The sequence below is a fragment of the Chryseobacterium takakiae genome, from assembly GCF_900129385.1.
Lineage (GTDB): Bacteria > Bacteroidota > Bacteroidia > Flavobacteriales > Weeksellaceae > Chryseobacterium > Chryseobacterium takakiae.
The window spans coordinates 57,672-98,411 of sequence record NZ_FQVO01000013.1; the positions used below are offsets into that span (position 1 = coordinate 57,672).

Consider the following 40,740-nt stretch of genomic DNA (forward strand, 5'->3'; position numbering starts at 1 on the left):
TGGTGTCTTTGGTTATGGATTGTGGTCTGAAAAGTTCTGAAAAAGCATAGGTTACACCTTTCTTTTTCAGTTCTTCCATTTTTTTTCGGGAAGATTCATTGGGATTAAATGCAAAACGAATCATTTGAGGAAAGCCATAATATGGATTATCCCATTCTTTGATTTCATCTTTATTTAAGTTTTCTAAATCCCATTGTTCTTGATCTTCTGCAATGTTTGTGAATTGATAGAACGCAATAATATCATCACTTGTGAACTCACTATTCATCAAAATACGATAAGGAGTTCCAGAAAGATGAATACGAATTTTGGCATTTAATTCTTTTTCAATTTTTCCAAAATCTTCAAGTGCAAAATCATTTTGTTTTTCTTCACTCTTGATTTGAGAAGCACTTAATTTTTCATCTTTATTTCTAGTTTCATTTAAAACCTTCCCATATTCTGCCGCTCTTGCTCCAAAATGTGTTTCATCAATAAGCAATAAGTCAATTTGATTTTTAAATACTTCTTTGTGTTTGGTTTTGATTTCATCACCTTGTAAGTCTTGCAAGGTTAGAAACAAAACGATTTTTTCATTTGCATTCTTTTTTTCGGTAATTACAGTGTCACTTGATAAGAGAGCATTATTATCTAAAAAACAATAGCCGTCAAATTTAATATGACTTTCAACAGTTCTTTTCCATTCTTCTTTTACATCAGCCTTGGCCGAAACCACAACAATCAAATTAGCTCCCATTTCAACTGCACAACACATTGAGGTAAATGATTTACCAAAACGCATTACTGCATACATCAGCAAGTTGGTTCTGCCTTTATTTATAGCTTCCCTGAACCGTTTTACTGTTTCTTCTTGATTGGGTCGTAGTGGATAATTTTCACTTCTAATATAAGTGTGTGTAATTGGAATATGGCTCTCGTCAAAGCGATAATATTGATATTTTGTTTCGTTGTTTTGATGTCCACTTTTTATATCTTTTATGGCTTCTTGCAGGTCTTCCTCTGTTGCGTTTTCAAAAAACTCATTGGAATAATATGGGATTCCTTTTAAAGCGTTGGGCTTTAATCGGCTTCTTTTTAACTCGTTTTCAAGAAAAAAATGAACTGCATAATCTCTATAAAAAGTTTCGTCATCAACTTTTGCAACATCTCCAAATTTCTTTTCAAGATTAGGGAAGTATTTGCGCCATTCATTCAATCGCATTTCGATTGGTCGGTAGGTATCGCCAACTTTTAGATAATTCGGTATTGTTTCGGTTGTAAAAGCATAGATTTGGGGTTCTACTCTTCCAATGATTAGTTCATCAAGTATATCTACATTTATATTGTTTGTATCTGGCATAGTTTACTTTTCTAAAAGGGATATAAATTTTATCGGTTTTTCTATATCCCAATCCATAATGTTGCAATAAATGCCATTGTGTGATTTTATATTTTGAGTTTCACAACCTTTGCATTTCCTTATTTCTGTTCTAGTTTCAAAAAAATCTGGAATTTCTATTGTTTTATCTTTACAACTGTTCGGAATCACACCTTTTAGACCGTCCATTTGCCAAATATTCCAAGAAATAATTTCTGCAATATTTTGTATGTAATTAAGTGGTGGTTCAGTTTCAAATTTTTGATTAAAGTTTTCAATGAATGTTATCAGCAATGCTTCACGAGCCAAGAGCAAACTATCTCCTTGCCATTCAAAGCCGTAAGTGCTTTTATATGCGGTTTCAACCGCTTCAAACCATTCATTAATTGAGTCCAAATTCTCATTAACAACTCTTAACTTTCTGTCTAAAATTCCAATTCTGTTTTCAATTTGAATAATCTCTCCTGTTGTCGTGTCGTATCTGCTAACAAGATACGGTGCTTCTCCGCAAGAAATTTCTAGTCGTGTATCACGAACATAATCAAGCCAAGTTTTACTTACTGGAAATACGATTTTTTCTTTAGTTGTTTTCCAAGATTTAGTTCCGTTCTTCAATAAGATTTCTTTATTGAAAACACCATCTTTGCCAAACCAAGAATTGTCAACCAAATTATTTTGTGCGTTACATATCCAAGAAGGCGTAAAAACTTCTGCCATTTCTTTGGAACGAGATAATTGCAAAATTTTGTCTTTGTGAACTCTTGGCATTATTACATTGCCTTTTTCTCCTGTGATTAATTCTGGAAATATTTCACAATTGAATCTGTATGAATCTCCAAAGTGTTCGTAATTGTCTGTCGCCCAAAAAATATTTTTTTGAGTGGTTTGGTCTCGCAGTAGTATGCCAAGAACGTCAGGATACTTCTCAATTAACTCATTTTCTAATATGTCGATAACTACTTGCACTTGTATACTTCTTCGTTAGTTTTTAAAAGTTCTTTTACATCAATATTTAGAATGTTTGCTATTTCATAAAGTACTTCAAGTCTTGGTTGTTGTCGATTTTGCACATAACCGTTTACCATATTGTAGCTTTTGCCAAGCTGTTCGGCTAACCAAGTTTGCTTTATTCCTTTTTCTTCAAGTACTTCTTTAATTCTGTTCATTGTTGTCTAAAGATGTCAAGTCACAAATTTAATTTTTATTTTTTAATATCTCGTTTTTCAATATAAAAAATGTTTGAATAATTATCTATGTTTTTGTCTGTGCGTTGTGGGTCTGCGTTTTTTACACCGAGCGATAATATGGCTCTATTAAACACCGTACATAAGCAGCTGATAAAAAATGATGATGATGTATCGAAAAAAAATAAATTTGAACTAATTTTGGCACATGATGAACTTAAACCAGATTTTCACGAATCAGCGTACAGGCAACAATCCGAACACAAAAGCTTCAAGAACGGATTTCCAGAGAGACTTTGACCGAATTATATTTTCATCGGCATTCAGAAGGCTTCAGAATAAGACTCAGGTTTTTCCTTTGCCGGGAAGTGTTTTTGTGCACAACCGTCTTACTCATTCACTGGAAGTTTCTTCTGTGGGAAGAAGTCTGGGAAGCGTAATGGGGGAGTTTATTAACGATCAGTACAAGAATGATCTTACGGAAGATGCCAAAAATTTCTATCTCCATAATTTAGGAAATGTCATTGCTGCGGCGTGTCTTTGCCATGATGTGGGAAATCCGGCGTTTGGACATTCCGGGGAAGATGCTATTGCAAGCTATTTCGAAAGAAATGAAACTGATCTTAAGCCAAAATTCAGCGAAAAAGAATGGGCCGATCTGATGAATTTCGAGGGAAATGCGAATGCTATCAGAGTTTTGGCACAGCAGCAGCAGGGAAAAGATGCCGGAGGAATTCAGCTTACCTTTTCAACGCTGGCAAGCATCGCTAAGTATCCTTGTGAAGCTATTGCCAAAAAGAAAGGATTTATTCATCGTAAAAAATTTGGTTTTTTTCAAAATGAGAAAGATATTTTTCTTGAAATTGCTAAAGAAACCAACCTGATCTCAGAAAGTGAAGAGCCTTGTATTTTCAAAAGACACCCATTTGTGTGGCTGGTGGAGGCCGCTGATGATATCTGCTATAACATTATTGATATGGAAGATGCGCACCGCCTCGGAATTGTTTCCACTGCCGATTGCAAAAACCTGTTTTTCGAGCTGGTAAAATCAGAAACGGACGATGTAAAGCGTATAGAAAGCAAGCTGAACTCTATTTCTAATGAAAATGAACAGATTTCATACCTTCGTGCGAAAGTTATTAACGCGCTGATCAACCAATCGCTCGAAATGTATAAACAAAACTTTGATACAATTCTGAAAGGAAATCTAGATACAGCACTCCTGGATCTTTATAAAACCGAAAATAAAACATTACAGGATATTGAAAGTTTTTCTATAGAAAAAATATACAATCATAAAGCAGTGGTAGAAATTGAAAATGCCGGATATAATGTAATGTATGAACTTTTGGACCATTTTATTCCATCGATTTTGAAGCAGGAATACGAAAGGAAATCTTATGACAAAAAAGCATTAAAGCTTCTCCCGCAACAATTTGTCTATCAAAACGGAACTGATTATCAAAAGGTTTTGGGAGTAATTGATTTTGTCTCCGGAATGACGGATAATTTTGCCACGGATCTTTACCGTAAAATAAAAGGAATTGATATTGGAATGACGATGTAATTGAACAGTATTGCTAAAAAGCTATTTTATCTTTTAAAATTAAACAAGTATATAAATTAAACCGAATGCATCTAAAGTATTCGGTTTTCTTTTTAAAACAAAAACCCTATCTTTATAAGAAATACAATTTGAAATTAAAAAATTAAAACTATGAGTCTTTTTTTAGTACCTATTATTTTTATCGGGTTAATTATTTTATTTGCTTCATTTTTTGTGGTTAAGCAGGAGACAGCAGCAATTATCGAACGGTTTGGAAAGTTCCAGGCTGTAAGACATTCCGGACTTCATCTCAAATTACCGATCATCGATCAGATTGCCAAAAGACTGAATCTGAGAATCCAGCAGCTGGATGTGATGATTGATACCAAAACACTGGATAATGTTTTTATTAAAATGAAAATTTCGGTTCAGTATCAGGTGATCAGAACACAGGTGGGAGATGCGTATTACCGTCTTGAGAATCCGGAAAACCAGATTACGTCTTATGTTTTTGATGTGGTAAGAGCGGAAGTTCCCAAGCTGAAGCTGGATGATGTTTTTGTAAAAAAGGATGATATTGCGATTGCCGTGAAAGGAGAACTGCAGGAAGCCATGCAAAGCTATGGTTACGATATTATTAAAGCGTTGGTGACAGATATTGATCCTGATGAGCAGGTAAAACATGCTATGAACAGGATCAACGCGGCAGAAAGAGAAAAAACCGCTGCAGAATACGAATCTGAAGCCCAGAGAATCAGAATTGTTGCCGTAGCAAGAGCGGAGGCAGAATCCAAAAAACTTCAGGGGCAGGGAATTGCAGACCAGAGAAGGGAAATTGCCAAAGGTCTTGAAGAATCGGTACGAATGCTGAATAATGTGGAAATCAATTCTCACGAAGCATCTGCATTAATAGTGGTTACTCAGCATTATGACACCTTACATTCGGTAGGGTCAAGTAACAGAAGTAACCTTGTGCTCTTGCCCAATTCGCCAACCGCAGCCAGCAACATGCTGAACGATCTTGTCGTAGCCATGACTGCTGCCAATACGGTAGGAGAGGTTACCAAAGGAAATTATCCGAAACCACCAAAGGATCATAACCACAATACGAATACCGATCTCTAACATATAAACCTCAGTTTTGCTGAGGTTTTTTTATTTTTAAAATCTGCCTGATGAGACTGTGCTGAATTTTCAAGGCAGAAAAGTCAATTTCATACTTTATTTTTAATTTATCTTAACATTTACCGGTATTGTTTTTAAGATTTTAAATAGCTAATTTAACCTTTTATTTTTTATACCACCAATACACAATAGTAAACATTATATGGATAATCAGATCGAAATTGAAAATTACAGAATACAAAAATCAGAAGAATGGGCGGGAAATATTGATGATCAGGAACTGATAAACAGAATACAGGATTCCGATTTTGCCAGACAGCAAAACAATGACGGAAAAGATTTTTGTTATTTCTTGGATAAAAAGTACCACACCAGCAACACACAAAACAGCGAATATGTTTGCATGGCATATACTTTAAATGAACCTGCCAATCTTGAAAGGGCTTCTGTTTCAGATATTGTTGTTGAAGAAAATGAGGTCTACCATATTCATCGCATCAGTGTTTTAAGAGATGGTGTTTTAATCGATAAAATCCCGGATACGAAAATTAAGGTATTGGACAGCGAGAATCACAGCAGCGGCGGAATTCTGAGCAGCAACAAGAAAATTAATATTACCATTAAAGATCTCAGGCTCTACGATATTCTTATTCTTGAAGATTCAAGAGTGAAACCTTTTACCGAACGCGATTTTCTGAGAAAAGAATTTTCAAAATATGTATGGGTAAGTCCGGATAATTACTGGGCTTACGGCAGCTACAAATTTACATTCATTAATGAACGCAATGAAAAAATTGCTTTTAAGAAAACATTTTTCAGGGATGAAAGCGGCAATGTGCTGGAACCGGAAGTTCATTATCTTGATAAGGGTGAACAATTTGTTTTTGAAGAGACCAATTATATCAATCCGGTAGACGCCAACCGTGAAATATTTCCTTTTATAGATTTTGCAACGGATAAAAACTGGAAAGAGCTTTCCGATTATATTGCTCCAATTTACCAGGAAATCTTTAATACGGCTTCTTTAAAGGATTTTGCACCGAACCTTATTGAAAAACTGGAAAGTCTACCGGATCTGGATGAGAAGATCCAGTTTGCCATTGAATACGTTCAGAATAATATCTATTATATTTTCAATGCCGACGAAATGAACGGCCATAAGCCGCAGGAACCCGCTGTTACCTATGAAAACAAACAGGGCGACTGTAAAGCAAAGTCTGTACTTTTAAAAGTCATTCTTGATTATATCGGAGTGGAAGCCTCTATTGTTCTGGTGAATTTCCATACCGATTTTTACATGAAGTATTATCTTCCTTCTCTGTTGACTTTCAATCATGCTATTGTGAAAATCAGTTATAAAGGAGAAGACTATTTCGTAGATGCCACGACACGGGATGAATTCGGAACGCTTGAAAACCGTGGATTTATTTATTTCATGCATTACTTAGAGGTAAAACCTGATCAGGAATTACAGGAAAGAAAACCGTACCGATATCCATATTTCTGTGTGGATGAAAAAATAGATTTCCAGGTTCAGGATACAATAGGAAAATTAACGCTTACCACTACTTACAAAGGTAACCGGGCAAATGCAATGAGAAGGTACTTTAAAAATACCAACAGACGAGAAGTTATCGACAGCTGGAACAATTTCCTTTTTTACAGCCTGAATTATTCAGGTGACAGGAACGGTACGGATATCAGAAACATTTTTAAAGATGCCACCATTGATATTGTAAGTGATGATAAAAAACAGAACGAATTTAAAATTCAATACCAGGCCATTATAGAGAATCCTTATTATGTAGATCCTAAAAATAACCGTTTCCTGATGTATTTCGACCGAAATCTGGTGAAAGCCAGCGCACGGGATTATATGCACAAAGATCTTCCTTTCTGGCATAATTTCGATAGTGAGAAATATGAAATCAATCTGTATACGGATCAGAAGATCGATACAGAAGAAAAATATACGGTTCAGGAAAGCATGATCAATAATCCATATTTTGATTTTAAAAGCCGAAAAAAAGTGAGTAAACACGGAGCAACAGCATATATAGAATACAGTCCTCTTGTTAATTTGGAAATTCCGAAAGATGAATTTGAAAAATTCAGAACCGATCATCATACGGTGGCGGATAGCAATTTCGGGTTGGGAATCGATATTATTGAACCGGGTCTGATGAATATGCTGAAATTTAATTTTAAGAAAAAATTCAAATAAGATTAGGTAAAATTTCGGGCGGGTTTGCTTTGCAAACCCGCCCGAAATTTTTTATTCATTAAAAGTTTACATTTCTTCTGTCTTTTTAGGAGCAGGAATTCCCGTAAATTTCTGTTTACCGATCAGGAGTTCAAAAAAAAGTCTGAAATCTGAAATCAATGACCACAGCGGATAGCGGAATGTTGCAGGCTTATTCTTTTCAATCACGGCATGGCTGAACCATGCAAAGCCGTATCCGAAGATCGGAACGTACCACAAAAATCTTTCTTTTCCAGAACTGATGACGTATCCTATTACAAAAAATACCAATAATATACCTAAAAAATGGAAAATCCGTGTTCCCATTTTACTGTGCTCTGTGAGGTAAAACTGGTAAAATTCATTAAATGTTTTTATTCTTTCAGACATGGTATTTCTAGTTTGTATTATCAAAGCCTAAAGCAATAAGTTCGCCAAAATTCAATGAATATTAAAAAAAATAAGAGCCGGATTGTAAAGAATCCGGCTCCCATATTTTGTTATCTATCAAGCTTTCTGAGTTTGCTGTTTCTGTATCCGTAGCAGAAATAAATAATCAGTCCTATTGCAAACCATAAACCGAACCAAAACCAATTTTCATGGCTCATTCCGGTTAACAGATATAAGCAGGAGCTTAACCCGACTAATGGAATCAGCGAGAAGTTTTTGACAAAAGTAAAGATGCACAACACCAGATTGATTAGAATAAAGAAAAAGATCGAGGCTCTGAATTCTCCTTCTTTCGGATCGTTCCAATCCATCAATGTGTGGAAAAATTCCGGCTGCCAGAAATAGAAGCCCAGCAGGCTTCCGATAAAAATAAGTGGGAAAATGATTTTACCGTTAATATAGGGAAGGTGAAACCTGCCTTTTAATTTCTCTTTTGCAGGAAGCATCAGAACACCTGCACAAACCAGTACAAATGCGAAAATAGTTCCGATACTCGTAAAATCCAGAATGAAACTTTTATCCGTGAATAAAATAGGAATTCCTACCACAATTCCGGTAACTACCGTTGCATAAGAAGGGGTTTTATATTTAGGATGTACCGTCTGGAATTTCGGAGACATCAATCCGTCACGGCTCATCGCGTACCATATTCTCGGCTGTCCCATCTGGAAAACCAATAGAACGGTTGTGATGGCTACAATAGCAACGAATGATACCACAAGCTCCATCCAGGCGACATTAGCGTTGGATTTCTCAAAAATAAATGAAAGCGGATCTCCCACACCGTCGAATTTACGGTAATCTACCATGCCTGTTAAAACCAGGGTTAATGCAATATAAATAAAAGTACAGAGTACCAGGGAAATAATCATTCCTTTTGGTAATGTTCGCTGCGGATCTTTTGTTTCCTCGGAAAGCACGCTCAAGGCATCAAAACCGATGTAGGCAAAGAATACTCCCGAAACTGCGCTCATCACTCCTGCAAAACCGTTCGGCATAAAAGAAGATATCTGAGTCTCAGGATTCACCGGCGTCCAGTTATCCGTATTGATATAGGCAAAACCTACCAGAACCACTAAAATAATAACGGCCAGTTTAAGGATAACCAGGATGTTGTTGAAATTTTTGCTTTCTTTAACGCCGACATAACACAGCCACGTGATCAGTCCGTTAATGACCAATGCGGGAACGTCAACAATAAATTTTAAACTTCCCAATAAAGGAGCGTTTTTCCAGGCATTGATGAGTTCTTTATTTTCTGAGCCGTTCATGAAAGCTTTTTTGGCTTCCGTATAACTGCAGGTAAGGTAATCCGGAATATGCATTCCCAATCTTTCTAAAAAACTGGTGAAATAATCAGACCAGGAAAAGGCAACGTAGATATTTCCGAAAGAATATTCCATGATCAATGCCCAGCCGATGACCCAGGCAATAAGTTCACCAAAACTTGCATAGGCATAAGTATAAGCTGATCCTGCCGTAGGAATTCTGCTGGCAAATTCAGCATAGCAAAGTGCTGTAAATCCGCAGGCAAAACCACAAATCAAATACAGTAAAATGACTCCGGGACCTCCTCTGAAAACTGCTTCCCCCAAACTGCTGAAACTTCCTGCACCAATAATCGCTGCAATACCAAAGAACACAATATCCCAAACACCCAAAACCCTGTGCAGGTTTGTGGATGTATCTGACTCTGAATAGATTTTCCTTCTAAAAAGCTGACTCATTCAATTCTAAATTTGATTTGAAAAAAGCAAATGTAATTATTTATCTGAAATAATTTGGATTTTCTTAAGCTTTCTTCCCTAAAAGTTAAGAAGTCTTAAAAATTTATCCACTTATTAACAATGTGTTAAAACACTTGTATATACAATATCTTTTCAATATTTTCGTTGATGGATTGTGGATAATTTTTCCGCAGAATTTTAAATATAGTAAAGCTGATTATCAGTCTTAAACATTTTAAAATTTAAAATTAATGAAATCAAAAAAAATACTCTTAGCGGCTGCGGTGTTCTATTTCGGGATCTCCGACGCACAGCAGTCTCAGTACTTTACCCAAAAAGAAAACTACCGGTTCGGCCTTGCTGAAAATCTTTATCAGACCAAAATATACAACGCTTCTCAATACGAATATGCCCGACAATATTTCTACAATCAGAATTTGTCAAGGTCAAGACAGGAAGCGGCGCAGTTTTTTGATAATGTAATCGGTGTCATTCTTCAGAAAAACCATGCGGAAGAAGGTTTAACGGCATTTATTAAAGAATATCCGAACTCGGCGTATTTTGCACAGGCTAATTTACCGCTGGCCGATTATTACCTTGCTAAAAAAGATTTCCCGAAAGCTTTGGAAACACTTAAAAAAGTAAACCAATATCAGCTTTCCAAAGAAGAAAATACACAGTATGTCCTGAAATTAGGATATGCGAAGTTCATGATGGGAGATTCCAAAGGAGCAACCGATGCTCTTGAAGAAGCCTACAAAACGGCAGACGAATCCCAGAAAGGGGACATTGCTTACATGCTCGGACATTTGTATTACTCCGACAGGCAAAATGACAAAGCCTTCCAATATTTTGATTCGGTAAAAGATCAGCCGAAATATTCTAAGCTTGTCCGTCCTTATTATGTACAAATGTATTATAATGATAAGGATTATAATAAAGCAATTTCAGAAGGAACCGCTTTGCTGAATGAAGATATTTCAGAATCTTATAAAGCGGAAGTGCATAAAATCATCGGTGAAAGTTATTTCATGCAAGGGGATTACACTTCGGCTTATCCTCACCTTAAGGATTATCTGAGCGTTCAGCAGAACCCTTCGGAAAACGACCTTTACGAAATGGGATTTGTGGCGGCACAGCTTAAAAAATATGATGAAGCGGTTTCGTATTATAATCAATTGTTAAACAGCAATTCAGCGCTGGCTCAGAATGCTTATTATCAACTTGGAAATGCGTATCTCGCGGTAGATAAAAAACAAGAGGCGCTTTCTGCTTTCCGTTCTTCCTACCAGATGAACTATGATCCGAAAGTGAAAAAGCTGGCTCATGAACAGTATGCGAAATTAAGTTATGATATCGGGAATCCTTTTGAAAGCGCTTCCACGGTAATTCAGAATTATATTACGGAAAACCCGGATACCAACGGTTCAGAGATGAGATCGCTTTTGGTGAAATCATATCTGTATTCCGGAAACTACAAAGAAACGCTTAACGCTATCGACAGGCTTCAGAATTCATCCCCTGAAATTGATAAAATCGACCAGGAAGTTTCTTATTTATTGGGAACGGAAGAGTTTAACAAAGGAAATTATGACGAAGCGGAACAGTATTTCCTCAGAAGTTTAGGATTTAATATCAATAAAGAATTTAATAATAGAGCATTGTACTGGCTCGGACAGGTGTATTACCAGAAAGGAAATTATCCTTCTGCTATTGTTCGTTATGAAAAGCTCTTAAATGAAAATTTCCCTGAAAAGCAGCAGCTTCCTTACGATTTGGGATATGCTTATTTTAAATCTAAAAAGTTTGATCAGGCAGAACAGTATTTTACCCAATATTTGAAAAATCCGAAGCCGGAATTCAAAAATGATGCGGAGCTTCGTCTAGCAGACATCAATTACGCCAACAATAATCTGAATGAAGCCATTGCCATTTATGAGAAAAATGAAGATGCCACAGATTATACGCTGTATCAAAAGGCGATGGCATTAGGATTTAAAGGCGATACGCAGGCAAAGATTTCCAATCTGAAAAACCTGTTATCCAAATATCCGGATTCTGAATATTATGATGATGCCCAATATGAAATCGGTACGGCTTATGCCGCTCAGGATGATTTTGCCAACTCGAATGATTTCTTTGCTAAAGTCATCAGAAATTCATCAGACAAAGACCTTGTTGCCAATGCTTCAATCTACAGAGCTCAGAATTATATCGATCTAAACCAGAGTGATAAAGCTTTAGCTGAATTAAGATCTCTCGGCGAGCAGTACAGAAATACGGCTTACGCTGAAAAAATTGTGCAGGCTGCCAAACCGATCTTCACCAAAAACGGAGATGTGGCAGGATATGAAAGCTTTGCAAGAAATATTGGCGTCAATGTAGATGCCTCTGAAATCGACGAAATCAACCTTTCCACAGCGAAACAATACTTTGCTAAAAAAGACTACAAGAATGCAATTTCTTATTATGAGAAATATTTGACCCAGAACCCTACGGGAGAAGGTCTTTATCAGGCTAAATATGAGCTTGGGGAAAGCTATTACCAGACAAAAAATACAACAAAAGCACTCTTGGTTTTACAGGAAATTGCCAATGTTCAGAATGATTACCAGGATGATGCACAGACCCGCCTTGCACAGATTTATATTGCACAGGGCGATACGGCAGAAGCCAGAAAATACCTTGAAAACATCAGGAACTCTTCAAACGTGAATGTTAAAAACTACGCAAATGTAGAACTGATGAAATTGTATGCGGAAGAAAAGAATTTTTCTGGAGCCGAAAAACTGGCGGATGCGGTAATTGCCAATAATAAAAACTCAGCAGCCGTTATTGAAACCGCTAAAGTAATCAAAGCAAGAAGCCTCATGAATTCCGGAAAAGACAAGGATGCGCAGGCAGCTTATGCTTCTCTGGAAAAGTCTTCCAACACGGAAGTTGCAGCAGAATCACTTTACGCAAAAGCATTTTATCAAAATAAAGCGAAAGCTTTCAAATCTTCCAACGAAACCATTTTCAGGCTGGCTAATAATTATTCTTCCGAAGAATATTGGGGCGCAAAAGCGCTTGTGCTGATGGCGAAAAACTATGTAGGCTTAAAAGATAATTACCAGGCAAGTTATACCTGTGATCAGATTATCGAAAACTATAAAGATTTCCCGGAAATCGTAGCGGAAGCAAAAGAAGTGAAAAAGCAGATTAAAAAATAGCTTTCATGACAATTAAGGTTATAATATATTTTTTTCTTTTTTCTATTTCATTGTCTAGCTGTTTTCCTTCTTACAATGCTAATAACAAAGAATACAGAAGGATAAAACCGGATTTTCAAAAGCAGAAAGCTTTTGTCATCAATAAAGAACTGGAACGTGAATTTACTATTTTAAAACAATCTGATATTTATGAGATTGTAGACGATAGTACGGATGTCGCAAAAATAAAATTGTATGAATTAGTTCCGGATGAAAGGTTTCAGTGTGGCAATTTAATGGCAGGAAGTATGCTGACTTTAGGATTGTTGCCTTCGGTTTATCGTACTAAAGATACTTTCAGCTATGATGTTTCTGATAATGATACAATTAAAAATTATCAATTTAAATTAGAAGTTAATCAGAGTTTATGGCTATTTAATATATTCAGACTGGGTAAAACTTATAATAAACAAGCAGGGAAAGCATTATTGGGGAGTTATATGGCTTCCAGTAAATGATCTCTAATTATATTTTTTCAAATAAAGAAAATATGAACAGGAAAATTCAAATATTATCTATATTATTCTTAGGGGTTTCGTCGGTGGCGTTTTCCCAGATCAAAGAGGAAAAACTGATTCTTAATAAAAAAAGAGAACCGGAAGTAAAGAAGATCGAAAAAAAGAAAACTTCGGTAGAAACCATTAAAAATTATCCGCCGGAAGAAAAGTCCCAGAATCCTGTACAGTACAGAATTACGGATGTTCCTGCGGTTTCGGATTTTAAAACGTCTACCATCCAGGGACAGGATGTGACCCCGAAATTTGAAGGTTCGGCACAAAATAATTATATCCAGTTCGGAATGGGGAACTATGGGAAAATTCTGGGTGATGCCAATATTTCCAAAACCCTGGAAAACAAAATTGAAGTCGGTGTTGATGCTCATTTTCTTTCCACACAAGGCCTTAAAAAGGTTTACGACTGGGATTCTAAGCAAAGCTCTACCAAACTGGGTGCTTTCCTTAATTCTTACGGAGATAAAGGGAAATTCAACTTAAATGCCGAATACGGTTTAGACAGCTACAATTACTATGGAATTTATGCGCTTGAACCGGGAGATGTAGATCTGGACCAAAGGGTTAACCAATTCAAAGTAAATGGATATTATGATTTTTATTCCAATGAAATTCTGAATGATGTCCGGGTAAAATCATCTTTCCTGAAAGACCATTTTGATGCGCAGGAAAATCAGGTTTCCATTTTAGCCAACTTATCAAAACATGCAGTTGAAATCGGTAAATCCGGCGTTAATCTGAATGCTGATCTGGGCGTAGGTGTAGAAGCGGTGAAAAGCGAATTTGCTATTCTTAATCAGAATTCATCAAACTTTGTTAACCTGAATCTGGCTCCGAAAGTGACCTTTAGAAAGGGAGAATCCTATTTAATGTTGGGTTCTTCATTTGCATTTCTGAATTCAAAAAATCAGAATGCGATGATGGCTGAACAGATGAAAAATAACAAAACCTACTGGTTTCCACAGGCCGAATTCCAGTATGCTGCAGCAGATGAGTTTAAATTCTACGGTGGGGTAGACGGAGGTCTTAAACTGAATACCTATGCCGACCTTTTACAGCAAAATCCATTCATTGTTTCTGATCAGTACCTGAGACCAACTGAAACAAAGTACCATTTTTATGTAGGTTTGAGAGGAGATATCGACGAAATGTTTAAATATGATGTTTCTGCAGGCTACGGAAAAATGAATGATATCATGTTCTTCAGGGCAAATGATCTGTTTGATTATACTTCGGTGAACCGTTCTGCCTATAATTATGCCAATACTTTTTCTGCAGTTTATGACAACGGAAATGTAGGCGATATCAAAGGAAGCCTTCAGTATTTCCCGCTGGCAAATCTTATTCTTGATACGGAAGTGAAATTTACCAAGTTCGACCTTGATAATTACTCGGATATTTATAATGTACCGCTTGTAACCGCATCCATCGGGGCAAAATATACCATGCTTGATCAAAAATTAATGCTTGGTTTTAAAGGAATTTTTGCCAGTGACAGAACCACGAATTCGTTTGTGCTTGAGGGAGTTGGCAATCCGGTAACCTACCTTTCTACCGAGGATACCAATGATAAAGTTGGGGGGTATGCTGATTTAAACTTATCAGCAGAGTATAAAATTCACAAAAATTTCAGTATTTTCGCACTCGGAAATAATCTACTGAACTCCAAATACCAAACTTATAAAGGTTATAAAGTTCTTGGTGCACAAATTTTGGGAGGCGTGAAGATTACATTCTAATTAGAATTCATAGATGATAATTGATGAATGATTAATCATTTATAATTCATCAGTTATCATTTATAAAATGGCTCCGTAGTTCAACTGGATAGAATAACGGATTTCGGCTCCGTCGGTTGGGGGTTCGAATCCCTCCGGGGTCACTTAAGGAGACAACTTTAACGGTTGTCTCCTTTTTTATTTTGTAATTATTATTTGATAGATAAAATTTGTACCTTTATTTACAATTGTTTTTAATTATGAAAGCGCATCTGTTATCAGGTACATCAATAAAGCAGATAGAAATCGTTAAGGTAAAGGATAGCACCTGTTTTTGTTATACAGATGATGTCTCTGTGGAAGAACCATTGGAAATAAGGATTATATACGGCTTGGCTGATAAAAAAGAATCTAAAAATATATCGGTCACCATGAGAACCCCGGGAAATGATCCCGAACTGGCGGTTGGGTTTTTATTTACAGAAGGAATTATTACCGGCAATGAACAGATAAAAGCCATTTATTCCCCGGATAAAGCATGCGCGAGAAACAGCGAAAATAGCATTATTGTCGAACTTAATGAATCTTTCGTTCCTGAACTTATGAAGGTGGAAAGAAACTTTTATACCACTTCCAGTTGTGGTGTCTGTGGAAAAGCTTCCATAGAATCCATAAAAACAGTAAGCATTTTTAAAGAGCATAAAAAACAAAATACGGAAGTTTCTCTGGAAGTACTGTATCAGCTGTCTGAAAAGCTGCAGTCTTTTCAGAATAATTTTAGTATAACCGGTGGTATACACGCTTCAGGTCTTTTTGATTTGGAAGGTAACCTTCTTGCCTTACGTGAAGATGTGGGAAGACATAATGCTTTGGATAAGCTTATAGGATATGCGCTGTCTGCGAATATGCTTCCACTTGACAATACAATTTTGCTTCTCAGCGGAAGAGCAAGCTTTGAGCTGATTCAAAAGGCCGCAATGGCGGGAATTACAACTGTTGCCGCAATAGGAGCTCCATCAAGTCTGGCAATAGAGCTGGCAAAAGAATTTGATATGACTTTATTAGGCTTCCTGCGCAACAACAGATTTAATATGTATCATTGCGGAAGCCATTTTAAAATTGAAAATTTATTATGAAAATAAGAATTAAAGACCATTCAGTAAGATACCGTTTGACCCAGTCCGAAGTAGCAGAATTAGGAAAAAGCGGAAAGATTTCAAACACCACAGAGTTCATTAACCGTTCTTTTGTTTATGTTATTGAAAAAACAGAAGATTCGGAACTATCAGCAGCTTTTATTGAAAATAAAATTATCCTGAAAATGCCGGAAACCATGATTGATGAATGGATTTCTACCGATAGAGTAGGTTTTGAAGGAAAATCCGGTTTGGTAAAGATTCTGGTGGAAAAAGATTTTGTGTGTATTGATAACACCCTGGAAGATCAAAGTGACAATTATCCTAATCCGAATATTAAATGTTAAGTCTTTCATTTTTTAAATGTAGAAAATCATGGAAAACAAAGATCTGTTCAGTAAAAAAGATGAAAGCAGCAAAACACCTTCAGCAGAATCTCCATATCAGTTAGCGGACCTTAAAATAAAAGCTCCGAAAAATTGGGCAGCGGGAGTTCCAGCCGTTATTCACTCCATCGATCAGCTTATTCTCAATGCTTCTGTTCTTCGCGGCGGAAGAGCACTTTTCAGCATGAACCAGTTTGATGGATTTGATTGTCCCAGTTGTGCCTGGCCCGATCAGGATGATGAGCGTTCTAAATTAGGAGAATATTGCGAAAACGGCGCAAAAGCTCTGGCGGAAGAAGCTACTTCAAAAAAGATCGGCGCAGATTTTTTTAAAGAAAATTCTGTATATGACTTAGCAAAAATGACAGATTTTGAAATCAGCCAGCTGGGAAGGATCGCAGAACTAATGTATCTTCCGAAAGGAGGAACGCATTATGAGCCGATAAGCTGGGATGATGCCTTTGCAAAAATTGCAGAAAAATTAAACGCACTGGATTCACCGGATGAAGCCATATTTTACACCTCAGGAAGAACAAGCAATGAAGCAACGTGGGTGTATCAGTTATTCGGCAGAGAATTCGGAACCAATAATTTTCCGGACTGCTCCAATATGTGCCATGAAACTTCAGGATATGCGCTTTCCAGAAGTATCGGAATAGGAAAGGGAACTGTAAAACTGGAAGATTTTTATGATACTGATTTAATCATTATTATCGGACAAAATCCGGGAACCAATTCGCCGAGAATGCTTTCTGCCCTTACAAAAGGGAAAAAGAACGGCGCTAAAATCATAGGAATCAATCCGTTGCCGGAAGCCGGTCTGAAAGGATTTAAAGACCCTCAGAATGTCCGTGCATTACTGAACAAGCCTTTCGAATTATCAGATTTACATCTTCCCGTTAAGATCAACGGAGATATGGCGCTTTTAAAGGCCCTTCAAATCCTTGTGTTGGAAGAAGAAGCGAAAAATCCGGGGAAAGTGCTGGATCATGATTTCATAACCAATAAAACAGCATGTTTTGAAGCTTTGGCTGAAGAATTAAAACGGTATGACCTTGATTTTTTATCCCTGCAATGCGGAATTCCGGTAGAAAATTTGAAGGAAGCAGCACAGATGATTGCTTCAAAAAAACGCATCATTATTTGTTGGGGGATGGGAATCACGCAACAGCATAATGGTGTGGAAATGATCTATAATATTGTAAACCTTTTATTAATGAAGGGCAGCATCGGGATTCGCGGGGGAGGAGTCTGTCCGGTCCGTGGTCACAGCAATGTTCAGGGAAACAGGACTTTACTCATCAATCATCATCCTACAAAAGAGCAATTAGACAAGCTGGAGGAATATTATGGTTTTAATGTTCCCAGAAAAGGAGGCTATGATGTGGTGAATGCACTGAAAGCGATGCACGAAGGAAAAGTGAAATTTATGTTCTGCATGGGTGGAAATTTTCTTTCCGCATCACCCGATACCAGCTTCACGGCAGAAGCCATGCGTACTCTCGAAATGTCGGTCATGGTTTCTACAAAACTCAACAGAAATCATCTCATTCATGGAAAAGAAGCGCTCATCCTGCCGGTAATTTCCAGAAGTGAAAAAGATATCATTAATGGAGAAATTCAGCATGTAAGTACAGAAAATTCAATGGGAGTAATCCAGGCTTCAAAAGGAATTTTAGATCCTATTTCAGAACATTTGATCAATGAAACCCATGTTGCATGCAGAATGGCAAAAGCGGTTTTAGGAGACCGTTCTGTAATTGACTGGGATAAATTCATCAACAGTTATGATGCCATCCGTTATGATGTAGAGCAATGCATCCCGGGATTTGAAAATTACAATGAAAGAGTGGTGCAAAAAGGTGGTTTTTATCTTCCGAACGCTGCAAGAGACGGTGTCTTCAACAGCGAATTTTATCCTGGAAAAGCAGCCTTCAACATCACATCAGTACCGGATAATTTGCTTGCCGAAGATGAATATCTGATGGGAACAACCAGAACACACGACCAGTTCAACACCGTTGTATATGGTTTAAATGACCGCTACCGCGGAATTTTCAACGAAAGAAGAGTCGTTATGATGAATGAGAAAGATATTGAAAAGGCTGGATTAAAAGAAGGCGATCACGTAGATCTTTTTAATTATGATGATGGCAAAGAGAGAATTGCACCGCTTTTCATTGTCGTAAAATATCCTATTCCGCAGAAAAGTACCATGACCTATTTCCCGGAAACCAATGTTCTGGTTTCTATTAACAATGTAGTAAATGGTGCCAATATGCCTGCCTCAAAATATGTCCGGATTAAAATCAGAAAACATAATCCCGATATTTTTAAAAAGATCGATGAACACATCATCGCAGCAGCAGGAACAACTATAGAGTAAAATAATTTGGTTAAAAAATTAAATTTTTAATATTCTTTGGGCTTTTTCCAGATCTTCGGGAGTATTCACGTTCATCAGAAAATCAGGATTTTTTGGTTGTAGTATTGTGGCATCACTGTTAATCAAAATTTTTCGGAGCGAGGTATTTCCTTTTGCAAGAAAATGCTGAAGCAAAGGATAGCTTTTAGGTTCCCATATTGCGATCAGCGGTTCCGGTAATCCGTCAGAAGGATTTTCATACGCTGTTGCTGTTTTTTCCGGATCTCTGGATTGGATAAGAAATTTTATATGGTTTTTATCTAAAAGAGGAAGATCACATGCAATGACCAGCCATGCTTTATCTCTCTGGAAATCCAACGCAGAAAGCAATCCGCCAAAAGGCCCCATATTTACAAAAGTATCGGGAAGAGCCTGATAATCTGAATTAAAATTTTCAAGCTGATCCTGTCGGCATGAAATAAAAACCTGATCGCACAACGAAGCTAAAAGATCAGCTGCATAATACCGCTGTTCTTTGCCATGCCAGTTGATTTTGTCTTTAGGATTTCCCATTCTCAGGCTTTTTCCTCCTGTGAGAATAAGTCCGTTTAATTTGGGAAAATCAGTCCTGGAAAGCATAATTGTAATTCTGCTACAAATATACTGAATGTTTTTCGGCAAAAAGAGTACTTTAAAACCTGAAAATATTCGGCAGTACACAAATATCCGGGCTAAATTTAAAACTAACCTAAAAAAGTTCGCTATTTTTATAAATGAATTAAAATGTTATGATGGATAATGATTTTGTTTACCTGGATTATAACGCTACAACTCCGGTTGATCAGCGAGTTTTAGAAGCGATGCTGCCTTATTTTAATCAGTTCTATGCCAATTCGGGAAGCTCTCATCTTTTCGGACTTACTGTAAGAGAAGCCGTTGAAAATGCCACAGAAGAAGTAGCAGAACTGATTGGTGCCGAACCGCGAGAAATTATTTTTACATCAGGGGCTACAGAATCTGTAAATCTTGCGTTAAAAGGATTTAAAACAGATACCGATAAAAACCATATCATAACGGTGACCACAGAGCATAAAGCCGTTTTGGATACCTGTGCGCAACTCGAAAAAGATGGATTTAAGGTTGATTATCTCAATGTTGACCATTTGGGAAATATCAATCTTTCTGAAATGGAATCTCTGATTACTGAAAGAACGTTGATGGTCTGTATCATGTTGGTGAATAACGAGACAGGAGTCATCCATCCTATCCAAGAAATTGGTGAAATCGTTCACGGAAAAAATTGTTATTTTTTTTGTGATGCTACACAGGCAATTGGGAAAATACAAATTGACGTAAAGGAACTCAATATTGATTTGATGGCTTTCTCCGCCCATAAATTTTGCGGGCCAAAAGGAGTAGGTGCACTTTATATTTCTTCTGCGATTAAAAATAAGATGCAGTCACAAATTCAGGGAGGAGGACAACAGAATAATCTCAGAAGTGGTACTTTAAATATTCCCGGAATTATCGGATTGGGAAAAGCAGCCGAGATCGCACTTTTGGAAATGGAACAGGATGTGCAAAAAATTAAAGCGCTAAGAGATCATCTTGAAAATGAACTGCTGAAAATTCCTCAGACAAGCATCAACGGAGATCATTCCGCAAGGATTTTCAATACCACCAATATCTGTTTTGAAGGTATTTATTCCGAAGATTTTATTCTTTCCTTGGGAAATATCTGTGTTTCCAGCGGTTCTGCCTGCAATGCTGTTACCACAAAACCTTCTCATGTCCTTAAAGCAATGGGAATGAGTGATCGGGATGCATTGTCTTCAATACGATTCAGCATAGGAAAATATACAAGCTTTTCGGAGATTGAAACCGCTGTGGAAAAAATAGAGAAAACAGTTCTTCTCCTGAGAAATAGATAATTAGCATAAGCTTAAGAACAACACAAAATATCACTAGGAATGGGCTTTAGCCCACTTTAATGATTAAGATGGAAAATTGGCTTTAGCCAAAACTCATACTTGATTTCGGATGGTTAATTTTAATTTGGATCTTACATCGAGCTGAAGCCCAATATAATTGATAAAATACAACATTTTGACTATCAATTAATTTTTAATCTTTTTTATTGAACTTAAGTTAGAATTAAATTTCATTTTAACTATTACATAAGATTGTTTAAAGTAAAAGAATTTTGCTCCTTTAGGAGCAGAGTCTGTGTAGAAATAAGAATACATTGATCAATCAATCCGTAGGATTGATATCTATAATACGATAAATATCCTAAAGATAGCGTTCCTACGGAACGCCAAACATCTTCCGAATATGGTGTCTACACAGATAAAACTCAATGGAGTTTTTTAACTATTACTTTTAGCTACATAGAAATGAAACTCAACATCATTAATGCCCGTCTCCCTTTTTTACCGAAAATACATGCAAAACCTGCGGAAACAAAGCCTGGACATATTCTTTTACCGCACCGAGAGATCCCGGAAACGTTAAAATCAGCATATCATCAGAAAATCCTGAGATTCCCCGCGAAAGCATAGAAGTTTTTACCCGATCCTGTCCGTAATTTCTGGCGGTCTCCATAATTCCCGGAATTTCTTTGGTGATAAATGGTAAAACTGCTTCGGGAGTAACGTCACGATCTGAAAGACCCGTTCCGCCTGTGAAAACAAGAAGGTGACAGCCTTTATTTTTATAGATTTCTATCTTTTGCTGAATAGCAGAAACCTCATCCGGAACCACTGAATAATTAACATTGACAATTCCGTGATTTTTTAGAGATTCCACCAAAAAATTTCCTGAAGTATCATTTTTAAGTCCCTGAGAAACAGAATCACTGCAAACAACGACTGCAGCGGTAATGTTTTCTGTTTCAATATTTTTCTGATTGCTCTTTCCGCCCTGTTTTTCCAAAAGCCGGATGTTGGAAATCTCTACATTTTTATCAATCGGTTTCAGCATATCGTAAATGACCAAAGCCGCTACAGAAGCTCCATGCATGGCTTCAACTTCAACGCCGGTCTTATAAATAGTATGAACTTCAACGGTAATGTTTATATCCAAACCATTCATTTCATAATTAATCGCGGCAAATTCCACAGGTAAAGGATGACAGTCGGGAATAAGATCGCTGGTCTTTTTTATCGCCAGCAAAGCAGAAGCTCTTGCAAATTCAAGAACGCTGCCTTTCGGAACGGTTCCCTTTTGTACGGCTTCTACCGTTGAAATTGCTGACGTTTTTATGGTTGCCGCTGCAATTGCTTTTCGCAGCGTAAAGGTTTTAAAAGTAATATCTACCATGGTTTATTGGTTTATTTTCCACTGATGCGTTTCATCTTCAAAAATTTCTCTGCCCCAGATCGGAAGCTCATTTTTGATACGTTCAACAACTTCATTGCAGGCTAAGGTTGCGTCTTTCCGATGTTTTGATGAGGTGAATACAAAAAGACAGATTTCTCCCGTATTTACCACACCGAGACTGTGATGAATATGCATACATTTGAGATTATATTTTATAAAAATCTCTTCGCGGATCGTTGCCATTTGAGTAAGGGCTAAATCTTCGTAAGCTGTATATTCAATCGCCTTTACCGTTTTATCATCAATTTCATCGGCCCGGATCTGTCCCAGAAAAATCTGATGGGCTCCGATCTCCGTTTTTGTGGAATGTTTCGTAATACTTTCCGCGATGAATAAAGGTGAAATAGGACTATTCTGAAATATATTTTTAACGTTGCTCATAAGTTTCTTTGTTTAAATGATTAATGCCGCCTTCCAGATGACTGATCTTGTATTCCGGTCCTAAAATTTCCTGTAAAATTTTCGCTCCGGACAGGCTTCTTTTACCGGATTGACAAACAACGATAATATTTTTATTCTGGATCTGACTGAAATTTTCCTTCAATTGAGATAAAGGTATTGAAAGATACGGAAGCTCCAATTTTGGTTGTTCTTCCGGTTCCCGAACATCAATCACATCGGTGTCATGAAGTTTTGTGGCTTCTTTAAATTCTGAAGGAGAAATGTTTTTAATTCCGGCCAATTCAATTCCGCAGTGAAGCTGATAGTTCATCTTCTCAAATTCGTCAATACTATAAGGAATATTTTTATCCGTTAAATCCGGAGAAGGAATTTCAAAAACGGCAGTCTGATAATTCAGGATATTGATTGTCATTAATTTGTTGATTAATCCGTCACCAATTTCTGTAATCAATTTAATTGCTTCTGTAGCCTGTAAAGTTCCTATAACTCCTGGTAAAACGCCCAGAACTCCCGCATCATTACAGTCAGGAACTTCTCCCGGATTTGGAGGTTCAGGAAAAAGATTTCTGTAATGGGTAACACCATCTTTGTTTTTTACATTAAAAACGGCAATCTGCCCCTCATACTGAAAAATGGCTCCGAAAATCAGAGGTTTTTCCAAGATTCTGCAAATGTCATCAAGAAGATAACGGGTAGGGAAATTATCACTACAGTCTATCACTACATCATATTGAGAGATGATTTTAACCGCATTTTTTATGGTAATCCGTTCAGGGAAAATAGTGAATTGTACTTCTTGATTCATGGCTTTCAGCCTTTCGAGAGCAACTTCGGTTTTCAGCTTACCAACATCATCAGAATTGTAAAGGATCTGCCTGTGCAAGTTGCTTAGCGAAACCCGGTCATCATCCACAATGCCTATATTTCCCACTCCGGCTGCTGTAAGGTATTGGAGCACCGGACAACCCAAACCACCGGCTCCGATCACAAGAACCTTGGCTGATGTAAGTTTACGCTGAGCCTCAATGCCAAAACCCTGCAGCTTGATTTGTCTATTGTATCGTTCTAAATTTAACATAATTTATCCTCCTGAATATGGTGGCATTAAGGCTACCACGTCGTTGTTTCGTAAAGCCGTGTTTTCTGAAATAATTTTTTGGTTCACCGCAATTCTCAGCTTTAATTCTTTCAATTGAGGAAATTTCTCAGTTAGCTGACTGAGAAATTCACCGGTGTTTTCAGCTTCCGCTTCAAAATCCGGACCTAAAATTTCTTTTAGTCTGCCAAAGCTTATTATTTTTACAATACTCATTCATTTACTTTTTTTAACTGTATTTTGTATTATCTTGATATTTTAAATAGTGCTTGCTATTAATTTATAGGAAGCCATTAAAAGTACAATGGCAAGTACATATTTCAGACCGTTCTGGTTCAGTTTTTTTGAAGCTAAATAGGCACCAAGCAATCCTCCTGCAAAAGCACAGATAATGTACATCCACATATCGCTGGTAAAGAATATTTCTTTAGTGAACATTCCTCCCAATCCTGCTACGGAATTAACAAAAATAAAGGCTGCACTGATGGCGGCGGTTTGTTTCTGATTCGTCCATTTCAGTAAAATAAGTACCGGAGATAATAAAATTCCTCCGCCAATACCAATCATTCCGGACAATAAACCAATCACTCCCCCAAAAAGTAAAGATAAATAGATTTGGGGATCTTTCAGTTCGCTGTCATCCGGACTTTTAAAAAAGAAAAAACGGAAAACAGGGAAAAGCAGTAAAATTCCCAAAATCCGTTTGTACAGCGTATCTTCAATATGGATCATCCCACCCACAAAAGCCAGCGGAATTGATGCTAAAGCAATCGGAATAATGATCCGGAGTTTAAAATGTCCTCCCCGATAATATTGTATGAAAGAAGTAAGCGAAACGAACAGATTAAGCACCAAAGCGGTCGGTTTCATTTCTTTGGGAGCTATTCCGTATAAAGCCATTAACGCCAGATAACCGCTTGCGCCGCCGTGTCCTACTGCCGAATATAATGCAGCGATGACAAATAAAATCAGATAAAAAAATTCAACATTCATTATTTGATCTTTACTTTAATAGTATAATTTCAACCTCTTCATCTTTTTCACAGCCCTCGGAATCTTCAGGTAAAACCATCAGACAATTGGCTTCTGCAAAAGACTGAAGACGATACGATTCCTGCGCATGAAGCGGCGTTACTTTTCCGTTGTCATAGGTTGCTTTCAGGAAATGGGTAAGGCCAATTTTCTTTTCATACGAAGAAGCTGATGCTGCATTCGTTTTTTCCGTAATTGCCGGACGTTTCATCATTTCTGAAAGTAGTGGCGCAATATATAAATAAAAACACGTTAATGCCGATGACGGATTTCCGGGTAACCCGAAAACAAGTTTTTCTCCCTTCGTCCCAAAATAAAAAGGTTTTCCGGGTTTCTGGCGGATTTTATGAAATTTCTGTTCAACGCCGCATTGTTTAGTGGCTTCAATTACAAAATCGTAATCGCCCACACTTACCCCGCCCACCAAAATCACAATATCTGTTTTGGAAATCGCCAGATCCAGCGTTTTTTCAACTTCAGAAGGATCGTCTTTTACCCAAAAACTTTTAATGGAAATAATTCCACACTGTTTTAAAACACTTTCCAACTGATAGGAATTGGATTCGTACACCTGACCGAAGCTTAAATTTTCTCCCGGTTGTACGAGTTCGTTTCCCGTAAGAATTAACGAAACCGATGGAGCCACAAAAACCTTAACTTCCTTACATCCGATTCCTGCTAGATATCCGATGGCAGCAGCAGAAAGATAGCTTCCTGAACGTATTGCCACACTGTCTTTTTTCGCATCGCTTCCGGCATTCCGTACATGCAAACCTTTTTCCAGGTCGTGATCATTAACCGTGAGATATCCGTTTTCAATCACAGCTTTTTCCTGCATGACGATAGTGTCTGCGCCGATGGGAAGGGGAGCACCCGTAAAGATACGACAGGCATTGCCTTTTTCGAGATGGAACTGTTCTGTGGATCCCGCCTGCATTTCGCCTGAAATTTTTAGCTTCAAGTTTTTATCTTCAAAACGGATCGCGTAGCCGTCCATTGAGGATTGTGAAAAATTCGGGATATCATATTTCGAATAAATATCTTCTGCAGTTGTATGTCCGAATGCTTCTTTCAAAGGAAGAATCTGAGTTTTCGTTTCAGGAATATTTTGTTCGATTATTTTTTTTGCTTCCTCTACGCTTATCATGGTTTGTTTTTTAAATGATTATAATCTGACGGAGTATCAATGTCAACAGCGCCTTTTTCAAACTCAAAAGATTCCACATCGTCCATATTCTGCTGAATGATTTTTTTGGCACCCTGTTCACCGGTAAGCTCCATTAATGGGTTAAAATATTTTTTAGAAAATAAAGCAGGAACACCCAATGTATCGGCATATTGTGCAACAACAATTTCCTTTGATGAAGTCTCGTGTAGTTGAATCATCTCTAAAAATACGTCACGCGTAAGATAAGGCTGATCACATACCGAAATGAAACACTTCTCCATTTCCGGAAAGTTATTTAACAGCACTTTCATTCCTGATTGTATGGATGAAGCCATTCCTGATTCCCAGTTTTCATTGATAATGATGTGTATATTTTTATTTTTAATAACGGAAGATATTTCATGATGACGGGCTCCAAGAACCAAAACGATTTGATTCGGATCAAATATTTCCAAAGCAGTATCAGTTATTCTTTCTAATAATGTTTTTCCCTGATACACCAAAAGCTGTTTCGGAGATCCCATTCTGGAAGAATTTCCGGCTGCCAATACTATAATTCCTGTATTTTTCATTATCCGCCAATATTGATCATACTCCGGTTCTGAATGATTGATGTGTTTATTTTTTCAAATTGTTCATTCAGTTGTCCGCCCTGTGTTTTTGCTTTAGACCAAATAGCAGATTCTATAATTGGTAAAATATCTTCACCGTTTCGTAAAGGCGTAAGAAGATCGGTTTCCTTTTTTGAAAACAGGCAGTTCTTTAATTTTCCGTCTGCGGTAAGCCTTATTCTGTTGCAGCCGCTGCAAAACGGTTCGCTCATCGTGCTTATAATCGAAAAACTTCCTTTGTGCCCATCAATACTGTATGCCTTCGCCGTGTCATGAAAACCAACCGGAAGCGGATTGAAATCATATTTTTCCCTGATGATATTCAGAATGTCTTTTTGGGTCATGACCTGATTGCTGGTCCATCTGTTTCCGCTGAAAGGCATAAACTCAATAAACCGTACTTCTAAAGGATGATCTTTTGTAAAAGCGATAAAATCTGAAATTTCATCATCATTGATGTCTTTCATGGCAACAACATTGATCTTGGTTTTGATATTATGCTGCAGTAAAAGATCAATATTTCGGAGAACACGGTCAAAATAATCACGGCGGGTAATTTTCAGGAATTTTTCTTTCTGCAAAGTATCAAGACTAATGTTGATGCTCTGAAAATTGGACTGAATAATTTCGGGAAGCATATCATCAATTCGGATGCCGTTGGTAGTACAATTCAATTGCACTGGCAGTTTACCCAGATTTCTGATGATTTTTGCAGCATCTTTTCTTACAAATGGCTCACCACCGGTAAGCCTGATCTTGTTAACTCCATTTTTTACAAATAATCTGGCAATGGTATCAATTTCATCGGTCTGCATGAGTTTTGAATGCGGGGTAAAATCATAATTTTCTTCCGGCATACAGTAAAAGCAGCGCAGGTTGCAATTGTCCGTTAAAGATATCCGAAGATAATTATGGCTTCTTCCGAATTGATCTGTTATCATAATTCCTTATATACTGAGAATATCAGTATGCATTTTTTCTGGTTTATCCCGTAGCGATGAACCTTTTTTTCCGCTCAAGACCGCTTTGATCTCTGCAGTTACGGAAATGGCAATTTCTTCCGACGTTTCAGCACCAATATCTATTCCAACAGGGCCAAAAAGTTTATTTAATTCTTTTTCACCGACCGTAATTCCCGAATTTTTAAGATCATCCATCATTCTGTTGAACCTCGTTTTCGGTCCCAGCAATCCGATGTATGGTATAGGTTGATGGATGATGAGCTTTAGCAAAGCGAGATCATAATTATAATTGTGAGTCATCATCACGAAAACCGTAGCTTCATCAATTTCGATGGTTTTAATAATTTCTTCGGGCGTTGCAAGCAATACTTCATCTGCAAGAGGAAATCTTTTTTTCAGGGCATGTGTTGCTCTTCCGTCTGCAATTACTATTTTCCATCCTAAAATGGAAGCGGTTTCTACCAAAGGTTTAACATCATTTCCTGCTCCTGTAATAACAAGCGTAGTCTGAGGCGGAAGATATTGGAGTAAAATTTCATTTGATGAAAGCCTGGCCAATATATTTTGTTTTTTTTCTAAAACTTCTGAAGAAAAACGGTTCACTTCACTTTCTGAAATACAACCGGAATCTGATAAAATAAAATCTCCCTTTTTCAAAAGTCCAATAGTTCCGGTCTGCTTATTTCTTTTTTCCAGTGAAAATAGAGTTAAAATTACAGATTCGTTTCTTTTTTCAGTCGTTTTTTCTAAAAGAGAAATAGGATTTTGAGCAGAATTTTCATCAATATATTCAAAAAGAATATGCACAATCCCGTTACACCCCAATTGTACCCCAAATTCCAGATCATCCGGATTACTGGTATCATAAGTGATAAGTTTGTTGTTTTTCTGATGAATGGCAAGTAGCGCTTTTCTCAACGCATCACCCTCCAGGCATCCTCCGCTGATGGCTCCTGTAAGCTGGCCGTCCTCCGTCACCAACATTCTTGCTCCAGCTTGCCGGTAAGAGGAACCTTCCACTTTTACGACTGTTGCCAGAGCTGATTTTAACCCATTAATCTGTGCTTTTTTATAAGCTTTTACAATATCATTGATCTCTTTCATCAGAATACATTTTATGGATTAATCTTTGCTTTAAACTTGAGTATGATTTTTGTTGAGGTAAAAATCACTAAAAAAGTTATTATATATTCAAATTTACATAAATAATATATGTTTTTTTAATAGTCTTAACTAAAAACAGTAATATTGGTATATAAAACGGTAATGCGTATCATCAATTTGTTATTTTATTTGGTGATATTTGTTAAACCTATATCATGTACGATTATATTGATTTAAAAAAATATTTTTATGGAATTAAAAGGACAATACAGCAGGAGGAGCTTCCTAAAGGTTTCGGGGTTACTGGCTGGTTTTATGGCTATTCCGTCTTCGGTAAAAGCCATTTATCAGGATGTGAAACAGTATCTTGTTCCCAGGAAAAATGTATCCAGGCTTACGCTTTCCATCAATAAAAAAAGTCATACGCTTTATGTTGATACCCGTACTACCTTACTAGACCTTTTAAGGGAACAGCTTAATCTCACAGGATCAAAAAAAGGTTGTGACCATGGTCAGTGCGGTGCCTGTACCATACACATTGACGGAGAAAGAGCACTGAGTTGCCTTACATTGGCAGCAATGGCTCAGGAAAAAGAAATCACAACCATTGAAGGTTTGGCAAACGGAGATGAACTTCATCCGATGCAGAAAGCATTTATAGAATGTGACGGATTCCAGTGCGGGTATTGTACGCCGGGACAGATTATGTCTGCGGTGGCCTGCGTCAAGGAAGGTCATACGGGCTCCGTAGAAGAGATTAAGGAATATATGAGCGGCAATCTTTGCCGTTGCGGAGCGTATAATGGTATTGTTCAATCCATTCAAAAAGTTGCAGCCCATGAGACCGTTTAATTTTGAAAAAGTAAAATCTGATGCTGAGGCTTCATCAATGAAATCTACAGTCAGTCAATATATTGCAGGCGGAACCAATCTGGTAGATCTGATGAAGAAAAATATTGCTCAGCCGGAAAAACTGATTGATGTTTCTACAGCATTATCAGAGGAAGTAATTCATCAGAATAATATATTACAGATTGGTGCAATGGCGAGTAACAGTAAAGTAGCAAATAACAGGGAAGTAGTTGAGAAATTTCCTCTTATTTCAAAAGCTATTCTTGCCGGTGCATCACCACAGATCAGAAATATGGCAAGCTCAGCAGGAAATTTGCTGCAGCGTACAAGATGTCCTTATTTCTATGACATCACGACACCTTGTAACAAAAGAAAGCCTGACAGCGGCTGCAGTGCCATTGATGGTGCCAACAGAATGAGTGCCATCGCAGGATATAATAATCAATGTGTCGCTGTTCATCCTTCAGATTTTTGTATTGCACTGGTGGCCCTTGATGCAACTGTAACGGCAAAAACAAAGGATCAAAAAGAAATTAAAATACCATTTAAGGATTTTCATAAACTGCCGGAAAATACGCCCTGGCTGGATAATAATTTACCACAGGATGCCATAATAACCAATATAGAAATTCCAGATAATGCTTTCGGGAAGCATTCTGCTTATGTAAAAGTAAGGGACAGGACTTCATATGCTTTTGCATTGGTTTCGGTTGCTGCAGCACTGGATCTCGACGGGAAAAGAATAAAAGATGCCCGCTTAGCTTCAGGAGGGGTAGCGCACAAACCCTGGAGATGGCTGGAAGCGGAAAAATTTCTGAATGGCAAACGCGCTACAAAGGAAGTCTTTGAGGAAGCAGCAAGATTGGCAACTAAAGATTTAAAGCCATTATCCGAAAACGGCTATAAGATTCCGATGCTTCGGGGAGCGATGGTAACCGCATTACAAAATTGTGTCAATCAATAAGATTGAAAATTAAAAAGTAACAATTATGGGATTACTCGAATTATTGAAAATCAGGTCCAAAAGACCCGAAGGACGTGTAGAAGGGATAGAAAAAGTTACAGGGATCGGTAAATATGCTGCCGAGTACGAGGTAAAAAACGTGTGTTATGCCGTCTTGGTAAACAGTACGGTGCCTTCCGGAAAGATACAATCGATATTGGTTGATAAAGCTAAAGCAGTAGAAGGTGTTATTGACATCATTACACATCTGCATAAACCTTCCGTTCCAGGTATGGCGACGGAAGAAAAAATTAAAGAAGCGAAATTCGGCTTACCGATTTTTCATACGGATAAAGTGTTTTTCAAAGGTCAGCCTATTGCGATGGTGATTGCAGAGACGCTGGAAGACGCCACTTTCGCCGCTTCATTAGTGGAAGCTCAATATCAGAAAGATCGTTTTGCGGTGGATTTTGATTCTGCGAAAGAATCCGTTGCTTTAAAAGCAGAAGGAAAAGAAAGAGGAAGCTTTGACAGCTGGCAAAATGTACCGTTCATAGTAGATCAGCAATACAATATTAAGGCAGATGTGCACAACCCTATGGAAATGCATGCTACGATTGCTTATTGGACGGGAAATAATACCTTACGTCTTTATGATAAAAACCAAGGCGTAAACAATGTTCAGAAAATATTTGCCAAATTATTTGAACTTCCTGAAAAGAATATAGAAGTATTCAGTGAATTTGTAGGCGGCGGCTTCGGATCAGGATTAAGGGTCTGGCCCCACGTTTTAGCTTCAGTGATGGGAGCTAAACAGGTTGGGCGTCCCGTTAAGCTCATGCTTACCCGTCCGCAGATGTTTGCTGCTACAGGCTACAGACCGGCATCATGGCAAAGAGTGAAAATCGGGTCAGATCAATCAGGGAATTTGGTAGGAATTTTACATCAGGCAAAGAACGAAACGTCAGTATATGAAAACTTCAACGATGGTATCACCCGCGTGACAAGGTTAATCTATAAATTTCCCAATTTAAAAACAGAAGCAGCAAGTGTTCCTTTAAATTTAAGCACACCAACGTGGATGCGCGGCCCAGGCGACTGTACCGGAGTATTCGCCTTAGAATCCGCAATAGATGAATTATCTTATAAGCTTATAATGGATCCTGTAGAACTGCGGTTAAAAAATATTTCACTGGAAAAACATCCCGATTCCAATCTGCCGTGGTCTACCCATTTTCTTGACGAAGGCCTGAAAAAAGGTGCTGAAATGATTGGCTGGAATGCCAGAAAATCAACTCCTGCTACCGTTCATGAAGGTGATTGGTATATCGGCTACGGAATGGCTGTAGGAATGTGGAATGCGGGAAGGAGAGAGGCGAAAGCAGCAATTGTAATGCATAAAAACGGCAATATTGTTGTACAGACTGCTATGACTGATATCGGAACCGGCACAGGAACCGGAATGCAGAATATTGCCCACGAAATTACCGGAATTCCAAAAGATAAAATCAGTATAGAACTGGGGAATTCTGCGCTGCCTCCTGCACCAAGTCAGGGTGGAAGTACAGGATTGTCTTCCGTAAGTGGAGCCGTGTATGATGCGAGCAATCAGCTAAAACAGAAGCTGGCAGAATATGCATCGGTTGTTAACCAAGGCTTTAAAGGAGCTGTTTTGGAAAATATTCTTCTGTCGGATAAAGGTATTAGTTTAAGAAATAGTTCAAAAGTCTTTGTTTCTTACGAAGAACTGTTTGAAAAGAATAATCTTAATGAAGTACGTCTTGAAGTAGCATCAAAGCCGGGAAGTGAACGTGAAAAATTTGCGTTCTGTTCATCTGCGGCACATTTTTGTAAAGTGCGTGTCAATAAGCGAACCGGAAAAGTGAAAATAGAAAAACTGGCCGTAGTGGGAGATGGCGGAAAAATCATCAACACGCAGGCAGCAGCAAACCAGATGTCCGGAGCTGCGGTTGGCGGCATCGGTATGGCTTTAATGGAAGAAAATCAGATCGATGCAAAATTAGGTACACTAATCGGTAATGATCTGGCAGGATATCACTTTGCCGTAAATGCTGATGTTCCAATTATTGAAGTTGAATTTATTAATAAACCTGATCCAAATATCAATCCTTCAGGAGCCAAGGGTCTGGGAGAAGTTGGAATTATTGGTACTGCACCGGCAATAGCCAATGCTATTTATAATGCCATCGGTGTACGGATGAGAGATTTGCCCATTACCCCTGATAAAATTTTAATGGCATTGTCACAAAAATAGACTGCTGTTTTATATTTTAGAATCATATCAATATTCTGTATCTGAACGGTACAGAATATTTTTTTATCCTTTCATGATCTATTTCCTTATTTAGATTGAATATATTTAAATCAATTTCAGGCTTGAGCATATCTAACGGTTCTTTTTTTGTATCACTACCCATAACCAAATTACCTATTTATGGCAAATACCGGAAAACAATCTATTACACTAAAAGTAAATGGAAAGGAACATCATCTGGATGTACTTCCCTGGGTATCACTTCTTGATGCTCTCAGAGAGAATCTGCATTTTACCGGAACGAAAAAAGGCTGCGATCACGGACAGTGTGGAGCATGTACCGTTTTAATTGATGGCAAGAGAGTTTTGAGCTGCCTCAGTCTTTGTGTAATGAAAGCTGGTGCTGAAATTACAACGATAGAAGGTATTTCAGACGGTGAAAACCTGCATCCTGTTCAGCAGGCTTTTATTGATCATGATGCTTTTCAGTGCGGATACTGCACTCCGGGGCAAATCTGCAGCGCTATTGGATTATTGAACGAAAATAAAGGAAATACCCGTGAAGATGTCCAGGAGCTGATGAGCGGAAATCTTTGCCGTTGTGGTGCCAACAGAGGAATTATTAATGCTGTAATGGCTGTAAAACAAGGTGCTTATGAATAATTTTTCCTACACAAAAGCAAACAGTATTGATGAAGCAGTTTCATTAACCCACGCAAATGAAGATAATAAACTCATCGCCGGTGGTACCAATATTATTGATCTGATGAAATATTTCGTTACTGAAGCGGATACTTTAGTTGATATTAACAGCATTGACGGGATAAGTGATCTTGCTGAAGTTGATAACGGAAGCATTATGATCGGTGCTTTAATGACCAACGCAGATACGGCATATCATCCTATTGTTGAAGAAAGATATCCGTTGCTCTCAAAAGCAATTCTGGCCGGAGCTTCGGCGCAGATCCGAAATATGGCGACTAATGGCGGAAATTTATTGCAGCGTACGAGATGTTATTATTTTTATGACAGACACACTCCCTGCAATAAAAGAATTCCGGGATCCGGGTGTTCTGCAATTGAAGGATATAATCGAATTCATGCTATTTTGGGTCACAGTGAAAACTGTATCGCTGTTTTTCCATCGGATATGTGTATTGCATTGGCTGCTTTGGATGCAGTTGTCCATATATCCGGAGCGGATGGTTATCGGACAATAAAATTTTCAGATTTCCACAGACTTCCGGGAGACACTCCAAACATAGATAATAACCTGAAAAAAGGGGAAGTCATCACAGGAATTGAACTACCCGAAAAAGGATTTTCAAAGAATTATTCCTATTTGAAATTAAGAGACCGAAGTTCTTATTCGTTTGCATTAGTTTCCGTCGCTACTGGTCTTGAACTGGAAAACGGGATCATTAAAGAAGCAAGGATTGCTTTAGGCGGCGTTTCGCATAAACCGTGGCGTGTAGAAGAGGCCGAGGATTTTTTAACGGATAAAGACGCAAATAAAGAAAATTTTGCTGCTGCGGCAGATATTATTTTAAAAGGAGCAAGCGGGTTTCAGCATAACAGTTTTAAGATTGATCTGGCTAAAAAAGCTATTATAAGAAACTGTATGATGGCAATGGATCCATCTTCTCAGAGACCGGGTGCCAAACCTTCACTATAATGTATTATTAATGTTAATTAAAATTTTATGAAAAATACACCATCTGTCGGACAGCCTATCAATCGTCTGGAAGGTCATTTGAAGGTAACAGGTAAAGCTAAATATGCAGCGGAATACGATGCTCGTGATCTGTTATACGGCTATATCGTCAACAGCACAATCACAAAAGGTAAAATCAAGACCATCGACACATCAGAAATAAAAAAAATGGAAGGTGTGGTTGAGGTTTTTACCCATAATAATAAACCTTCAACTGCCTGGTTTGATTTCAAATATGCTGACATGGATGCACCTCCGGGAACTGTTTTTAAGCCATTAAAAGATAATATCATCAGGTATAACGGACAACCAATCGCTTTGGTGATAGCAGAAACTTTTGAAATGGCTCGTTATGCAGCAGCAAAAATAAAAGTGGTTTACGAAGAAGAGACTTTTGAAACAAATCTGAAAACAAATGTTGATAAGGCCAGGGATCCTAAAAAGGGTTTGGCTTCATTGCTAAAACCGCCTCCGCCGAAACCTACCGGTGATTTTGAGAAAGAATATGATAATTCATTGGTAAAAACAGACAGCTATTTCAGTCATGGAACCGAGCATCACAATCCTATGGAAATGTATGCCTCAACTGTTATTTACGAAGGTAAAGATAAACTTACCATTTATGACAAAACACAGGGAACCATCAATTCCCAAATGTATGTTGCCAATGTTTTCGGACTTAAAATGAAGAATGTTCAGGTCATTTCACCATTTGTAGGCGGTGGTTTTGGTTCGGGGCTTCGTCCGCAGCAGCAGCTTTTTATGGCGGTAATGGCATCATTGGCGTTAAAACGGAATGTTCGTGTAACTTTGGATCGTTCACAGATGTATATGATAGGACACAGGCCTCCAACGTTGCAGCATACAAAATTCGGTGCTGATAAAAAGGGTAAAGTAAACGCCATTTATCACAAAGCAATCGGCGAAACATCACGGTTTGAAGATTATGTGGAAATTGTGGTGAACTGGGCTAATATGCTTTACCCAGCAGAAAATACATTGCTGGAACATGAAATTGTTCCATTGGATGTCTACAGTCCGCTCGATATGAGAGCGCCCGGCGGCAGTACCGGAATGCATGCTATTGAAGTAACTATGGATGAAATTGCTTATCAATTAAATATAGATCCTCTGGAATTAAGGCTTATCAATTATTCCGAAATCGATAAAAGCAGTGATAAGGAATATTCCAGCAAGGAACTCAGAAAATGTTACCTGGAAGGTGCCGAAAAATTCGGATGGAAGGAAAGAAACCCTGAACCGAGGAGCATGAAAAGGGGAAATAAGCTTGTAGGCTACGGAATGGCTACCGGAATTTGGGATGCCAACCGGATTTTCGGACGCGCGGAAGCAATTATGACTTCTGATGGGAAAGTTGAAATAAAAAGTGCCGTGACCGACATTGGAACCGGAACGAAGACGATCATGACCCAGATTGCAGCGGATGAATTGGGAATTCCTATTGAAGATATTACATTTTCTTACGCCGATAGTAAAATGCCTTTCGCTCCTATCCAAGGCGGGTCTTTTACCACAGCTACGGTAGGACCTGCGGTACAGAATGCCTGCCAGGCTTTAAATAAAAAACTTTTCAAAAAAGCTAAAGATCTGGATGGATCTGGGCTAAAAAATGTAAACTTTAAAGACGTTACATTCAAAAACGGTATTATCTCGGTAAAAAATCAGCCTGAACTAGAGGTGAGCATTAAAGATATTTTCACAGCAAATAATGGAGAAGCTATCCGGACAACCAATGCTGCGATGCCTAATCCACTAACTTATGGAAAAAAAGCAAGAGCTGTCCACAGTGCAGTTTTTGTAGAGGTAGAAGTAGATGAAGAACTTGGAGTTATTGAAGTGAAAAGAGCCGTTACAGCGGTTGCAGCCGGTAAAATTATCAATCCTAAAACCGCGGAAAGCCAGGTTTTAGGAGGAATGATTTGGGGAATCAGCAAGGCGCTCCATGAAGAAACCATACTCGATCATCAATTTGGAAGATATATGAATGCCAATCTTGGGGAATATCATATTCCTGTGCATGCAGATATTCACGACCTGGAAGTAATCTTTGTAGAAGAAAATGATTCTTTTTTAAATGATCTTGGAGTGAAAGGCGTTGGGGAAATCGGTGGAGTAGGAATGCCTCCTGCCATTACAAATGCCATCTTTCATGCTACAGGAAAAAGAATATATGACCTTCCTATTCATTTTGACAGGTTGATGTAATGAAACATCAAAACTTACTGTTACACAGTAAAAAACTTGTTGTAAGTGGATAAAGATTTTAAATAAATTTCAGTACAATAAAAAATCCCGGCTTAAGTCGGGATAATTTTTTTAGAATTTCATGTAAAGAATACCTTTAGTCACCTTTTTTGTGGTGATGAGGTTTAAGTTCTTTTTTATTCTTGGGAGTTTCCTTGTTATCTCTCTGGCGCTGATCTAACTTATCCGTTGATTCTGCAACTTTTTTCGGTCCTGGTTTAATTCCCATAACAAATAATTTAAAGGTTAGTGTAATAATATAAACCCTTCATAATTAATGCCAAATGCAATTTGTATTAAAAATTACTTCAGTTTGATGGAGTATGGTGCAACACAACATAATCCCATGGTGCCATATCAATAATCAGCGTGTCATCCACAATTTGTTCTTTTCCTGAAAAAAGATTTTCATAGGAACCTCTGTCAAAAGAAGTATCAAACTGTGCGAGTACATGATCTTTGCTCAGATTAATAAAGGCAAGAACCTTATGGCCGTTTTTTTCTCTGACAAACGAAATGATCTGGTCCATCTTATCATTCATAATTCTTACGATTTCCCCTCCAAAACGGCCATTCCATAATGCCTGATTGCGGTGCTTCAGATTAAAAATCGTAGCATAAAGTTTTGCATTGTCATGCGTTTGCCAGCTGATGGGATCTTTTTCAAAAAACTCCAGTGAACGGTCGAGTCCGGCTTCCTGCCCGTTATAAACCAAAGGAATACCATCCATAAGGAAAGTAAAAACGGTTGCAGCCTGTAAAGCATCTCCAAAATTTCCTGAAGGCGTTCCTTCCCAGGAATTTTTATCGTGATTATCAATAAAGTTCATTCTTAAAGCTTCTTTCGGAAATACGGATACATGCTCTGCAAGATAGGCTTCAGTTAACGTTTTAACACTGTAATGATTAACAGCAATCTGATGCAGGATATTCCATAAAGTCCAGTTATAAGTGGCATCAAATGCTTTCCGGTGCAAATCCCGGTCTTCACCTTCAGCCAGCATAAAAACAGGCTTTAAGGTGTCTAGTTCTGATCTTACATTTTCCCAGAAATCAATAGGTACGAAACTGGCAATGTCACAACGGTAACCGTCAATATCAAATTCGGTAATCCAGTATTTCAAAGCCTCAGTCATATACCTGCGTAGTTCAGGATGACTGTAATCCAATTCAATGATATCATCATAGTCACGCCACCGTGTAGACTGGAAAGTATTTTTTCTTGATTTTGTGTACCATTCAGGACGCTCATCAACCAGGGGATTGTCCCAGCTTGTATGATTGGCTACCCAATCCAGAATCACAAACATTCCTTCATCATGAATTGCCTTTACCAGACTTTTGAAATCTTCTTCCGTTCCGAATTCAGGATTAACCTCAAAATAATTTTTAACAGAATAGTAGCTTCCTAAACTTCCTTTTCGGTGAAGCTCCCCAATGGGATGTATCGGCATCAGCCAGATGATATCAATCCCCATTTTTTTGAGTCTTGGTAGTTGTTCTTCAATGGCTTTAAAATTACCTTCTTTAGAAAACTGTCTTATATTGAGTTCATAGAGTGTTGCGTTTTTCACCCATTCCGGCGTGGAAATTTCAACATAGGATCTGGGTTGGTAGCGGCGATCTGACATATGTACCATAAGAATATTATTAATAATCAATCAATGCTGTATCGAATATCATACCTATCAGGCATAGAATCAATAGATTTAATAAAAAAATAAATAGGGTATCTGCAGAAAACTCACGTAAATGAATATTTTTATTGCTTTTGCTTTCGATAAAGGTTTAATGTTTGTATGGTTAAATCAAACCAATTCAAAATATTAAGTTATGATACCACAGAAAATACACTACTGCTGGTTTGGAGGACATCCTAAAGACGAGCTGGCTGAACACTGTATCGCTACCTGGAAAAAAATTCACCCGGATTATGAAATTATTGAGTGGAATGAAAGTAATGCACCTCTGGATGATAATAATTATGTAAAGGAAGCGTTTGCTCAACAAAAATGGGCTTTCGTTTCTGATTATGTAAGATCTAAAGTGATGTACGAACATGGTGGGATATATATGGATACCGACATGGAACTGAAGCTGCCTCTGGATGAATTCCTGAATGAAAAAGCAGTATGTGGGTTTGAGGTCAAAGGGGTGCCGTATTCTGCTTTCTGGATGGCAGAACCAAATCATCAGTTATCTAAAGATTTCGTAGACTATTACAATGATCAGGAAGGTTTTGAAGAACGTATCAATACCGATATTTTCTCGGAAATGCTTGAAAAAAAGTATGGTGCGGATCGCTACAGTGATACCATTCAGAAGCTAAAACATGATGTGACCTTATATCCATCGATTTATTTTTCACAGGATTTGCCTAAAAATTATGTAAGCCATCATTTTAATGGTTCCTGGTTTGGTGGGGATTCAGAAAACACCCATAAAAAAATGGTTAATGTATACGGACTTTTGGAACGGCTTACCACTTATCCCGGAGCATCCAAAGCCGTAAAAAGTATTCTGGATGAACACAAAATAATTAATGCTGATGATATCCTTGAGCTGATTCCTATAGAGCATATAACCGCTTATATTAAAAAAAATGCTGTCAATAATGAAGAGTAGGGCAATTTTTAATTAGTCTGGAAATCAGATATCGATCTTCCATCACCTAACTATAAAATCCGGAGAATTTCTCCGGATTTTTAGGTATCTGTTAATCAAATTGTGAATTAGTTATTATGAATAAGAATAGGCTTTTTCTATAATTGTTATGAACAACTATTGATTTTGATTTTCAAAAATGTAATTCACTGATTTTTCAATATATGCTTATTTTTTGAGTGTATATTATGATAAATTGTTAAATTAAATTAGTTATATAAGAATTTATTTTTTTTACTTTACTGTAAAGAAATTTTCAATGCCGAAAAAAATCATAAGAAATCTCCGGATTGGAGTAATGCTTTCTTTATTACTGCTGATTGCAGGTTCTGTTGCATCTTTTATCAGCATACAGAAGCAAATGGAAAACAGAGAAAGTCTATTAAAAAGTAAAGAGTCAATAAGTTTAGTTAAAGATGTTTTAAATTCTCTTTTAGATTCGGAAACAGGTATCCGGGGGTATCAGCTTACAGGGCAGAAAAGTTTTCTTGAACCTGTAGATCAAGGCATGAAAGAATATGCAGTGCTTATTTCTACCATAAATAATTTAAATATTAAAGATCAGCACCAGCTCAGACTTCTTAAAGAGCTTATGCATACTTCAGACATAATGATGAAAGGAAATGCCTCGTTCATTGAAAAACGCAGGAGCGGAATAATCATGACCCCGAAAGAACTCGTCCAGAATAAGATGGCTATGGACAAATGCCGTACGCTGGTGGGGGAATTTGTAAAATATGAGGAAATGCATCTTTCCGTAAAGGATAACGATCTGAACAGCTCTTCCCAATCCACTGTTTTATTTATTATTTTTTCTGCCATTGCGGCCATTGCGGTAACAATATTCTTTTATATACAGCTAAAAGCTGACCTTATCCGAAGGGATAAATTAGAAAATGATCTGTCTTATACGAAAGAAATTCTTGAGCAGACAAGCTCGGTTGCCCAGGTAGGAGGCTGGGAAGTCAACATGAAAACAGGAAATGTTTTCTGGTCCCAGAGTACAAAAGAAATTCATAAAGTCGGAAATGATTTTCAGCCCGATTTTGAAAATGCGGTCAGTTTCTTCAAAGATGACAGCCTTGAAAGAATGAAGTTCCTCTTTAAAAGAGCCATGACTGAAGGAGTTCCATTTGATGAAGAATTACAGCTTGTCCGTAATGACGGTGTTACAATCTGGGTAAGGGTAAAAGGACTTCCTGAATTTGAAGGTGAAGTCTGCAACAGGGTTTTCGGGATTATTCAGGATATCGATGCGTTCAAGAAAATGTT

The 40,740-nt window shown here is 37.7% G+C and carries 35 protein-coding genes and 1 tRNA gene (1 of these 36 cut by a window edge); 19 read left to right on the forward strand and 17 right to left on the reverse strand.

The features are described from left to right. The 3 genes in view from BUA76_RS15585 to BUA76_RS15595 are tightly spaced (at most 3 nt apart) and all read right to left on the reverse strand, a layout consistent with a single transcriptional unit that may run on beyond the window. Nucleotides 1-1,339, reverse strand: partial view of an Eco57I restriction-modification methylase domain-containing protein gene (locus tag BUA76_RS15585; protein WP_072885719.1) — the beginning only. Its footprint begins 2,633 nt before the window's first position; 1,339 of the gene's 3,972 nt are visible here — the first part of the coding sequence; its start codon is at nt 1,337-1,339; its stop codon lies beyond the left edge, outside the window. A 3-nt stretch (nt 1,340-1,342) separates the two neighbouring features. Beyond that, nucleotides 1,343-2,323, reverse strand: coding sequence for a restriction endonuclease subunit M (locus BUA76_RS15590; RefSeq protein WP_072885720.1), 981 nt, complete (start codon nt 2,321-2,323; stop codon nt 1,343-1,345). Further along, nucleotides 2,314-2,523: a helix-turn-helix domain-containing protein gene (locus BUA76_RS15595; RefSeq protein WP_072885721.1), complete on the reverse strand. Its 210-nt coding sequence runs from the start codon at nt 2,521-2,523 to the stop codon at nt 2,314-2,316. The genes BUA76_RS15590 and BUA76_RS15595 overlap by 10 nt, the downstream gene beginning before the upstream one ends. 229 nt (nt 2,524-2,752) lie before the next feature. Between BUA76_RS15595 and BUA76_RS15600 the strand changes: the two genes are divergently transcribed. From BUA76_RS15600 to BUA76_RS15610, 3 genes are all read left to right on the forward strand, one after another. Beyond that, the gene (locus BUA76_RS15600) at nt 2,753-4,108 is read left to right on the forward strand and encodes a deoxyguanosinetriphosphate triphosphohydrolase (protein ID WP_072885722.1); all 1,356 of its coding nucleotides are present in this window, start codon (nt 2,753-2,755) and stop codon (nt 4,106-4,108) included. 150 nt (nt 4,109-4,258) lie between these two features. Continuing rightward, nucleotides 4,259-5,212, forward strand: coding sequence for an SPFH domain-containing protein (locus BUA76_RS15605; RefSeq protein ID WP_072885723.1), 954 nt, complete (start codon nt 4,259-4,261; stop codon nt 5,210-5,212). A 202-nt stretch (nt 5,213-5,414) separates the two neighbouring features. Then, the gene (locus BUA76_RS15610) at nt 5,415-7,436 is read left to right on the forward strand and encodes a DUF3857 domain-containing protein (protein WP_072885724.1); all 2,022 of its coding nucleotides are present in this window, start codon (nt 5,415-5,417) and stop codon (nt 7,434-7,436) included. A 66-nt stretch (nt 7,437-7,502) separates the two neighbouring features. Here the strand turns inward: BUA76_RS15610 and BUA76_RS15615 are convergent, their stop codons facing one another. After that, the gene (locus tag BUA76_RS15615) at nt 7,503-7,844 is read right to left on the reverse strand and encodes an Mpo1-like protein (RefSeq protein WP_072885725.1); all 342 of its coding nucleotides are present in this window, start codon (nt 7,842-7,844) and stop codon (nt 7,503-7,505) included. A gap of 110 nt (nt 7,845-7,954) precedes the next feature. Beyond that, nucleotides 7,955-9,631, reverse strand: a complete 1,677-nt coding sequence (locus tag BUA76_RS15620) for an APC family permease (protein ID WP_072885726.1) — start codon at nt 9,629-9,631, stop codon at nt 7,955-7,957. Between the two features lie 251 nt (nt 9,632-9,882). On the opposite strand from BUA76_RS15620, the gene BUA76_RS15625 reads away from it, so the two are divergent. The 7 genes from BUA76_RS15625 to BUA76_RS15655 all read left to right on the forward strand — a co-directional run bounded on the left by BUA76_RS15625 (nt 9,883) and on the right by BUA76_RS15655 (nt 19,020). After that, nucleotides 9,883-12,843 carry a tetratricopeptide repeat protein gene (locus BUA76_RS15625; RefSeq protein ID WP_072885727.1) on the forward strand — a complete coding sequence of 987 codons (2,961 nt, stop codon included), beginning with the start codon at nt 9,883-9,885 and terminating at the stop codon, nt 12,841-12,843. A gap of 5 nt (nt 12,844-12,848) precedes the next feature. Next, nucleotides 12,849-13,340: a hypothetical protein gene (locus BUA76_RS15630; protein WP_072885728.1), complete on the forward strand. Its 492-nt coding sequence runs from the start codon at nt 12,849-12,851 to the stop codon at nt 13,338-13,340. 32 nt (nt 13,341-13,372) lie between these two features. After that, nucleotides 13,373-15,133: a TonB-dependent receptor gene (locus BUA76_RS15635; protein WP_072885754.1), complete on the forward strand. Its 1,761-nt coding sequence runs from the start codon at nt 13,373-13,375 to the stop codon at nt 15,131-15,133. 69 nt (nt 15,134-15,202) lie between these two features. Beyond that, nucleotides 15,203-15,276, forward strand: a tRNA-Arg gene (locus BUA76_RS15640). A gap of 96 nt (nt 15,277-15,372) precedes the next feature. After that, entirely contained in the window at nt 15,373-16,248 is an 876-nt protein-coding gene (fdhD, locus tag BUA76_RS15645) for a formate dehydrogenase accessory sulfurtransferase FdhD (RefSeq protein ID WP_072885729.1), read from the forward strand. Continuing rightward, nucleotides 16,245-16,595: a DUF7009 family protein gene (locus BUA76_RS15650; protein WP_072885730.1), complete on the forward strand. Its 351-nt coding sequence runs from the start codon at nt 16,245-16,247 to the stop codon at nt 16,593-16,595. The genes fdhD and BUA76_RS15650 overlap by 4 nt, the downstream gene beginning before the upstream one ends. A gap of 28 nt (nt 16,596-16,623) precedes the next feature. Next, entirely contained in the window at nt 16,624-19,020 is a 2,397-nt protein-coding gene (locus BUA76_RS15655; protein ID WP_072885731.1) for an FdhF/YdeP family oxidoreductase, read from the forward strand. An 18-nt stretch (nt 19,021-19,038) separates the two neighbouring features. Here the strand turns inward: BUA76_RS15655 and BUA76_RS15660 are convergent, their stop codons facing one another. Next, nucleotides 19,039-19,638: an NTP transferase domain-containing protein gene (locus tag BUA76_RS15660; RefSeq protein WP_072885732.1), complete on the reverse strand. Its 600-nt coding sequence runs from the start codon at nt 19,636-19,638 to the stop codon at nt 19,039-19,041. 149 nt (nt 19,639-19,787) lie between these two features. Between BUA76_RS15660 and BUA76_RS15665 the strand changes: the two genes are divergently transcribed. Then, complete coding sequence (locus BUA76_RS15665) at nt 19,788-20,930, forward strand: cysteine desulfurase family protein (RefSeq protein WP_072885733.1); 1,143 nt, start codon at nt 19,788-19,790, stop codon at nt 20,928-20,930. Nucleotides 20,931-21,411: 481 nt separating this feature from the next. On the opposite strand, the gene moaCB is transcribed toward BUA76_RS15665, so the two are convergent. The 9 genes from moaCB to BUA76_RS15710 are packed head-to-tail and all read right to left on the reverse strand — an operon-like array spanning nt 21,412 to nt 28,755. Next, complete coding sequence (gene moaCB / locus BUA76_RS15670; RefSeq protein ID WP_072885734.1) at nt 21,412-22,320, reverse strand: bifunctional molybdenum cofactor biosynthesis protein MoaC/MoaB; 909 nt, start codon at nt 22,318-22,320, stop codon at nt 21,412-21,414. A 3-nt stretch (nt 22,321-22,323) separates the two neighbouring features. Further along, the gene (locus BUA76_RS15675; protein ID WP_072885735.1) at nt 22,324-22,761 is read right to left on the reverse strand and encodes a molybdenum cofactor biosynthesis protein MoaE; all 438 of its coding nucleotides are present in this window, start codon (nt 22,759-22,761) and stop codon (nt 22,324-22,326) included. Continuing rightward, nucleotides 22,748-23,860 carry a HesA/MoeB/ThiF family protein gene (locus BUA76_RS15680; RefSeq protein WP_072885736.1) on the reverse strand — a complete coding sequence of 371 codons (1,113 nt, stop codon included), beginning with the start codon at nt 23,858-23,860 and terminating at the stop codon, nt 22,748-22,750. The genes BUA76_RS15675 and BUA76_RS15680 overlap by 14 nt, the downstream gene beginning before the upstream one ends. Before the next feature lie 3 nt (nt 23,861-23,863). Continuing rightward, nucleotides 23,864-24,094 (reverse strand): MoaD/ThiS family protein, encoded by a 231-nt coding sequence (locus BUA76_RS15685; RefSeq protein WP_072885737.1) that lies wholly within the window; start codon nt 24,092-24,094, stop codon nt 23,864-23,866. Between the two features lie 42 nt (nt 24,095-24,136). After that, nucleotides 24,137-24,871 carry a sulfite exporter TauE/SafE family protein gene (locus BUA76_RS15690; protein WP_072885738.1) on the reverse strand — a complete coding sequence of 245 codons (735 nt, stop codon included), beginning with the start codon at nt 24,869-24,871 and terminating at the stop codon, nt 24,137-24,139. A 10-nt stretch (nt 24,872-24,881) separates the two neighbouring features. Continuing rightward, the gene (locus BUA76_RS15695; RefSeq protein WP_072885739.1) at nt 24,882-26,057 is read right to left on the reverse strand and encodes a molybdopterin molybdotransferase MoeA; all 1,176 of its coding nucleotides are present in this window, start codon (nt 26,055-26,057) and stop codon (nt 24,882-24,884) included. Beyond that, nucleotides 26,054-26,650 carry a nucleotidyltransferase family protein gene (locus tag BUA76_RS15700; RefSeq protein WP_072885740.1) on the reverse strand — a complete coding sequence of 199 codons (597 nt, stop codon included), beginning with the start codon at nt 26,648-26,650 and terminating at the stop codon, nt 26,054-26,056. Before BUA76_RS15700 ends, BUA76_RS15695 begins: the two co-directional genes overlap by 4 nt. Further along, nucleotides 26,650-27,630, reverse strand: coding sequence for a GTP 3',8-cyclase MoaA (gene moaA / locus BUA76_RS15705; RefSeq protein ID WP_072885741.1), 981 nt, complete (start codon nt 27,628-27,630; stop codon nt 26,650-26,652). Before moaA ends, BUA76_RS15700 begins: the two co-directional genes overlap by 1 nt. Nucleotides 27,631-27,636: 6 nt before the next feature. Continuing rightward, nucleotides 27,637-28,755 carry an XdhC family protein gene (locus tag BUA76_RS15710; RefSeq protein WP_072885742.1) on the reverse strand — a complete coding sequence of 373 codons (1,119 nt, stop codon included), beginning with the start codon at nt 28,753-28,755 and terminating at the stop codon, nt 27,637-27,639. A 249-nt stretch (nt 28,756-29,004) separates the two neighbouring features. Here BUA76_RS15710 and BUA76_RS15715 point away from each other — a divergent pair, with 249 nt between their 5' ends. From BUA76_RS15715 to BUA76_RS15740, 6 genes are all read left to right on the forward strand, one after another. Continuing rightward, the gene (locus BUA76_RS15715; protein ID WP_072885743.1) at nt 29,005-29,607 is read left to right on the forward strand and encodes a (2Fe-2S)-binding protein; all 603 of its coding nucleotides are present in this window, start codon (nt 29,005-29,007) and stop codon (nt 29,605-29,607) included. Next, entirely contained in the window at nt 29,594-30,571 is a 978-nt protein-coding gene (locus tag BUA76_RS15720; protein WP_072885744.1) for an FAD binding domain-containing protein, read from the forward strand. Before BUA76_RS15715 ends, BUA76_RS15720 begins: the two co-directional genes overlap by 14 nt. 25 nt (nt 30,572-30,596) lie before the next feature. After that, nucleotides 30,597-32,825, forward strand: coding sequence for a xanthine dehydrogenase family protein molybdopterin-binding subunit (locus tag BUA76_RS15725; protein WP_072885745.1), 2,229 nt, complete (start codon nt 30,597-30,599; stop codon nt 32,823-32,825). 180 nt (nt 32,826-33,005) lie between these two features. Then, nucleotides 33,006-33,488 (forward strand): (2Fe-2S)-binding protein, encoded by a 483-nt coding sequence (locus BUA76_RS15730; protein ID WP_072885746.1) that lies wholly within the window; start codon nt 33,006-33,008, stop codon nt 33,486-33,488. Beyond that, on the forward strand, nt 33,481-34,500 hold the full coding sequence (locus tag BUA76_RS15735; protein ID WP_072885747.1) for an FAD binding domain-containing protein: 1,020 nt from the start codon (nt 33,481-33,483) through the stop codon (nt 34,498-34,500). Before BUA76_RS15730 ends, BUA76_RS15735 begins: the two co-directional genes overlap by 8 nt. 27 nt (nt 34,501-34,527) lie before the next feature. Then, a complete protein-coding gene (locus tag BUA76_RS15740; RefSeq protein ID WP_072885748.1) occupies nt 34,528-36,765 on the forward strand; it encodes a xanthine dehydrogenase family protein molybdopterin-binding subunit in 2,238 nt (745 codons plus the stop codon). Nucleotides 36,766-36,901: 136 nt separating this feature from the next. On the opposite strand, the gene BUA76_RS19460 is transcribed toward BUA76_RS15740, so the two are convergent. Together BUA76_RS19460 and BUA76_RS15745 are read right to left on the reverse strand one after the other, a co-directional pair. Then, nucleotides 36,902-37,033 (reverse strand): hypothetical protein, encoded by a 132-nt coding sequence (locus tag BUA76_RS19460; RefSeq protein WP_262484279.1) that lies wholly within the window; start codon nt 37,031-37,033, stop codon nt 36,902-36,904. Between the two features lie 79 nt (nt 37,034-37,112). Then, complete coding sequence (locus BUA76_RS15745; RefSeq protein ID WP_228408497.1) at nt 37,113-38,435, reverse strand: alpha-amylase family glycosyl hydrolase; 1,323 nt, start codon at nt 38,433-38,435, stop codon at nt 37,113-37,115. Between the two features lie 202 nt (nt 38,436-38,637). Here BUA76_RS15745 and BUA76_RS15750 point away from each other — a divergent pair, with 202 nt between their 5' ends. Together BUA76_RS15750 and BUA76_RS15755 are read left to right on the forward strand one after the other, a co-directional pair. Then, entirely contained in the window at nt 38,638-39,429 is a 792-nt protein-coding gene (locus tag BUA76_RS15750) for a glycosyltransferase family 32 protein (RefSeq protein ID WP_072885750.1), read from the forward strand. A gap of 298 nt (nt 39,430-39,727) precedes the next feature. Next, a partial coding sequence (locus BUA76_RS15755) for a CHASE3 domain-containing protein (protein ID WP_178337348.1) occupies nt 39,728-40,740 on the forward strand: 1,013 nt, incomplete at its 3' end.

Bases quoted from the DNA above. Each gene is read 5' to 3' on its own strand.
- BUA76_RS15595 (WP_072885721.1), bottom strand. From the start codon at position 2,523: ATGAACAGAATTAAAGAAGTACTTGAAGAAAAAGGAATAAAGCAAACT.
- BUA76_RS15600 (WP_072885722.1), top strand. From the start codon at position 2,753: ATGAACTTAAACCAGATTTTCACGAATCAGCGTACAGGCAACAATCCG.
- BUA76_RS15605 (WP_072885723.1), top strand. From the start codon at position 4,259: ATGAGTCTTTTTTTAGTACCTATTATTTTTATCGGGTTAATTATTTTA.
- BUA76_RS15610 (WP_072885724.1), top strand. From the start codon at position 5,415: ATGGATAATCAGATCGAAATTGAAAATTACAGAATACAAAAATCAGAA.
- BUA76_RS15615 (WP_072885725.1), bottom strand. From the start codon at position 7,844: ATGTCTGAAAGAATAAAAACATTTAATGAATTTTACCAGTTTTACCTC.
- BUA76_RS15620 (WP_072885726.1), bottom strand. From the start codon at position 9,631: ATGAGTCAGCTTTTTAGAAGGAAAATCTATTCAGAGTCAGATACATCC.
- BUA76_RS15625 (WP_072885727.1), top strand. From the start codon at position 9,883: ATGAAATCAAAAAAAATACTCTTAGCGGCTGCGGTGTTCTATTTCGGG.
- BUA76_RS15630 (WP_072885728.1), top strand. From the start codon at position 12,849: ATGACAATTAAGGTTATAATATATTTTTTTCTTTTTTCTATTTCATTG.
- BUA76_RS15635 (WP_072885754.1), top strand. From the start codon at position 13,373: ATGAACAGGAAAATTCAAATATTATCTATATTATTCTTAGGGGTTTCG.
- fdhD (WP_072885729.1), top strand. From the start codon at position 15,373: ATGAAAGCGCATCTGTTATCAGGTACATCAATAAAGCAGATAGAAATC.
- BUA76_RS15650 (WP_072885730.1), top strand. From the start codon at position 16,245: ATGAAAATAAGAATTAAAGACCATTCAGTAAGATACCGTTTGACCCAG.
- BUA76_RS15655 (WP_072885731.1), top strand. From the start codon at position 16,624: ATGGAAAACAAAGATCTGTTCAGTAAAAAAGATGAAAGCAGCAAAACA.
- BUA76_RS15660 (WP_072885732.1), bottom strand. From the start codon at position 19,638: ATGCTTTCCAGGACTGATTTTCCCAAATTAAACGGACTTATTCTCACA.
- BUA76_RS15665 (WP_072885733.1), top strand. From the start codon at position 19,788: ATGATGGATAATGATTTTGTTTACCTGGATTATAACGCTACAACTCCG.
- moaCB (WP_072885734.1), bottom strand. From the start codon at position 22,320: ATGGTAGATATTACTTTTAAAACCTTTACGCTGCGAAAAGCAATTGCA.
- BUA76_RS15675 (WP_072885735.1), bottom strand. From the start codon at position 22,761: ATGAGCAACGTTAAAAATATATTTCAGAATAGTCCTATTTCACCTTTA.
- BUA76_RS15680 (WP_072885736.1), bottom strand. From the start codon at position 23,860: ATGTTAAATTTAGAACGATACAATAGACAAATCAAGCTGCAGGGTTTT.
- BUA76_RS15685 (WP_072885737.1), bottom strand. From the start codon at position 24,094: ATGAGTATTGTAAAAATAATAAGCTTTGGCAGACTAAAAGAAATTTTA.
- BUA76_RS15690 (WP_072885738.1), bottom strand. From the start codon at position 24,871: ATGAATGTTGAATTTTTTTATCTGATTTTATTTGTCATCGCTGCATTA.
- BUA76_RS15695 (WP_072885739.1), bottom strand. From the start codon at position 26,057: ATGATAAGCGTAGAGGAAGCAAAAAAAATAATCGAACAAAATATTCCT.
- BUA76_RS15700 (WP_072885740.1), bottom strand. From the start codon at position 26,650: ATGAAAAATACAGGAATTATAGTATTGGCAGCCGGAAATTCTTCCAGA.
- moaA (WP_072885741.1), bottom strand. From the start codon at position 27,630: ATGATAACAGATCAATTCGGAAGAAGCCATAATTATCTTCGGATATCT.
- BUA76_RS15710 (WP_072885742.1), bottom strand. From the start codon at position 28,755: ATGAAAGAGATCAATGATATTGTAAAAGCTTATAAAAAAGCACAGATT.
- BUA76_RS15715 (WP_072885743.1), top strand. From the start codon at position 29,005: ATGGAATTAAAAGGACAATACAGCAGGAGGAGCTTCCTAAAGGTTTCG.
- BUA76_RS15720 (WP_072885744.1), top strand. From the start codon at position 29,594: ATGAGACCGTTTAATTTTGAAAAAGTAAAATCTGATGCTGAGGCTTCA.
- BUA76_RS15725 (WP_072885745.1), top strand. From the start codon at position 30,597: ATGGGATTACTCGAATTATTGAAAATCAGGTCCAAAAGACCCGAAGGA.
- BUA76_RS15730 (WP_072885746.1), top strand. From the start codon at position 33,006: ATGGCAAATACCGGAAAACAATCTATTACACTAAAAGTAAATGGAAAG.
- BUA76_RS15735 (WP_072885747.1), top strand. From the start codon at position 33,481: ATGAATAATTTTTCCTACACAAAAGCAAACAGTATTGATGAAGCAGTT.
- BUA76_RS15740 (WP_072885748.1), top strand. From the start codon at position 34,528: ATGAAAAATACACCATCTGTCGGACAGCCTATCAATCGTCTGGAAGGT.
- BUA76_RS19460 (WP_262484279.1), bottom strand. From the start codon at position 37,033: ATGGGAATTAAACCAGGACCGAAAAAAGTTGCAGAATCAACGGATAAG.
- BUA76_RS15745 (WP_228408497.1), bottom strand. From the start codon at position 38,435: ATGTCAGATCGCCGCTACCAACCCAGATCCTATGTTGAAATTTCCACG.
- BUA76_RS15750 (WP_072885750.1), top strand. From the start codon at position 38,638: ATGATACCACAGAAAATACACTACTGCTGGTTTGGAGGACATCCTAAA.